We start from the raw sequence: 56,398 nt of genomic DNA on the forward strand, positions 1-56,398 counted from the left end.
GCGGGGTGGGGGTGGGTACGAAACACGAGAAGCACCCGCGGGGGGGCCCCCCCCCCGGGGGCCCGCCCCCCCGGGGGCGCACGGAGCTGTCACGGCAGGAGGACCGAGAGGTCCGGCGCGGAGCCGAACAGGCCGTCCTCGGTGCCGAGGTCGGCGAGCAGCTGCACCGACTCGGTGTCGACGTCCTTGCCGAACTGCGGCAGGACCACCTTCTGCGAGGCCTCCTCGTCGATCTTGGTGTAGGTGAGGAGGACGGCGCGCGTCTCGTCCTCGTGCTCCTGGGCGTAGCTCAGGGACTCGGTCATCGCGGTCGTGAACTTCTCGACGACGTCGGGGTTCTGCTCGGCGTAGTCGGTCGACGTGAAGTACATCGCGACCTGCAGGCCGGGCTCGACGCCGGCGTAGTTCGACCCGATGTTCGTCATGCCCTGGCCGGTGCCGACGGTGACGAACGGCTCGACGACCTGTCCGGCGTCGACGTCCCCGGACGCGACCGCCGCGGGGATGTCGGGGAAGGCGAGCTCGACGTACTCGATGCCGGAGGGGTCGCCGCCGGCGTCACGCACGAGCTTGTTGATCGTCGTCGTGTTGATGTTGTTCAGGGTGTTGACGGCGACCTTCTTGCCGGCGAGGTCCTTCGGGCCCGTGATGTCGCTGTCGGCGGGCACGAGGATGCCGGCCATGTCCTTCGCGGGGTCGTCGGTGGCCTGGTTGCCGGAGGCGACGACCTTGACGCCGAGCTCCTTGTCGGTGGCGAGCAGGAGGGACGTCGTGTTGCTGAAGCCGAACTGGTACTGGCCGCTGGTCACCCCGGGGATGATCGCGGCGCCGCCCTGTGCGGGTTCGAGCGTGACGTCGAGGCCCTGCTCCTCGAAGAAGCCCTTCTCGACGCCGAGGTAGATCGGCGCGACGTCGAGGATCGGGATGACGCCGACGGAGATGGGCGTCGTGGCGCCGTCGCCGGAGCCGGTGTCGTCGGCGCCGGGTACGCCGTCGTCGCCGGAGCCGCACGCGGCCAGTGTGAGCGCAACGGTGGCGCCGAGGGCCGCGAGGCCGGTCCTGCGGCTGATCCGGCGGGATGTGGTGGTGAGCTCCATGTGCTCCTCCTGAGGTCTGACGCCCTCGTCGTCGAGGGTGCCGGGGGAGAGTCCACAGGATTGTTGACAATATTCTCAACCGGATCGATGACGATCGTTACCGATCCGTGATGCGGTTCGCTGCCCGGACTCGTCGTCCCGCCGAGTCCGGGCAGGAGGCGCCCGGTCGCCGTGCCGGTGCGAGACTGCGGCCATGGAAGGACGTCCCACCGCCGCGGGCAAGGTGCTCGCCGTGCTCGCGACGTTCGACCGCGAGCGGCAGAGCCAGAGCCTGTCGCAGATCGCCCGGGCCACCGGGATGCCGCTGAGCACGGCCCATCGCGTCGTCGCCGAGCTCGCCGGCTGGGGTGCCCTCGAGCGCGGTCCCGACGGGTCGTGGCACGTCGGGCTGCGCCTCTGGGAGGTGGCCTCGGTCTGCCCGCGTGGCCAGATCCTGCGGGACGTCGCGCTCCCGTTCCTCCAGGACCTCTACGAGGCGACGCACGAGAACATCCAGCTCGCCGTCCGCGAGGGCACCGAGCTCGTCTTCGTCGAGCGCATCGCCGGTCACCGGTCGGTGGAGCTCGTGACGATGGTCGGGTCCCGCTTCCCCATCGCCGCGACGGGGATGGGCCGGGTGCTGCTGGCCCACGCGCCGTCGGACATCCAGGAGGCGGTGCTCGAGCAGCCGCTGCGGGCGTGGACCCAGCACACGATCACCGACTCGGCCGTGCTGCGTGCCCAGCTCAACGGCATCCGGCGCGAGCAGGTCGTGGTCAGCGACCGCCAGCTGTCCGAGAGCACCCTCGCCGTCGCGGCGCCGGTCCGCATCGGCCCGGCCGGCCCGGTCCACGCGGCGCTCGGCGTGGTCGTCGCGGCGGACCCGGGCGCGGAGCGGGTCCGTGCGCTGCGGGTGGCCGTCCTCCGTGCCGCCCAGGGCATCTCCGGAGAGCTCGGGCGCCGGGCTGGTGCCGGGGCCGGTCGGGTGGAGGCGGTCTGACGTGGATGTTTCCGTCAGGCGGAATCCATGCTGACGCAGCCTCCGGCCGGTGTGAGGGTCGGGAGGAGCACCCCGACCTCGAAGGAGCACCATGGCGGACCTCGGTACCGACCACGTGAGTGACGTCCCGGTCGTGGTCGTGGGAGGCGGGCCGGCCGGACTCATGCTCACCCACCTGCTCGCCCGGGCCGGCGTCGAGAGCATCGCCGTGGACACCCGCACGCGGCACGAGATCGAGACGACCCACCGGGCCGGCATCCTCGAGGCCGGCGCCGCCCGCGACCTGGTCGAGACCGGGGTCTCGGACCGCATCCTGCGGGACGGGCACGAGCACGAGGGCACCGAGCTGCGCTTCGACGGCCGGGCCCACCGCATCCACTTCAAGGAGCTCGTCGGCGAGTCGGTGTGGCTCTACCCGCAGACCGACGTCTTCATCGACCTCGCCGACGCCCGCGCGCGGGACGGCGGCACCGTCCACTTCGGCATCTCCGACACCGAGGTCCTCGACATCGAGACCGACCACCCGCGGGTGCGGTTCACCGCGGAGGACGGCGCGCGGCACGAGATCCGCGCCCGCTACGTCGTGGGCGCCGACGGCTCGCGCAGCATGTGCCGGGACCTCGTCCCCGAGGGCCGCCGCCACCGGTTCGCCAAGGAGTACCCCTTCGCCTGGTTCGGCATCCTCGCCGAGGCGCCGATGAGCGCCCCCGAGCTCGTCTACGCCCAGTCCGAGCACGGCTTCGCGCTGATCAGCCAGCGCACCGAGACGGTCCAGCGGATGTACTTCCAGTGCGACCCCGACGAGGACGTCGACTCCTGGCCCGACGAGCGGATCTGGGAGACCCTGCAGGCCCGGGTCGCGGGCGAGGACGGGTTCCGCCTGAAGGAGGGGCCGGTCTTCGAGAAGACCGTGCTGCGCTTCCGCTCCTTCGTCCAGCAGCCCATGCGCTGGGGCTCGATGTGCCTCGCCGGCGACGCCGCGCACACCGTGCCGCCCACGGGGGCCCGGGGCCTCAACCTCGCCCTGCACGACGTCAAGGTGCTCGCCGACGTGCTCACCCGGGCCCTCGGCACCGGTGACGACGCCGTGCTCGAGGAGTACCAGCCGCGGGCCCTCCAACGCGTGTGGCGGGCGCAGAACTTCAGCTACTGGATGACCCAGCTGCTGCACACCGCTCCGGGGACCGGCGACTTCGACCACCGGCGCCAGGTGGGCGAGCTCGACAACGTCGTCGGCACGCGGGCGGGGCGGACGTACCTCGCGGAGCAGTACACCGGATGGCCCACCCGCGAGTCCTGAGACCCCGAACGGAGACGCACGCGTGATCATCGACTGTCACGGTCACTTCACCACCGCACCGCAGCCGCTCGCCGACTGGCGCGAGCGGCAGGTCGCCGCCGTCGGCGACCCGGCGAACGCCCCCGACGAAGGCGACCTCGTCATCACCGACGACGAGCTCCGCGAGGCCATCGAGCAGAACCAGCTGCGGATGATGGACAAGCGCGGCAGCGACCTCACGGTCTTCTCCCCGCGGGCGAGCTTCATGGCCCACCACATCGGCGACTTCGAGGTCTCCTCGACGTGGTCGAGGATCTGCAACGACCTCGTCCACCGGGTGAGCACGCTGTTCCCCGAGCGCTTCGCGATGGGCGCGATGCTCCCGCAGTCGCCGGGCGTCGACCCCGCGACGGTCGTGCCCGAGCTGCGCCGCGCCGTCGAGGAGCTCGGCGCCGTGGTCGTCAACCTCAACCCGGACCCGTCCGGCGGACACTGGACGGCGCCGCCGCTCACCGACCGCTCCTGGTACCCCGTGTACGAGGCGATGTGCGAGCTCGACGTCCCGGCGATGGTCCACGTGAGCACCTCGTGCAACGACGCTTTCCACACGACCGGTGCGCACTACCTCAACGCCGACACGACGGCGTTCATGCAGCTCGTCCAGGGTGACCTCTTCGCCGACTTCCCGACGCTCCGCCTCGTCATCCCGCACGGCGGCGGCGCGGTGCCCTACCACTGGGGCCGCTTCCGGGGCCTCGCGATGGCGCTGGGGCGCCCCGACCCGGTCGAGCTGCTCGAGAACGTCTCGTTCGACACCTGCGTGTACCACCAGCCCGGTCTCGACCTCCTCACGGAGGTCGTCCCGAGCAGCGCCGTCCTGTTCGCGAGCGAGATGATCGGCGCGGTCCGCGACATCGACCCCGACACCGGCCACCACTTCGACGACACCAAGCGGTACGTCGACGCCACCCCCAACCTCACCGACACCGAGCGCGAGGCCGTCTACTCCGGCAACGCACTGCGCGTCTACCCCCGCCTCGCCGCGCGCCTCGCGGCCGGTCAGTGACAGGAGCCTCCATGCAGCACACCGAGCTCGGTGTCGTCCACACCTCGATCGAGCGGGCCGACCCGGCCGCGGTCGAGGCGCTCTCCGCCTTCGGCGTGGCGACCGTCCACGAGGCGATGGGGCGGGTGGGTCTGCTGCGTCCCTACGTACGGCCGGTGTACCCCGGTGCCCGCCTGTGCGGCACCGCGGTCACCGTCCTGCTCCAGCCCGGCGACAACTGGATGATGCACGTCGCCGCCGAGCAGGTCCGCGAGGGTGACGTCGTCGTCGCGGCCTGCACGACCGAGTCGGAGGACGGCTTCTTCGGTGAGCTGCTCGCCACCTCGTTCCGTGCACGCGGCGCCCGCGGCCTCGTCATCGACGGCGGCGTGCGTGACGTCGCCGACCTCGAGCGGATGGACTTCCCCGTCTTCTCCCGCGCCGTGAACGCCAAGGGCACGGTCAAGGCGACGCTCGGCTCGGTCAACGTTCCCGTCGTGTGCGCGAACGCTCTCGTCCGGCCGGGTGACGTCGTGGTCGCGGACGTCGACGGCGTCGTCGTCGTCCCCCGTGAGCGGGCCGCCGACGTCGCCGAGGCCTCGGCGACGCGCGAGGCGAACGAGGAGGAGAAGCGGCAGCGCTTCCGGGCCGGCGAGCTCGGCCTGGACATCTACGGGATGCGCGAGCCGCTCGGCGAGCTCGGCCTCCGGTACGAGGACTGAGCATGCCGACGTTCGAGAAGACCCCCGGCTGGCTCGACTGGTACGCCGGCCCGAGCACGCCGCGCTTCCGGCTGCCCGAGGGGGCCGTCGACGCGCACTGCCACGTCTTCGGTCCCGGGGACGAGTTCCCCTTCGCGCCGGAGCGCAAGTACACGCCGTGCGACGCCTCGAAGGACCAGCTCTTCGCGCTGCGCGATCACCTCGGCTTCGCCCGCAACGTCGTCGTCCAGGCCACCTGCCACGGCGCCGACAACAGCGCGATGGTCGATGCCCTGCGCGCCTCCGGCGGCCGGGCCAGGGGAGTCGCCACCGTCCGGCCGGCGGTCACCGACGCCGAGCTCGCCGAGCTGCACGAGGCCGGCGTCCGCGGCGTCCGGTTCAACTTCGTGAAGCGGCTCGTCGACGCCGTCCCCACCGACGCCCTCCAGCAGGTCGTCGAGCGCATCGCGCCGCTCGGCTGGCACGTCGTCATCTACTTCGAGGCACCCGACCTCGCGGCGCTGCGCGACTTCTTCCTCTCCGTCCCGGTGCCGCTCGTCGTCGACCACATGGGCCGGCCCGACGTCACGAAGGACCCGCACGGGCCCGAGTTCGAGGCCTTCCTCGACCTCCTGCGCGCCAAGCCGGACACCTGGTGCAAGGTCACCTGCCCCGAGCGGCTCACCGTCACCGGGCCGCCGGCGCTGGACGGCGAGCAGGAGGCCTACCGCGACGTCGTCCCGTTCGCCCGCCGCGTCGTCGAGGAGTTTCCCGACCGGGTCCTCTGGGGTACGGACTGGCCGCACCCGAACCTCGAGAGCCACATGCCCGACGACGGCCTGCTCGTGGACGTCGTCCCGCACATCGCCCCCACCGAGAAGCTCCAGCGGAAGCTCCTCGTCGACAACCCGATGCGTCTGTACTGGCCGGACGCCTCCTGACCGCCATCCACGATTGGAGCCGCACATGTCACTCGACAAGACCTACAAGAAGGTCCCGGGCACGACGATCTTCGACGCCGAGCAGTCGGCCAAGGGCTACCACCTCAACCAGTTCTGCATGTCCCTGATGAAGGCCGCGAACCGGGAGCGCTACCTCGCCGACGAGCGGGCCTACCTCGACGAGTGGCCCCTCACCGAGAAGCAGAAGCAGGCCCTCCTCGACCGCGACCTCAACGCGGCCATCGCCGAGGGCGGCAACATCTACTTCCTCTCGAAGTGGGGTGCGACGCTCGGGCTGTCCTTCCAGCAGATGGCCGGCTCGATGACCGGCATGTCCGAGCAGGACTACCGCGACATGATGCTGCACGGCGGGCGCTCCATCGAGGGCAACCGGATCGCCGACCAGGTCCGCGAGGGGCACTACAAGGCCGAGGACACGACCGGTCCGGACGAGCGTCCGACGATCACCGGCTCGGTCTTCACCTCGCACGTCCCGGCCATCGGCGCCGCGTGGGACCAGCACAAGACCGAGGAGCCGTACTGGAAGGCCGTCTTCGACGGCTACGAGTACTCCAAGGAGTACGAGAAGGAGAACACCCCCGACGTCGTCTTCCTCGTCTACAACGACCACGCGACGGCGTTCGACCTCTCGCTCATCCCCACCTTCGTCCTCGGCACCGGCGCCTCCTACCCGGCGGCCGACGAGGGGTACGGGCCGCGTCCGGTGCCGGGCATCGACGGCGACCCGGACTTCGCGGCGCACATCGCGCACAGCCTGATCCGCGAGGACTTCGACCTCACCCTCGTCAACGAGATGACCGTCGACCACGGCCTGACCGTGCCGCTGTCGCTGATGTTCGGCGACGTCGAGAGGTGGCCGTGCAAGGTCATCCCGTTCCACGTCAACGTCGTCCAGTACCCGATCCCGTCGGGGGAGCGCTGCTTCGCGCTCGGCCAGGCGCTGCGCCGCGCCATCGAGTCCTACGACAAGCCGCTCAACGTCCAGATCTGGGGGACCGGCGGGATGAGCCACCAGCTCCAGGGTCCGCGCGCCGGCCTGATCAACGCCGAGTGGGACAACCGCTGGATGGACGCCCTCGTCGAGGACCCCGCGTCGCTCGCGCAGGTGCCGCACCTGGAGTACGTCGAGGAGGCCGGCTCGGAGGGCATCGAGCTCGTCATGTGGTTCATCGCCCGGGGTGCGATGAGCGACATCACCGGAGATGGTGAGGTCGAGGTCAAGCACCGCTTCTACCACGTGCCCGCCTCGAACACGGCCGTCGGCCACCTGATCCTCGAGAACCACCCGCGGGCCACGGTGTCCGCGGAGAAGGAGTGAGATGACCTCGGACCACCCTGTCCGGATCGCCCTCGTCGGTGGCGGCGCGTTCGGCGCCAAGCACGCGGCGGCCTTGCAGCGCATCGACGGCGTCGACATCACCGCCGTCGCGAGCGACAGCCTCGAGAACGCCCGGCGGTTCGCCGAGAAGCAGGACCTCGGCGACCTCGCCGTCGGCGGGCTCGACGACGTGCTCGGTCGCGACGACGTCGACGGTGTCGTCCTCGCCACCCCCACGCCGGTGCACGCCGAGCAGGCCATCGCGTGCCTCGACGCCGGCAAGCACGTCGCCGTCGAGATCCCGATGGCCGACTCGCTCGCCGACGCCGAGGCGGTGGTCGCCGCGCAGGAGCGCAGCGGCCTCGTCGCCATGGTCGGCCACACCCGGAGGTACAACCCGAGCCACCAGTGGGTGCGCCGGCGGATCGCGGCCGGCGAGCTGTCCATCCAGCAGATGGACGTGCAGACGTTCTTCTTCCGGCGCGAGAACAAGAACGCGCTCGGGGAGCCGCGCTCGTGGACCGACCACCTGCTGTGGCACCACGCGGCGCACACCGTCGACCTCTTCGCCTACCAGACGGACTCGCCGGTCGTGCAGGCCAACGCGATCCAGGGGCCGACCCACCCCGAGCTCGGCATCGCGATGGACATGTCGGTGCAGCTGCGCGCCGAGAACGGCGCCATCTGCACGCTCTCGCTGTCGTTCAACAACGACGGGCCGTTCGGCACGTTCTTCCGGTACATCGGCGACACCGGCACCTGCGTCGCCCGGTACGACGACCTCGTCACCGGCGAGGACGAGGAGATCGACGTCAGCGACGTCGACGTCTCGATGGACGGCATCGAGCTCCAGGACCGGGACTTCGTCGCGTGCATCCGCAGTGGCGAGCAGCCCCGGGCGTCGGTGGCCAAGGTCATGCCGTGCTACCGGACCCTCGCCGCGCTCGAACAGCAGCTCGACGCGCAGAGCCCGTCGTGACGGCACTCGCACCGACCCGCACGATCGGCCCGTTCGAGGTCCCCGCTCTCGGGCTGGGGTGCATGAACCTCAGCCACGCCTATGGCGAGGCCCCGTCGCCGGACGACGCCGAGCGGCTGCTGCTCGCCGCCCTCGACGCCGGCGTCACGCTCTTCGACACCGCGGCGCTCTACGGCTTCGGCGCGAACGAGGAGCTCGTCGGCCGGGTGCTCGGGCCGCACCGGGACGAGATCGTCCTCGCCTCGAAGTGCGGGATGACCGGCGTCGACGGCACGCGCGTCATCGACGGGCGGCCCGAGACCATCCGCGCCACCTGCGACGCTGCCCTCGACCGGCTCGGCACCGACGTCATCGACCTCTACTACCTGCACCGGGTCGACCGCGCGGTGCCGGTCGAGGAGAGCGTCGGCGCGCTCGCCGGGCTGATCGAGGCGGGGAAGGTCCGGGCGATCGGCCTGTCCGAGGCGTCGGCCGCCACCCTGCGCCGGGCGCACGCGGTGCATCCCGTCGCCGCGCTGCAGAACGAGTACAGCCTGTGGTCGCGCAACCCCGAGCTCGGCACGCTCGAGGCCACCCGCGAGCTGGGCGTCGCGCTCGTCGCGTTCAGCCCCTTGGCCCGCGGGGTCCTCACCTCGGCGCCGCCCGACCTCGACGCCCTGCCCGAGAAGGACATCCGCCGGAAGATGCCACGGTTCGGTGCCGAGCACTACCCGGCCAACCTCGCGCTGCGCGAGCAGCTCGACGGCATCGCACGCTCCTCCGGGTGCACCGTGGCGCAGCTGGCGCTCGCGTGGGTGCTCTCGCGTGGCGAGCACGTCCTCGCCATCCCGGGAACGCGGTCGGTCCGGCACCTCACCGAGAACCTCGGGGCACTCGGCGTGCACGTCCCGGGCGACGCGCTCGCGGCCGCCGGGCGCGTGCTCAACGCGGGCACGGTGAGCGGGCCGCGCTACAACGAGTCGACCCTGGCCGAGATCGACACCGAGACCTACGCCGGGGTCGGTTGAGGTGGCCGCCCCGGACGGCGCATCCGCCCCGACGGTGCTGGTCGAGCCGGGCCGCACGGCGCCGCTGCGACAGCGCGTGCTGCGGCCGCACCAGTCGGTCGAGCAGGTGACGGCGTCGATGGACGTCGAGGGGGCCTTCGCGGTGGCCGTGCTCGACGGCGACGACGTCGTCGCGTGCGTCGTCGCCGGGCCCGAGCCGTGCCCGGAGCCGGTCGGCGGCTCGGCCGCGTGGCGGCTGCGCGGGATGGCGACCGCTCCCGAGCGCCGGGGTGCCGGGCTGGGCGCGGCGGTGCTCGTGCGCGTGCTCGACGAGATCGTCCGCAGGGGCGGCGACCTCGTCTGGTGCAACGCCCGCACCCCCGCGCGCGGGTTGTACGAGCGCGCGGGGTTCGGGGTCGTCGGTGAGCCGTGGGACGACCCGCAGATCGGTCCGCACGTGCGGATGTGTCGCGCGGTGTCCCCGGCTGCCTCGTCGACGCGGCGCGGCGCGATGCCCACCGACCGTCCGGCCCGGTACGCGAAGCAGCTGGCCGGCCACTGGTCGCGCCAGGGCACGGTCGAGGAGTCCGGCGGCGCGACGGTCATCCGGCTCGACTCCGGCGAGGTCGTCCTGCGCCCCGGTGACGGCGTGCTGGACCTCGAGGCGAGCGTGCCCGGCGGTGGGGACCTCGACCGGTGGACCCGGGTCGTCGCCGAGCACCTCGAGCGGTTCGGCCAGCGCGACGAGCTCCACGTCACCTGGGACGACCCGGCCTCCTGACCGGGGAGGGGCGTCCCGGGCCCGGCTGCGGCAGCGCCCCGAGAAACCGGTGCCATGGCGCGGGATTCTCCCGGCGCGACGACGCGACGTGTCCCGCGCCGGCCGAAGCCCTGGCCTCCGTGGCTCCTGGCGGTCAGCGGGCGACGGCGAGGGCGTCGATCTCGACGAGCATCTCCTCGCGCGGCAGGCCGGTCATCACCGTGGTGCGGCTGGGCAGGACACCCTCGCCGACCCGCTCGAGGAGGAAGTCGCCGTAGGCCTCGTTCATCGCCGCGAAGTCCTCCCGCGAGGTGAGGTAGACGCGCAGCATGAGCACGTCCTCGAAGCCCGCGCCCCCGGCGGCGAGCACGGCCTCGACGTTCTCGAGCGTCCGCCGGGTCTGGGCGCGGACGTCGCCCGGGTACAGGTACTCGCCGGACGCGGGGTCGACCGGCCCCTGGCCGGAGACCTGCAGCAGGCCTCCCTTGACGACCCCCTGGTGGAAGGTGTGTGCGGGCGCCGGGGCGTCCTCGGTGTGCAGGGGCAGGTCGCGGCTGCGGTCGGTCATCGGGTCCTCCTCGGGACGGGGGTCAGGGCTGGTCGTGCGCCGCCCAGTCGGCGGCGATGGCCGCGGTGGCCTCGAGGACCTGTGGCAGCAGGGCCACGACGTCGTCGTGGGGCAGGATCACGTCGGGGACCGACACCGACACCGCCGCGAGGACCCGGCCGTCGGTGTCGTGTACGGGCGCGGCGACGCAGTTGACGAAGCTCTCGTGCTCGGCGGCGTCCTCGGCCCAGCCGCGCTCACGGACGGCGTCGAGCTCGGCGCGGTAGGCGGCGGGGTCGGTGATGGTGCGGTCGGTGTGCGCGTGGAAGTCGATGCCGTCGACGAGTGCGTCACGGTGGCGCGTGGGCAGCTCGGCGAGCAGCACCTTGCCGACGGCCGTGGCGTGCAGCGGCGCCGGCAGGCCGACCCGTGAGTACATCCGCACCGGGGTCGTCGACTCGATCTTGGCGACGTACACCGCGGTGCCGTTCTCGAGTGTCGCGAGGTGCACCGTCTGGCCGCCGGTCCCGGCACTGAGCCGCGCGCACGACGTCGGTGCCGCCGTCGTCCTCGGGGCGCTCACCCCGACCGAGGTCGCCGCCGCCGTCGCCCTGGGCGCCGACGCCGTGAAGATCTTCCCGGCGCGGGCGCTGGGCCCTCGCCACCTCTCCGACCTCCGGGGCCCGTTCCCGGAGGTCCCCCTCATCCCGTCCGGCGGAGTCGACGACGACAACGCCGCGGAGTACCTGCGGGTCGGCGCCCTCGCCGTCACCGCAGGGACCTCGGTGGTGCCACCGGCCGCCGTCGAGCAGGGCCGCTGGGAGGAGATCACCTCCCGGGCGGCCGCGTTCCGCGCCGCCACGCGCTGAGCGACCCGTCACACCCCACCCTCGGAGGTACACCCATGAACGCGCTCGACTGGCTGCAGACCAGCACGCCGGGTCTGCTGCTGCTCTGCGCCGCGGCGATCGCCGTGCTGCTGGTCCTCATCATCACGGTGAAGCTCGAACCCTTCATCGCCCTCCTCATCGCGGGCCTCGGCCTCGCCCTGGCGGCCGGCCTGTCGGTGGAGGAGATGGTCGGCACGGCCCTGAGCGCGGGCGACTCGGTCCTCGAGAAGGGCTTCGGTGGCGTCCTCGGGCACATCGCGGTCATCATCGGGCTCGGCACCGTGCTCGGCTCGCTCCTCGAGCGCTCGGGCGGTGCCGACGTCCTGCTCGGCAAGCTCGTCGACGTCTTCGGCGAGAAGCGCACCCCGATCGCCATCGGCGTGGTCGGCGTGATCTTCGGCATCCCGGTGTTCTTCGACATCGGCATCTTCGTGCTCGCCCCGCTCGTGTACGTCGCCGCGCACCGGGGCGGGAAGTCGCTCGTCCTCTACGCGCTGCCGCTGCTCGCCGGCCTGTCGATGACCCACGCGTTCCTGCCGCCGCACCCCGGTCCGACGGCGCTCGGCGGCCTGCTGGGCGTCGACCTCGGGTGGCTCATCATCATGGGCTTCGTCTGCGGCATCCCGGCCTTCGTCGCGGCCGGTCTCGTCTTCCCGTACCTCGTCGCGCCCCGGGTGCCGGTCTCGGTGCCCGCCGACATGCTCGTCGGTGAGAGCGGCCGGGAGAACGCGGAGGAGGAGGGCGAGGCCCTCGCGCCGGTGAGCCTCGGGACGGTGCTGCTCGTCATCCTCGTACCGCTCCTGCTCATCCTCGGCGCCACGTTCGGCACGATGCTGCTCGAGGAGAGCCGCCTGCTCAGCGTGCTCACCTTCGTCGGGAACCCGGCGGTCGCCCTCACGCTCGCCGTCCTCCTCGCGTACTGGCTGCTCGGCCTGCGCCGCGGCATGAGCCGGGAGGAGATCGCCGGCTTCACCGGTGCCTCGCTGCGCCCGGTCGGCATGATCCTGCTCGTCGTCGGTGCCGGTGCGTTCTTCGGCAAGGTCATCGCCACGACGGGGGTCGGCGAGGCGCTGGCGACGGTGCTCTCCGACGCCGGGCTGCCCGTGCTGCTGCTCGCCTACGTCATCTCGTGCGGGCTGCGGATCGCCCAGGGCTCGGCGACGGTCGCGATCGTCACGACCGGCGGCATCGTCGGGCCGACCCTGGCCGGGGACTACTCGCAGCCGCAGCTGGCCGTCATCGCGGTGGCCATCGCGGCCGGGTCGATCATCCTCAGCCACGTCAACGACGGCGGGTTCTGGATCATCTCGCGCTACTTCAACATGACGGTCAAGGAGACGCTGATGACCTGGACCGTCCTGGAGACGGTGCTGTCCGTCGTCGGCTTCGCCGCGGCCGCCGTCGCCTGGCTCGTCGTCTAGACCCCGGTGGGCCGCGGACGTCAACGCACCCGCGGCCCACCGGCAGCCACAATGGCCGGGTGAACGTCGTCACCCGCGGCTTCCACGGCCGCCGCCGTCCCCCGGACCCCCGCATCCCGCCCGGCCAGTACCTCGAGGACGGCTTCCCCGTGCTGTCCATCGGGGCCACCCCGAACGTGCGCACCGAGACGTGGACGCTCGACGTCGTCGGCGTCGACGGCTCGCGGGGCCGGCTCACCTGGGCCGACCTCACCGCCCTGCGCACCGAGAAGGTCACCGTCGACCTCCACTGCGTCACCCAGTGGAGCAAGCTGGGCACCACCTGGCGCGGCGTGCCGGTCCCGGAGGTGCTCGCCGCCGCCGGGGTCGACCCGTCCGACGCCGGGTACGCGCTCGTCCTCGGCCACGGCGGGTACTCCACGAACCTGCCGGTCGCCGACCTCCTGGGCGGCGACGCCTGGGTGGCCACCCACTACGAGGGCAGGCCGCTCGCACCGGAGCACGGCGGTCCGGCGCGGCTCCTCGTCCCGCACCTCTACCTGTGGAAGTCGGCCAAGTGGGTCAGCGGCATCGAGCTGCTGCGCGAGGACCGGCCGGGGTTCTGGGAGCAGCTCGGCTACCACGAGTACGGCGACCCGTGGCGCGAGCAGCGCTACGTCGGCGACTGACGGCCGACGGATGACCGCCCCACCCGTGGTGGACGTGCAGCGTCCGGCCCCGCTGCCGTGGCTGCGCGCCCGGCTCGACGACGCCTGGCTCGAGACGCGCTCCGCCCGCACCCTCGTCTTCGACGTCCCCGGCTGGCCCGGCGGCGACGCCGGGCAGCACGTCGACGTCCGGCTCACCGCCGAGGACGGCTACACCGCGCAGCGCACGTACTCGACGGCCGCGGCGCCCGAGCCGGACCGCCTCGTCGTCACGGTCCAGAAGGTCGGCGCCGGCGAGGTGTCGCCGCATCTCGTCGACGTCATGCAGCCCGGTGACGAGTGTGAGGTCCGTGGGCCGGTGGGCGGATGGTTCCGCTGGTCGCCCGGGCTCGACGGGCCGGTGCTGCTCGTGGCGGGTGGCTCCGGAGTCGTCCCGCTCATGGCGATGGTGCGGGCCAAGGTGCGCGCCGGGGTGGCGACGCCGTTCCACCTCGTCTACTCGGCGCGCACGCCCGACCACGTGCTGTTCACGAACGACCTCTTCGCGCTGTCGCACACGACACCGGGGCTGCGGGTCGACCGCCTCTACACGCGTGGCGGCCTGCCGGGGGACGTCCGGCCCATGGGCCGGCTGCGCGTCGAGGACCTGCCCGCGCCGACGGCCACCGCGGTGCCGCCACGGGTGTACGTGTGCGGGCCGACCGGCTTCGTCGAGTCCGCCGCGCGCCTGCTCATGGAGCGCGGGCACGAGACGGAGGCGATCCGCACCGAGCGCTTCGGCCCGACCGGCGGTTCCTGAGCGCCGACCCGCCCGGCGGCGGTGGCATTGTGGGTCGCGGGCCACCGGTGCGGTGGCCCGTTCGACGACAGGAGACGCAGGTGCAGGTCGCGGTGCTGGGGACGGGGCTGATGGGGAGCGGGATGGCCCGCTCGCTGCTGCGCGAGGGCCACGAGGTCCGGGTGTGGAACCGCACCCAGGACAAGGCGGCCCCCCTCGCGGACGACGGTGCGACCGTCGCGGGATCGGTGGCGGAGGCCGTGCACGGCGCCGACGTCGCCGTGACGATGCTGTTCGACGCCGACGCCACGACGGAGGTCGGCCGCGAGCTGCTGGACGCCCTCGGTCCGGACGCCGTCTGGCTGCAGTGCGGCACGGTCGGGGTGGACGGCGCTCGCCGGGTGGCCGAGATGGGTGGTGGCCGGGTGCTCGACGCGCCGGTCCTCGGCACCCGCAAGCCCGCGGAGGACGGCACGCTCGTCGTCCTCCTCTCGGGTCCGCCCTCGCTGCGGGAGCGGGTGGCCCCCGTGCTCGAGGCGGTGGGCTCCCGGACGGTGGTCGCCGGGGACGGCGTCGGCCGGGCCAGTGCGCTCAAGCTCGCGTGCAACTCGTGGGTGGGGCTGCTCACCGCGGGGGTCGCCCAGGCCCTGTCGCTCGCCGAGACCCTCGACGTCGACCCCCGGCTGTTCCTCGAGGCCATCGAGGGCGGGCCCGTGGACGCGCCCTACGCGAAGGTCAAGGGCGGGGCGATGCTGGCGCGGGACTGGACGCCGTCGTTCGAGGTCGACGGCGTGGTCAAGGACCTCGGGCTGATGACCGACGCCGTCCGGGGCACCGGCTTCCCCACCGACCTGCTCGAGGCCCTGCACGGGCTGTTCTCCCGCGCCTCGGGTGCGGGGCACGGCGCCGACGACATGGCCGCCGTCCGCACCGTGTTCTCCGCAACCCTGACCGGCCATGACCCGGAGTTCCTCGGGATGCGCGTCGACCCGCCCGTCCGCGACCCCGAGATCGCGGACGAGGTCGTCCTGCACGAGGGGCGGGACGTCCTCGACTACCCCCACTTCACCGTCTCGCTGAGCGGGCCGCGGCGCCTCGCGCGCTGGGTGGCCTGGGACCTCGACGTCCCCGGGCTGCGCGAGGACCTCGACCGCGACGGGCTGGACTTCCACCTCGACCCGCGGGTCCCCGCCGAGGTCCAGACGCCGCTGTCCTTCTACACCCGCAACCGGCTCGACCGCGGCCACCTGGCCCGGCGCCGGGACGTCACGTGGGGCCCGACGGACGAGGCGCAGGCGGCGAACGCCGGGTCCTTCACCCTGACGAACATCGCCCCGCAGATGGACGACTTCAACCAGGGTCACCTCGGCGGGGTGTGGGGCCTGCTCGAGGACTCGCTCATCGAGCACCTGCGCGAGAGCGGCTGGCCACGGGCCACCGTCTACGCCGGGCCGGTGCTCGAGCCCGACGACCCGCCCTACCGTGACGGCATCCAGGTGCCACAGGCGTTCTGGAAGGTCGTCACGTACGTCGACGCGGGGAGGGTCCGGGCCCGGGCCTTCCTCGCGACGCAGGACCTGGACGGGCTCGAGCCGCTCGTCCCACCGGACACCTGGGCGACGCTCCACGTCCCGTTGGCGACGGTCGAGTCGGCGGCCAGGCTCACCTTCGACCCGCTGCTGCGGGACGCCTCGTTCGCCCCGGCCGCGCCGGAGGTCGTGACGGACGCCTTCGCCGTACCCTGGTGACCGGCGGGCAGGCCCGCTGCCGCCCCGGGCGGGCGTCAGTGCACGTCGCCCCCGCGGTCGACGACGACCGACCATCACGGACCGGCGCCACACAGGGCGGCATCCTGGGGCTCAGCCCTTGACCGCCCCACCGAGTCCGGCGCCGCGGAGGAAGAAGCGCTGGAAGAGCAGGAACAGCACGATCGGGATGACCGTGGAGATCGCCAGCGCGGCGAGGAAGACGTCGACCGGGACGTAGGTCTCCAGGGCCGGCAGGCGGACCGAGAGCGGCTGCTTCTCGGGGGCGCGCAGCACGAGCAGCGGCCAGAGGAAGTCCTTCCACGCGGCGATGACCGCGAAGACCGACACGACGCCGAGGATCGGCCTCGACATGGGCAGCACCACCGACCAGGCGAGCCGGAACGGCCCGGCGCCGTCGACCTGCGCGGCCTCGAAGACCTCCCGTGGCAGGTTGTCGAAGAAGCGGGTGACGATGACGAGGTTGAAAGCGCTGGCCCCGGCCGGGAGCCACACGGCCCAGAACGAGTTGATGAGCGACACGTGCACGAACGGCACGTCGAGCACGGTGAGGAACAGCGGCACGAGGAGCACCACGGCCGGGACGAAGAGCGTCGCGAGGACGAGGACGTGGACCACCCGCGCCCAGGCCGGCCGGAGCACCGACAGGACGTACCCACCGCTGGCCGCGACGAGCACCTGGACGAACCACGACCCGACGGCGAGGACCAGTGTGTTGACGAAGTATCGCGAGATCTCGAACCGGGTCCACGCGGTCGAGAGGTTCTCGAGGTCGGCGCCGTTCGGGAAGAGCGCCATCGGGTCCCGAAGGGTGTCCTGGGCCGGGGTCACGGCCGACTTCGCCAGCCAGAGGACGGGGCCGAGCCCGACGACGAGCAGCGCGAGCAGCAGCAGCCAGGTGGTGAGCCGTATCGACCAGCGGACGCTCGCGCGGCGGCGGTCGAGGGCGGAGGCGATACCGCGCTCGGCGGTCTGCGTGGTCATGCGCATGTCAGTGGCTCCACCGGGACGTGATGCGGAAGTAGAGGGCGGAGAGGACGGCGAGCACGGCCGCGAGCATCAGGCTGAGCGCGGTGGCCTCGCCGTACTGCCCGCGGCCGCCGAAGGCGTAGTCGTAGATCATGAGCAGCACGGTGGTCGTCGAGTTGGCGGGGCCGCCGCCGGTGAAGAGGTAGGGCTCGAGGAAGACCTGTGCCGTGCCGATGACCTGGAGGATCAGGGTGACCAGCAGGATGCCGCGCAGATGCGGCAGGGTGACGTGCCAGACCTTGCGCCAGATGCCGGCGCCGTCGACCTCGGCCGCGTCGTACAGCTCGCTGGGGACGCCGGTGAGCGCGGCGAGGTAGATGATGACCGTCCCGCCGGCCGCGGCCCAGGTGGCCTCGAGGACGAGCGAGGGCATTGCCGTCGACGGGTCCTGGAGCCACGGATAGGGCCCCAGGCCGACCCAGCCGACGACGGTGTTGAACACCCCGGACGCGGACGCCGAGTAGAACTGCTTCCACAGCAGCACCGCGACGACCGGCGGGACGACGACCGGGAGGTAGGCGAGGGCGGCGTAAAGGCCCTTGAACCGCTTGACCTCGCTCATGAGCACCGCGGCGACGAGAGGGACGGGGTACCCGAGGACGAGGGCGAGCGCGGCGAACCACAGGGTGTTCCCGATCGCCGTCGTCAGCAGGGGGTCGGTGAGGACGGTGCGGAAGTTCTCGAGGCCGACCCACTCGGGCGGGGTCACGAGGTTGGTGAACTGGAAGCTCATGACCACGGCACGGGCGATCGGGAACCAGGAGAACAGCCCGAAGACGAGGAGCATGGGTAGCGCGATGACGAGCGTGCTCAGCCCGCCGCCGCGCACCCACGTGCCGAGGCTGCGCCGCCGCCGCAGCCGGCGGGCGGGGATGGTCTCGGTCCTTCCGGCGAGCCGGGAGGTGGTCTGCGTCGAGGTCGTCACGTCGTGCCTTTCCGTGGGGCGGCCGCGGCCGCCCCACCCGCGCTGGGTGGGGCGGCCGGGTCGTCAGCTCCGGTCGATCCGGCTCTGCACGTCCTGCTGGGCAGCCTTCAGCAGGCCGGCGATGTCGGCGTCCTCGTCCGTGAGGACGGCCTGGACGACCGGGTCCAGCGCAGCGTAGAGCTCCTGGGTCGCCACCGGCGGCTCGGACTCGAGCGGCTGGTCGAAGATCGAGGACGTGAACGGGGCGAACTGCTCGACCGGCACGTTGACGTAGTCCTCGATCCAGCCCTGCTGCTCGTCGTACGTTGCCTTGTCGAAGACGGGCAGCTGGGGGGCGCCGACCGGCTGGTCCGCCTCGGCGGTGGTCTTCGCGTCGGCGACGGCGGCCTCCCGGTCGGTCAGCTTGCCGAGGTAGTAGAAGTCGATCCACTCGACGGACGCGGCCTGCTGCGCCGGGTCGGCCTTGGCGCTGACGGCCGCAAGGGTGCCGCCACCGAGGACCGCGGCCCCCGAGCCCTCGAGCGGGAGGACGGTGACGCCGTAGTCGGCCGGCTCCATCGCGTTCTGGGTGACGAGGTTGCCGTAGTCGCCGCCGCCCGAGACGAACATGCCGATCTTCCCGGCGGCGAAGTCGGCGTGGCTCGTCGGCCAGTCGTAGAGGAAGTTGTCACCCATCGAGTCGTCCTGCCAGCGCATGTCCTTGAGCATCCGGAGGGCCTGGGCGTACTGGGGAGTGTCGATCGTCGCCGTCGTGGCATCGGCCGACACGGTCTCGGCTCGACCGCCGAGGGCGTAGGCGAGCGTCGTGAGGATCCAGCCTCCGGTGTTGTCCTTGGTCATCTCGGCGTAGCCGGCCTGACCGGTCCTTTCCGAGATCTGACGCGCCGCGCTGCGCACCTCGGCCCAGGTCGTGGGCGGCGTGTCGGGGTCGAGCCCGGCCTGCTCGAACAGGGCGCGGTTGTAGTGCAGCCCTTGGCCGTAGGCGGCGACCGGGACCGCCCACATCTGGCCGTCGGTCGACTGGCCGGCCTTGGCGATGTTCGGGTTGAACTCGCCGGCGTAGGGCAGCTTCCCGACGAGGTCGTGGATGTCGGCGATCTGCCGACGCTCGATGAGCCCTTGTCCGTCGGTGAACGGGATCGTGAAGACGTCGGGGAGGGTGCCGCCCGCGAGGTCCGCGGCGAAGGTCGTCCCCGACCAGGTGTACTCCTGCGACTCGACTGTGACGTTCGGGTGCTCGGCCTCGAACGCCGTCACTCGTGCGTCGAAGGCATCCTTGGCGCCCTGCTCCAGCCCGGCGTCGACGGCGACGGTGATGGTCACCGGCCCGTCGGAGGCCGGTGCGTCGGACGGGTCGGACCCGCCGGACGAGCAGGCGACGAGTGTGGATGCCGCGAGGGCTCCGGCGAGAGCGATGGTCGGGAACCTGCGGGGTGACGTCATTGTCCTCTCCTTCGAGGCGGGCCGGCCGTGGGCTGCGCCGGCAAACGTGGTTCGGGTGGTCGTGGGCGATGGGTGTCCCGGCCTCGGGGGCGACGAGTCCGAGCGGTGCGCTCAGTGGCGGAGCCTGAGCCACGCGGTGGTGTCCGGTGGTAGCCGACCCCCCTCCATCGGTCTGCTGGTGACCCACACCCCGGTGTGCCGGGGCAGGTGTGCCGGGGAGGTGCCGAGGTTCGTCACGCAGACGAGGTCGGGCCCGCGGCGGAAGGCGATGACCTCGGGCTCGCTGCGGACCCACTCCAGGGCGCCGTCGCCGAGGTCCGGCAGGTCGCGCCGGAGTCGCAGGGCGTCGCGGTGCAGGCTGAGCATGGAGTCCGGGTCGTTCAGCTGGGCGTTCACGGTGTAGCGGCCCCAGTCGTCGGGCTGAGGTAGCCACGTCCGGCCGCCGGCCGCCCCGAACCCGTACGGTGGGATGTCGCCCGACCAGGGGATCGGCACCCGGCAGCCGTCCCGGCCGGGGTCGACCCCGCCGGAGCGGGCATACATGGGGTCCTGGAGGCGCTCGAGCGGGAGCTCCTCGACTTCGGGCAGTCCCAGCTCGTCGCCCTGGTAGAGGTAGTACGCCCCGGGCAGGGCCATGGCGAGGAGAGCGGCGGCACGGGCCCTCCGGGTGCCCAGTCCCAGGTCGGTCGGGGTGCCGAACCGCTTGGTGTCGAACGCGAACGCGGTGTCCGTGCGGCCGTACCGGGTCACCGGGCGGGTCACGTCGTGGTTGCTCAGGACCCAGGTCGGGGGTGCCCCCACGACGGCGTGCGCGGAGATCGTCGACTCGATGGAGCGCCGCAGCCTGCGTGCGTCCCAGGGGGCGGTCATGAAGTCGAAGTTGAACGCCGAGTGCAGGATGTCCGGACGCAGGTATCGGACGAACCTGTCGACGTCGGCGAGCCAGATCTCCCCGATGAGCACGCGGTCGCCGCCGTAGGAGTCGCCGATCCGGCGCCAGCCGCGGTAGATGTCCTGGAGCTCGTCGCGGTCGACGTAGGGGTGGGCCCCGGCGTCGGGGGTGCCGTCCGGAAGGTCGGGCAGGCGAGGGTCCTTCGCGAGGAGCGCGGCGGAGTCGATCCGGATACCGGCGACCCCACGGTCGAACCAGAAGCGCAGGATGTCCTGGTACTCGCGCCGCACGTCCGGGTGGTCCCAGTTCAGGTCAGGTTGCCCGGGGGCGAAAAGGTGCAGGTACCACTGCTCGGGTGTGCCCTCGGGGGACGTGAGGCGGGTCCACGCCCCGCCGCCGAAGTTCGAGGTCCAGCCGTTGGGTGGTTGCTCGCCGCGCGGTCCACGCCCGTCGCGGAACCAGAACCGGTCGCGCTCGGGGGAGCCGGGCCCGGCCGCGACTGCGGCGCGGAACCAGGCGTGCTCGCTCGACACGTGGTTCGGGACGACGTCGATGATGGTGCGGATGCCCATGGCGAAGGCGTCGGCGATGAGGCCCTCGGCCTCGGCGAGGTCACCGAACGCCGGGTCGATCGCGCGGTAGTCGGCGACGTCGTAGCCTCCGTCGGCCATCGGGGAGGGGTACCAGGGGGTGAGCCAGATCGCGTCGACGCCCAGGTCGGCGAGGTAACCGAGCCGGGAACGGACACCCGCGAGGTCGCCGCTGCCGTCACCGTCCGCGTCGGCGAAGCTGCGCGGGTAGACCTGGTAGATCGTCGCGCCGCGCCACCAGTCGGCGGAGACCGCGGCGTCCCCGCCCCCGGGGGAGGGGACGGTCTGGCGGGTCAGCTCCTCGAAACGCACCGGCGGCGCCCTTTCGTCGACGTCACCGGCGGCGGTGCCCATGACGACGACGACGTTAGAGATCAGCGATAGCTGATCGCAAGAACTTGACAGGTGTAAGTCTGTTTCATGACTTTCATGGGCGCGGCGCGGTGGACCGGCGCACGACGAGCTCCGGCTCGTAGAGCAGCTCGTCCGTCGCGGTATGGGTCCCGGCCATCCGGGCGACGAGTGTGGTGACGGCCGCCCGCCCCATCGCCTCGATGGGCTGCCGGATGGTCGTGAGGGGAGGGTCCACCGCGGCCATGAACGCCGAGTCGTCGTACCCGACGACCGAGATGTCGCGGGGAACCTCGAGCCCGGCGCGGCGGGCGGCGCGGATGGCGCCCAGGGCCAGGGGGTCGCTGGCGCACAGGATGCCGGTGGCCCCGTTGGCGATGGCACGGGCTGCTGCGGCCTGGCCGCTCTGCTGGGTGAAGTCGCTGTACTCGACGAGCAGGTCGTCGACGGGGACGTGGCGTGCGGCGCCCCATCGGCGGGCCGCGGCCAGCTTGCGCCGCGTGGGGATGTGCTGCTCTGCGCCCAGGACGAAGCCGATCCGCTTGTGGCCCAACGAGATCAGGTGCTCCATGGCCTGCTCGGCGGCGACGTCGTCGTCGCACACGACGCGGGCGAACGGCAGGCCCTCGATCGAGGCGTTGAGCGTCACCACGGGCAGCCGGCGCCGGGTGAGCCGGGCATAGTGCTCGTGTGGCATGTCGGCCATGGCGTAGTCACCCCCGGCGAAGATGACACCGGCTACCTGCTGCTCGAGCAGCAGGTCGATGTAGTCGGACTCGGTGACCCCGCCCAACGTCTGGGTGCACAGGACCGGGGTGAGGCCGTGCTGGGCCAGATGTGAGCCGATGACGTCCGCGAGGGCCGGGAAGATGGGGTTCTGGAGCTCCGGGAGCACCAGACCGACCAGGCGTGCCCGCTCGCCTCGCAGCTTGCTCGGCCGCTCGTACCCGAGGACGTCGAGGGCGGACAGGACGGCGCTGCGGGTCTCGTCGGCCACCCCGGGCTTGCCGTTGAGCACTCGGCTCACCGTGGCCTCGCTGACCCCTGCGCGGGCGGCCACATCGGCGAGTCGTCGCGTCATCCCGGTGAATGTACTCGCAAGGACTTCCAGGATCGGCCAGATCTTGCGCAAACGAGGTTGTCTTCGTCCACCCGCGCGATCCCGGTCGCCCGGGGTCCTGTGCCCTGACCGCGAGCGGAGGTCACCTGGCCACGTATGCGGCCAGGTGCTGCCCGGTCAGGGTCGTGGCGTCCGCCACGAGGTCGGCGGGGGTGCCCTCGAAGACCACCCGGCCGCCGTCGTGTCCTGCGCCCGGGCCGAGGTCGACGACCCAGTCGGCGTGCGCCATGACGGCCTGGTGGTGCTCGATGACGACGACGGACCGCCCGGAGTCGACGAGCCGGTCCAGCAGCGCCAGCAGGTTCTCGACGTCGGCGAGGTGCAGCCCGGTCGTCGGCTCGTCGAGGACGTAGACCTCGCCGTCGCCGGCCATCTGCACGGCCAGCTTGAGCCGCTGCCGCTCGCCGCCGGACAGCGTCGTCAGCGGCTGGCCGAGGGTCAGGTACCCGAGGCCGACGTCCACGAGCCGGTCCAGGACCGCCCGGGCCGGGGGGACCCTCGACTCCCCGTCGGCGAAGAACTCCGCGGCCTCGGCCATCGACATGTCGAGGACCTCGGCGATGGTCCGCCCGCCCAGGCGGTACTCGAGGACGGCGGCCCGGAAGCGCCGGCCCTCGCACTCCTCGCACGGCGACTCGACGGTGGCCATCACCCCGAGCTCGGTGAAGATCACCCCGGCGCCGTTGCACGTCGGGCACGCACCCTCGGAGTTCGAGCTGAACAGGGCCGGCTTGACCCCGTTCGCCTTGGCGAACGCCTTGCGGACCGGCTCCAGCAGCCCGGTGTACGTCGCGGGGTTGCTGCGGCGGGAGCCCTTGATGGCGCCCTGGTCGATGACGACGACCCCGTCCCGCCCGGCCACGGAGCCGTGGACCAGCGAGCTCTTGCCCGACCCGGCCACCCCGGTGACGACGGTGAGCACCCCGAGGGGCAGGTCGACGTCGACGTTCCGGAGGTTGTGGGCGCTGGCCCCGCGGACCTCGAGCACCCCGGTCGGTCTCCTGACCTCCGGCTTGAGCCGCGCCCGGTCCCCGAGGTGGCGGCCGGTCAGCGTGTCCGCGGTGTGCAGCTGCTCGACCGTGCCCTCGAAGACGACCTCGCCACCGGCACCGCCCGCCCCCGGGCCGAGGTCGACGACGTGGTCGGCGATGGCGATGGCCTCCGGCTTGTGCTCGACGACGAGGACCGTGTTGCCCTTGTCGCGCAGGCGCAGCAGCAGGTCGTTCATCCGGGCGATGTCGTGCGGGTGCAGCCCGATGGTCGGCTCGTCGAACACGTACGTGACGTCGGTGAGCGAGGACCCGAGGTGGCGGATCATCTTCGTGCGCTGCGCCTCCCCGCCCGAGAGCGTGCCGGACGGACGGTCCAGCGACAGGTACCCGAGGCCGATCTCGGTGAAGGAGTCGAGCAGGTGCCGCAGCCCGGCGAGCAACGGCGCCACCGACGGTTCGTCCAGGGCCCGGACCCATTCGGCGAGGTCGCTGATCTGCATCGCGCACAGCTCGGCGATGTTCCGCCCCGCGACGCGCGAGGAGCGTGCCTGCGCGGTGAGGCGGGTGCCGTCGCACGCGGGGCAGGGCTGGAAGGTGACGGCCCGCTCGACGAACCGGCGGACGTGCGGCTGCATGGCCTCGGGGTCCTTGGACAGCATCGACTTCCGGATCTTGGGGACGATGCCCTCGAACGTGAGGTTCACCCCCTCGACCCGGATCTTCGTCGGTGGCGCGAAGAGCATCGTGTCCAGCTGCTCGTCGGTGAAGGTCTCGATCGCCGCGTCCATGGGCAGGCCCATGCCCTCGAACAGCCGGCCGTACCAGCCGTCCATCGAGTAACCGGGCACGGTGAGCGCGCCGTCGCGCAGGGACCTCGACGCGTCGTACAGCGCGGACCGGTCGATGTCGCTGACCTGGCCCATCCCCTCGCAGCGCGGGCACATCCCGCCCAGGTAGACCTCGTCGGCCACCTCGGTGGTCTGCCCCGTCGACGTCGTGCGGGTGCCGCTCGTCCGGCTCGTCGGGATGTTGAACGAGAAGGCGTTGGGCGAGCCGACGTGCGGGTCGCCGAGCCGGCTGAACAGGATGCGCAGCATCGCGTTCGCGTCGGTGGCGGTCCCGACGGTCGAGCGCGGGTTCGCCCCCATCCGTTCCTGGTCGACGATGATCGCGGTCGTCAGCCCCTCCAGCCGGTCGACGTCCGGGCGGGCGAGGCTCGGCATGAAGCCCTGCACGAACGCGCTGTAGGTCTCGTTGATCATCCGCTGGGACTCGGCGGCGATGGTCGCGAAGACCAGGGAGCTCTTGCCGGAGCCGGAGACCCCGGTGAACACCGTGAGCCGGCGCTTGGGCAGGTCGATGCTGACGTCCCGGAGGTTGTTCTCGCGGGCCCCCTCGACCCGGATGACGTCGTGGCCGTCGGCGGGGTGCGGGGTCGGGCCGGTGCCGGTCATCGGTGCGCTCCGGTGGAGGTGAAGTGCCAGGTGGTCGTCGTGACGAGCTCCTCCCCGGGCCGCAGGACCGAGCAGGGGAAGTGCGGATGGTTGGGGGCGTCCGGGAAGCCCTGGGTCTCGAGGGCGACACCGGCGTTGCGCAGAAGCGGACGGCCGGACAGCCCGGTGGCCGACCCGTCGAAGTGGGCTCCGGTGTAGACCTGCAGGCCGGGGCGGTCGGTGTGCACCTCGAGGGTGCGCCCCGTGGCGCCGACGAGGCGGGCGGCCCGGCGCATCCCCGTGCCGTCGAGCACGAGGTTGTGGTCGAGGCCCTCCCCGTGCTCGAGCTGCTCGCAGGGCTCGGCGAGGACGTCTCGCAGCCGGCGGGGTGAGCGTAGGTCGAACGGCGTGCCGTCCACCGGTGCGACCTCCCCGGTGGGGACGAGGTCGGGGCGCGTGGGGGTGTAGGCGGACGCCGCGACCTCGAGCGTGTGGTCGAGGACGCCCCCGGTGGAGCCACCGTCGAGGTCGAAGTACGCGTGGTTGGTCAGCCCGGCGACGGTGGGTGCGGTGGCCGTCGCGGAGTACCGGATGGTGACGACCGGCCCGTCGAGCGCGTAGGTCGCGTGGGCGGTGAGCTCGCCCGGGAAGCCCTGGTCGCCGTCCGGGCTGACGAGCGAGAACGTGACCGAGGTGTCCGAGGCGTCCTCGACCGTCCAACGGCGGGTGTCGAAGCCCGCCGGTCCGCCGTGCAGCGCGTTGCCGCGGTCGTTGCCGGGCACCGTGTACTCGCGGCCGTCGAGGGTGAACCGTCCGCCGTCGATCCGGTTGGGGACGCGCCCGACGCTCGCCCCGAGGTAGCCACCCCCCGTGACGTAGGTGAGCGGGTCGGCGTGGCCGAGGACGGCGTCGGTGGTCGTGCCGTCGGTGTCGCGCAGGACGAGCCGACGCACCGCGGCGCCGGCGTCGAGGAGCTCGAGCTCGATGTCGTCCGATCGCAGGACGAGGCGGGTGGGGGTGTCGGTCATCGGGCCTCCCGGCTGGTGACGGGGCCCGTGAGCCACGGGCGGGGGTCGGTGACGAGCCGGTGCAGCTCGGTGTAGGCGGCGCCGAGGGCGGCGGTCGCGTGGGCGGGGGCGACCTCGACCCGCGGCGCGACCCACCCCGCCGACAGGACGCGCCGCGCCAGGGTGTCCTCGAGGACGGGCCGGACGAGCTCGCCGATCTCGCGCAGGTGTCCGCCGAGGACGATGACCGGCACGTCGAGGACGTTGACGACCACCGCGAGGGCGACCCCGAGGGCGGTGCCGGCGCGCTCGACGGCAGCGATCGCGGCGGGCTCGCCGGAACGGGCCGCCGCGGCGATGGCGGAGGTCCCGGCCGACGGGTCGAGCCCGGCGGCTGACGCCAGCGCCCGCGACCCGGCGTACTGCTCGAGGCACCCCGTGGAGCCGCACGCGCACGGTGGGCCGTCCGGGTCGACGGTCACGTGCCCGACCTCACCGGCCCAGCCGTGGCGTCCGGTGAGCGGGTGCCCGTCGAGCACGATGGACCCGCCGATGCCCGTGGCGCCGGAGAGGTACAGGAAGTCGGGGTGGGCCCCGGGCCGTCCGGGTGCGGTGGAGGAGACGGTGACAGCGGCGAGGTCGGCCTCGTTGCCGACGGTCGGGGGTCCGGTCCCGGCCGGCGGCGGGAAGAGGGCGGCCACGGCGACGTCCGACCAGCCGAGGTTCGGCGCGCGCAGGAGCATCCCGCCCTCGGCGACGAGGCCGGGCACGGCGAGGCCCGTGCCGACGACCACCGTCCCGGACGGGAGGTCGGAGAGCACGTGCTCGGCCAGCGCCCCGAGCCGGGCGAGGACCGGTTCGGCGTCGGAGCCGCGCAGGTCGTCCTCGACCCGACGCCGCGCTCTGACGGTTCCGGCGAGGTCGACGACGACCGCGGTGAGGTGAGACACCTCGACCTGGAGCCCGAGCGCCACGTGCCGGGTCCCCGGCTGCAGCGGGATGCCGGGGCGCCCCGGGCGGCGCGGGCGCTCGGCGTCGGGCGCCGCCTCGACGAGGACGCCGTGCGCGACGAGCTCGTCGACGAGCCGGGTGGCCGTGGCGCGGGTGGTGGAGGTGGCGGCCGCGAGGTCGGCGCGGGTGGGGGGTTCCTCCTGGGCCAGTGCGGCGGCGAGGACGCGTGAGAGGTTGACGGCGCGGACCGAGCCGGTGTCCACCGCGGGTCGCGGGGCACGGTGACCGTCCGGTCCGGGTGCGCGCGTCACCCCTTGACCGTACCGTGGGCGAGTCATAAGTTTTGGGTCGAAACAAACTCTGAGGAGATGGTTCCCATGTCGCCGAGGACGCCGACACCGCAGGACCGGTTCTCGTTCGGGTTGTGGACCGTGGGGTGGACGGGCACCGACCCGTTCGGCGGGCCCAGCCGCCCCGCGCTCGACCCGTGGGAGTACGCCGAGCGGCTCGCCGCACTGGGTGCCTGGGGCATCACCTTCCACGACAACGACGTGTACCCGTTCGACGCCGACGAGCAGACGGCCAGGGACCGCGTCGGCCGGCTCAAGAGCGCCGCGGACGCCGCCGGCCTCGTCATCGAGATGGTCACGACGAACACCTTCAGCCACCCGGTGTTCAAGGACGGCGGTCTCACGAGCAACGACCGCGGCGTGCGCCGCTTCGGGCTGCGCAAGGTGCTGCAGGCCGTCGACCTCGCGGCCGAGGTCGGGGCCACGACGTTCGTCATGTGGGGTGGTCGCGAGGGCAGCGAGTACGACGGCTCCAAGGACCTCCACTCGGCGTTCGAGCGCTACAAGGAAGGGCTCGACACCGTCGCGGGGTACATCACGTCCCAGGGCTACGACCTGCGGGTCGCGCTCGAGCCCAAGCCGAACGAGCCGCGCGGCGACATCTTCCTCCCGACCGTCGGGCACGCCCTGGCGATGATCGCCGAGCTCGAGCACGGCGACGTCGTGGGGCTCAACCCGGAGACCGGGCACGAGCAGATGGCCAACCTCAACTACACCCACCAGCTGGCGCAGGCGCTGTGGAGCGGCAAGCTGTTCCACCTCGACCTCAACGGCCAGCGCGGGCTGAAGTACGACCAGGACCTCGTCTTCGGCCACGGCGACCTCCTCTCGGCCTTCTTCACCGTCGACCTCCTCGAGAACGGTTTCGCCGGCAACCCCGACGCCCCGCGCTACGACGGGCCGCGGCACTTCGACTACAAGCCGTCGCGCACCGAGCATCTCGAGGGCGTGTGGGCCTCGGCGGAGGCCTGCATGGGCACCTATCTCCTGCTGGCCGAGAAGGCGAAGGCGTTCCGGGCCGACCCGCGGGTCACCGAGGCCATGGAGTACGCCGGGCTCGGGACCCTCGCCGAGCCGACCATCGCCGACGGTGAGTCGCTCGAGGCGTTCCGCGCCGCCGACGACGGCTTCGACCCCGAGAAGGCCGCCGAGCGGGACTTCGGCTTCGTCCGGCTCAACCAGCTGGCCGTCGAGCACCTCGTCGGCTGAAGCCCTGCGCCGCCCGCCCCCCGTCGTGACGCCCGGGGGGCGGGTCCGCGGCGGGTGCCTAGACTGCGGGGATGCGCGTCCGGCTGGGCCTGAGGAGCCGCATCCTCGTGCTCACCCTGCCCGTCGTGGTGCTCGTCAGCGTGGCCCTGGCCGGGATCGTCTACCTGTCCCTCGGCCAGGTGCTCGAGGCCTCTGCGCGGGACACCGCCGCCGTCGAGGCCCGTGAGCTCCAGGCCGACCTGCGCAGCCGTCAGGTCGACGAGCTGCTCACCGGCTCGGCGGTCATCGACGGCAACCGGCTCATCCAGGTCGTCGACCCTGCCGACGGCACCGTCGTCGCCGTGAGCGGCGGGGCCCCGTCGACCCCCCTGGCGCGGCCGGCGCTCGAGGAGAACCAGGTGCGCACCGGGAACGTCGAGGACGTCCCCGGGCACGACGACGAGGCGTGGGTGCTCGCCGCGGCGGACTCCCGGGACGTCGACGAGCGCCGCTACCTCGTGCTCGTGGCCGTGCCCACCCGGATCGAGGCGACCGCCCTGGGGCAGTCCGCCGAGTTCGCGACGATCGGTGCGATCGGGCTCGTCGCCGTGCTCGCGGCGGTCACCGTGTTCGCCGTGGGCCAGGCACTGCGTCCGGTCGAGCGGATGCGCGATCAGGTGGAGGCGATCTCGACGGCCGGCGTCGCCCCCGCCGGGTCGCCCCCGGCGCGCCTCTCGGTGCCGGCCGGCCGGGACGAGCTCGCCCGGCTGGCCGAGACGATGAACCACCTGCTCGACCGGATGCGCCGTGCGGACGCGTCCCGCCGCGCCTTCGTCGCGGACGCCGGGCACGAGCTGCGCAGCCCGCTCACGACCATCCGCGTGCTCCTCGACCGGCTCGGGGAGGACCGGCCGCTCCCGGAGCGTCGGGTGGCCTCGGTGCGGGCCTCCGCGGAGGTCGACCGCCTCTCGGAGCTGGTCGACGACCTCCTCACCCTCGCCTCGGCGGACGAGCACGCGATGGTCCTGCGCCGTACCGAGGTCGACCTCGACGACCTGGTGCTCGCCGAGGCGGGGGCGCTGCGGGCCCGGGGCATGCCGGTGGAGGTCGCGGTGGAGCCGGTGCGGGTCGAGGCCGACCAGGCGAGGCTCGGCCGGGTCGTGCGCAACCTGCTCGAGAACGCCGAGCGGCACATGGAGAGCCGGGTGCGGGTGTCGCTCTCCCACGACGACGGGGACGCGCTCGTCGAGGTCGACAACGACGGGCCGCCCATCGACGTCGCCGACCGCGAGCGCGTCTTCGGCCGGTTCGTCCGGCTCGACGACTCGCGAACGAGGGGCACCGGCGGCACCGGGCTGGGTCTGGCCATCGTCTCGGAGGTCGTCGCCGCGCACGACGGCTCGGTGGTCGCCACCGAGACCCCGGAGGGGTGGTGCCGGTTCGCCGTCAGGATCCCCGCGACTCCGGAACCGGGTTGAGCCGGTAGCCCATCCCGCGCACGGTCTCGATGATCCGGGACTCGAACGGCGTGTCGATCTTGCGCCGCAGGTAGCCGATGTAGACCTCGACGACGTTGTCCGCGCCCGGGTAGTCCGAGTCCCAGACGTTCTCGAGGATCTCGGCCTTGCTCTGCACCTGGCCGTTCTTGCGCATCAGGTGGTGCAGGAGCGCGAACTCGCGCGCGGTGAGCTGGATCTCGCGGCCCTCGCGGGTGACCCGGCGCGTCGTCGGGTCCAGGACGAGCCCGCCGGCGGTCATCGCGACCGGACGCTCGGGGGCGGCGCGCCGCGCGAGGGCCTGGAGGCGGGCCAGGAGGACCGGTGTGCTGAACGGCTTCGTCACGTAGTCGTCGGCGCCGAGGTCGAAGGCGTCGGTCTGGTCGTACTCGCCGTCCTTCGCCGTGAGCATGAGGACCGGGGTCCAGACCTCCTGGGCCCGGAGGTGCTTGAGGACGTCGTAGCCGTTCATCCCCGGGAGCATGATGTCGAGGACGACGACGTCGTACTGCCCGGCCAGGCCGCGGCGGAGTCCGTCGCGTCCGTCCTCGGCGTGGTCGACGACCCAACCCGCTTCTCGCAGTGCGTCGCCGAGTGCCGCGCCGAGCGCCCTCTCGTCCTCGACGAGCAGGAGCCTCATGGCGCCTCCCTGAGAGTTGCGTAGAGCTCGCGGCCCGGAAGTTCCGTCCGACCCCCGGCTCCATGTACATTACTGGGGTTCGATCGTGTCGTCACAGGCCCGCGAACACCGAGCCGACGCCCGGGAGCTGCGAACCCCCTGCACGCATCTCCCGGGCGTCTTCGTCTGTCGGCCCGCCGCCGCACCGGCCTCGGCAGGGCGGGGCTCACCGGGAGCGCAGGGCGTCGACCAGCTCGGCCTTCGACATCCTCGACCGCCCCCGGATGCCGATCTCCCGTGCGCGCCGCACGAGCTCGTCCTTCGGCCACTCCTCGTAGGCCGCGGCCTCGCCGCCCTTGCGGCCGACGGCCGAGCGGGAGCCGGCGGCGGAGGCGTTGGCGATGCGCGCGGCCTTCTCCTTGCTCGCCCCCTGGTCGCGCAGGGCCTCGTACTGCTCCGGGTCCTTGACCGACGGGCCCGGGCTCTTGCGTGCCGGCACGGGTGTCTCCTCACGTCTCGACGGCGATGTCCCTCCATCCTCACGTCGTCCCGGACCGAGTGGGCGCTCCGGGGCGGACAATCTCCGGACGGACCGAGGGTGGAGTCCCGGCCACGGATTCCGTAGGTTCATGGTCTTTCGACCACGGAATATGATGCACTCATGATCGAGCAGCGTCGGATCCTCGCCACCCCCATCCCGGGTCCTCGGTCGCAGGACCTCTTGGAGCGCAAGCAGGCGGCCGTCGCCGCCGGTGTGGGGGTCGGTCTCCCGGTGCACGTCACCGACGGCGCCGGCGGCATCCTGCGGGACGCCGACGGCAACCAGCTCATCGACCTCGGCTCCGGCATCGCCGTGACCTCGGTCGGCAACGGCAACGCGCGGGTCGTCGAGGCCGTGACCGAGCAGGTGCGCAGGTTCACCCACACGTGCTTCATGGTGACGCCCTACGAGCCCTACGTGGGTGTGTGCGAGCGGCTGAACGCCCTGACGCCCGGGGACCACGAGAAGCGCTCGGCACTGTTCAGCTCGGGGGCCGAGGCGGTCGAGAACGCCGTGAAGGTGGCGCGGCACGTCACGGGCCGGCAGGCCGTCGTCGTGTTCGAGCACGCGTACCACGGCCGGACCAACCTCACGATGGCCATGACGGCCAAGAACCTGCCCTACAAGCACCGGTTCGGCCCGTTCGCCCCCGAGGTCCACCGGGTGCCGATGGCCTACCCCTACCGCTGGCCCGGCGGGCCGCAGCGCTGCGCGGAGGAGGCGCTGGAGGTCGTCACGGACCGGATCCACACGCTCGTCGGGGAGGAGAACACCGCCGCGGTCGTCATCGAGCCCATCCAGGGCGAGGGTGGGTTCGTCGTCCCGCCCCCGGGATTCCTCCCCGACCTCGCGCAGTGGTGCCGGGAGCACGGCATCCTCCTCGTCGCCGACGAGGTCCAGACCGGCTTCTGCCGCACCGGCGACTGGTTCGCCTCCGACCACGAGGGTGTCGTCCCCGACCTCGTGACGACCGCCAAGGGCATCGCAGGCGGGATGCCCCTGGCGGCCGTCACCGGGCGGGCCGACGTCATGGACGCCGTCCACGCCGGCGGTCTCGGCGGGACCTACGGCGGCAACCCCGTCGCGTGCGCGGCCGCGCTCGCGGCCATCGGGTCGATGGAGGAGGACGACCTCGCCGGTCGGGCCCGCGAGATCGGGGCCGTCCTCGGCGACCGGCTCACGGCGTTCGCCGCGCGGTTCCCGCAGGTCGGCGACGTCCGAGGGCGCGGAGCGATGATGGCGATGGAGCTCGTCGCCGACCCGGACACCAAGCAGCCGGACGCCGCGCTCGCCGCCGCGGTCAGCCGGGGCTGCCACGAGCGCGGGGTCGTCACCCTGACCTGCGGGACGTACGGCAACGTCTTCCGGTTCCTGCCGCCGCTGTCCATCGGCGACGACCTGCTCCACGAGGCGATGGACGTCCTCGAGGAGTCCTTCGCCGCCGCCCTCGCCGGCGGACCGGGGGCCGGCGGTTCGTAGGATCGAGCGGTGACCCGCCCCGTGCTGCGCCAGGTCCACACGATCGGGCAGCGACGGGCCTGGGCGATCTGGCTCGTCGGGCTGTCCGTCTACGTCCTCGCGGTCTTCCACCGCACCTCGCTCGGCGTCGCCGGCCTCCTCGCCGCGGACCGCTTCGACATCTCTGCAGCCCAGCTGTCCACCTTCACCGTCGTCCAGCTCGCCGTCTACGCGGCGATGCAGGTCCCGGTCGGTGTGCTCCTCGACCGCTTCGGCTCCACGCGCCTCATGCTCGCCGGGCTCGCCCTGATGTCGGCCGGCCAGCTGTGGTTCGCGTTCGCCGGCTCGTTCCCCGTGGGGCTCGCGGCCCGGGTGATGATCGGGGCGGGCGACGCGATGGTGTTCACGTCCCTGTTGCGGCTCGTCGCACTGTGGTTCCGGGTCCGGCAGGCGCCGTTCGTCACCCAGCTGAGCGGGATGGCCGGTCAGCTCGGGGCGGTGGTCGCGGCGACCCCGCTCGCCGCTGCGCTCGCGGCCTGGGGGTGGACCCGGGCGTACGCGACGGCGGCTGGGCTCGGGGTCGTCCTCTCGGTCGCGCTCGTGGCGGTCGTGCGGGACTCGCCGTACCGGGGCCAGGCCGTCGAGAAGATCAAGGTGCGGGCCCTGGCCCGTACGCTCGCCGAGGTCTGGGGCAACCCGGGCACCCGGCTCGGCCTGTGGGTGCACTTCACCTCCCAGTTCGGCTCGACCGTCTTCACCCTCCTGTGGGGGTACCCCTTCCTCGTCGCCGAGGGTCTGCCGCCGCGGACCGCGTCGCTCGTCCTCGTCGTCATGACCCTGACCGCGATGGCGGCCGGCCCGGCGGTCGCGGCGTTCACGTCGCGGGTGCCGTTCCGCCGCTCCCAGCTGGTCCTCGCGATCGTCGGGGCGATCGCGGCGTCGTGGGCCGTCGTCCTCCTGTGGCCGGGCCCGGCGCCGGCGGGAGCCCTGTTCGCGCTCGCGGTCGTCACCGCCCTCGGTGGGCCGGGCTCGATGGTCGGCTTCGACCTCGCCCGCACCTTCCACCCGTCGACCCACCTCGGCCGGGCGAGCGGCGTCGTCAACGTCGGGGGCTTCACGGCCTCGCTGCTCTGCATCGCGCTCGTCGGGATCGTGCTGGACCACCTGGCGCCCGGCGGCCCGTCCGAGTACACCCGGCACGACATGCGGGCGGCCATGTCGGCGCAGTTCCTCTTCTGGGGCCTCGGCGCCGTCCAGCTGGTTCGCTACCGGCGCAAGGGGTTGGCGCACATCGCCGCTGCCGACCCGGCCGCACTGGACGCGCTGCGGCGCGGTGACACGCTGCTCCCGGGCATCTCACGCGACCGGGACTGAGCGCGCCACCGGCTCGTCGTCCGTCGTTCGCCGGTCCGCCGCGTGTCGCTCACGGTTCGGACGCGGGCCGTGCCTACGCTGGAGCGAGACCGGGTCAGGTATGAGTTGGCCCGGTCTCGCCACGTCCGCGCTCAGGTGCGGGGCGAGTAGCCGTCCGACGGTCTGGCGCAGTACGTGAAGTCGCCGTCGGCGCCTGCGTGGTACTCCATGACCCGCTGGTCGGCGCGGATGAGCAGGAGCTCACCCTCCACCTGCATCATCGTGTAGTTGGCGCCCTTGGTCGGGCAGCCGAGCGAGCCGTCGTCCCACATCACCTTCTGGTATCCGGCGACCTGCACGTCGCCGGGCACGATGCCGACGCGGCCCGAGGCGTCCTCGAGGGCACGCCTGACCTCCGGCCGGTTCTCCAGCCCGGGCGGCAGGGAGTCGTCCGCGCGGGGCGGGATGGTCGGCGAGCCCGACGGGTCGGGCTTCGGGGGCTCGGCGGACGTCGGGGCATCCGAGGGGAAGATGTCGGTGACGACCGGAGGGCTGGGGGAGGGCGACCGCGTGGATCCGGCGGGGTCGACGGTCTCGCTGCCGCAGCCGGCGAGGGCTGCCGTCAGCACCGCGGTGGCCAGGAGGACGGGGGTGCGCATGGGGCTCCTTCCGTGGGGATCCTCTCAGGGGTGGGACGTCGGCGCCCGGGCTGCGGTTCCGTCGGATCCTCGGGAGCCGTCGTCAGCGCAGCACGTGCCGCCCGATGACGAGGCGCTGGATCTGGTTGGTGCCCTCGAAGATCTGGGTGACCTTGGCCTCGCGCAGGTAGCGCTCGGCGGGGAAGTCCTGGGTGTAGCCGGCCCCGCCGAGCACCTGCACGGCGTCGGTCGTCACGCGCATCGCCGCGTCGGTGGCGACGAGCTTGGCGACGGCGGCCTCCTTGCCGAACGGCCGGCCGGCGTCCTTGAGCCGGGCTGCGTGGAGGTACGTGGCGCGCGCCGAGGTGACCGCCGCCTCCATGTCGGCGAGGAGGAACGCCAGGCCCTGGAACTCGCCGATGGCGCGGCCGAACTGCCGGCGCTCCCCGGCGTAGCCCGCGGCGAGGTCGAGGGCCGCCTGGGCGAGACCGGTGGCGGCGGCCGCGATGCCGAGCCGTCCGGCGTCGAGGGCGGTGAGGGCGATGGCCATGCCGCGCCCCTCCTCGCCGATCCGCCGGTCCGCGGGGACGCGGACGTCGTCGAACATCACCTCGCGCACCGTGTCGCAGTGCAGGCCCATCTTCCGCTCGGGAGCCCCGAAGGACAGCCCCTCGGCGTCGGCCGGGACGACGAGGCAGCTGAGGCCCTTGCCGCCGTCGTCGGACGTGCGCGCGAAGGTCGTGTAGTAGTCGGCGTGGCCGGCGTGGCTGATCCATGCCTTGCGGCCGCGGATGACGTAGTCGTCGCCGTCGCGGGTCGCGCGGGTCGTCATCGAGGCGATGTCCGAGCCGGCGAGCGGCTCGGACAGGCAGTAGGCGCCGAGCTGGTCACCCGACAGCATCGCCGGCAGGAGCGCGGCCTGCTGGTCGGGCGTGCCGAACGTCGTCACCGGGAACGCGGTGAGGGAGTGCACCGACACCCCGACGGCGACGCTCATCCAGGCGGTCGCGACCTCCTCGACGACCTGGAGGTACACCTCGTAGGGCTGGCCGTGGCCGCCGTGCTCCTCGGGGTGGGGGAGCGAGAGGAGGCCCGCGGCGCCCAGGGTGCGGAAGGTCTCCGTGGGGAAGGACTCGCCGGTGGCGGCGGCGCACTCGGCGTCGTCGACCTTCGGGCGCAGCTCCTTGGCGCAGAGCTCGCGGGTGAGGTCGACGAGGTCCTGACCCTCCTCGGTGGGCATGAGACGGGTAGCCGGCATGGTCCCGAGGCTACCGAGGTGCCGAGACGTCCGACCGACCCATCGGGAGCTTCCGTCAGCGGGGGTAGGCGCTGACCTCGGTGGCCTTGACACCGGCCCACACCGCGGCCCCGGGCCGCAGGCCCAGCGTGGCGACCGACCCGGCGGTGACCTCGGCGAGCAGCGCCGCGTCGGTGCCCTCGACGGCGAGCCGGACCCGGACGGTCTGTCCCACGAGCTCGACGCCGACCACCCGTGCGGGCCAGGCGTTGCGGGTCGAGCCGTGCGGCTCCTCGGGGTACAGCGCGACCGCGGAGGGCGCGAACGCGGCCCAGGTGGGCCCGGTGTGCTCGACCCCGCCGGTGACGACCGCCCCGAGCGGGGTGTCGAGCGTGTCGGGGCCGCTCGTCGTCCCGGGGTAGAGGTTGAGCCCGACGACGTGCGCGACGTACGGGTCGCGGGGGCGGGCGACGACCTCGGTCGGCGTGCCCTCCTGGACGACCCGGCCGTCCTCGACGAAGACGAGGTGGTCGGCGAGGGTCAGCGCGTCCAGGGGGTCGTGGGTCACCACGACGGTGACGCCCCCGTAGTCGCCCAGCCGGGAGGCCAGCGTGGCACGCACCTGCGGACGAGTGGCGGGGTCGAGGGCGGAGAGGGGCTCGTCGAGCAGGAGCAGACGCGGGTCGGTGGCGAGGGCCCGGGCCAGGGCCACCCGCTGGGCCTGCCCGTGCGACAGGGCCGCCGGCCGGCGGTCGGCGAGGTCGTCGATGCCGAGGGCCTCGAGCTCGGCGTGGGCGCGCGCGGCGGCGGCCCGTCGCTCCTCCCCGCGGCTGCGCGGTCCGAAGGCGACGTTGCCGAGGGCGGTGAGGTGCGGGAACAGGAGGTGGTCGGCGGCGAGCAGGCCGACCTCTCGCTCCGCCGGGCCGAGCCGCCGGCGGTCGTCGGCCCAGGTGTGGCCGTCGACGCGGACATGGCCGCCGGCGAGCGGCAGCAGACCCGCGAGCGCGTGCAGCACGCTCGTCTTCCCGGCCCCGTTGGGGCCGAGGACGGCGGCCACGCGCCCGGGCTCGACGAGCAGCGGGACGTGGACGTCGAAGGCGCCGCGGGAGACCCGGACGTCGGCGTCGAGGCTCATCGCATCCACCGCCCGCGGAGCAGCCCGAGGACGAGCACCGACACGGCGAGCATCGCGATGCTCAGCGCCAGCGCGGCCTGCGGGTCGCTCTGGAGGGCGACGTACACGGCCAGTGGCGCGGTCTGGGTGCGTCCGGCGAAGTTGCCCGCGAAGGTGATCGTCGCCCCGAACTCGCCGAGTGCCCTGGCCCACGCCAGTGCCGCGCCCGAGACGACCCCGGGGGCCGCGAGGGGCAGCGCCACCCGGGTGAAGGTGCGCAGCGGGGAGGCGCCGAGGGTCGCCGCGACGGCGTCGTAGCGGGCGTCGACCGCCCGCATCGCGCCCTCGACCGCGAGCACGTAGAACGGCAGCGAGACGAACACCTGCGCGAGCACGACGGCGCTCGGGGTGAAGGGGAGCGAGACGCCGAAGGCCTCGAGGACCGGACGGCCGACGAGCCCGCGCCGGCCGTAGGCCATGAGCAGCGCCACTCCGCCGACGACGGGCGGCAGGACGACCGGGACGGTCATCACGGCCCGTAGCCACGTCGCGAGCCGTCCGTCCGCGCGGGCGAGCAGCCAGGCGAGCGGGGTGCCGAGGACGAAGCAGGCGAGGACCGTGACGACGGTGGTGAGCAGCGACAGGCGGATGGCCGGCCACACGACGGGTGCCGAGAGGTGCCGGCCGAGGTCGGCCCAGTCGGTGCGCAGCAGCAGCCCGAGCAGCGGGAGGACGACGAGCCCCACCGCTGCGACCGCCGGGACGACGAGGGCGGCCCGGGAGAGGGCCGGACGGCCGGCCGTCCGGCGCGTCGCCCGAGCGGATGCCGGGCCGGCGGTGCTCACGGCGCGAGGAAGCCGGCGGCGGTCAGCGCCTGCTCGCCCGCCGGGCTCGTGAGGAGGCCGGCGAAGGCGGTGACCTCGGGACGGTCGGCCAGCCGGACGAGTGGGTACGTGAGGACGACGTTGTCGTCCGCCGGCACCTCGACCCCGCGCACGGCGTCGCCGGCGCCCACGACGTCGGAGTGGTAGACGAGGGCGGCGTCGGCCTCGCCGAGGGTCACCTTCGTCAGGGTCGCCTTGACGTCGACCTCACGGGAGACGACGTGCGGGGTCACGCCGGCGCGGTGCAGCACCTCGTCGGCGGCCGCTCCGCAGGGGACGGACTGCGCGCAGAGGACGACGTCGAGGTCGGGGTCGGCGAGGTCCTCGACGGAGGCGACGTGACCGGGGTCGTCCGGTGGCGTCGCGATCTCGACGGTGTTCCGGGCGATCGGGGTCGTGTCGCCGCGGGCGTCGGCGGGCAGGAGGTCGAGGGCCGCCTCGCCGGCGCTGGCGTAGAGGTCGGCGGGCGCGCCTTCGGCGATCTGCTGCGCCAGCGTGGTGCTGGAGCCGAAGCCGAGCCTGACGGTGACCCCGGGGTGGTCCTGCTCGTACTGCTGCGCCAGGGCGGTCAGCGGCTCGGTGAGCGAGGCCGCCGCGAGCACGGTGACGGTGCCCGACTCCGGGCTGCCCGAGGCTCCGGGGCCGGCCGAGGTGTCGGCGGACGTGGCAGGGGAGCAGGCGGTGAGGGCCAGGGCGGCGCATCCGACGACGACGGCGGCGGCGGTGCGAGCCCTCATCGGGGCACCCCGACGACGACGTTCGTCGACTTGATGCTGGCGACCGCGACGGACCCGACCTCGAGCCCGAGGTCGCGGACGGCCTCGCTGGACATGAGCGAGACGATGCGGAAGGGCCCGCACTGGAGCTCGACCTGGGCCATGACGGTGTCGGTGAGCACGTTCGTGACGATGCCGCGCATCCGGTTGCGGGCCGACTCGTCGGCCACGGTGCCGACCGGCGCGGGCCGGGCGACCTCCTGGGCGACGGCGGCGAGGTGTGCGCCCTCGACGACGAGGCGGCCGGCATCGTCGCGCGTGGCCGGAAGGCGGTCGGCGTCGACCATCCGGCGCACCGTGTCGTCCGAGACGCCGAGGAGCGTGGCCGCCTCGGAGATTCGCATCTGCGTCATGCATCAGAGAATAGCTCCGCACCTGCGGATGATTGGCGAGAGACTCCTCTCGCGGATGTGTGTGGACACGCCGCGGAACCCTCGGCGTGTCCACACACCTTCGGGTCAGACGTCGGGGAGGTGCTGGTCGCTCGGCACCTGCTCGGGGTCGCGGAAGTGCTGCAGCTCCGGGCGCTTGGGGGTGCGACCCGCACCCGACGACGTCCCGCGCAGGCGCCGCTCGACCCACGGGGCCGCGTGGGTGCGCACCCAGTCGACGTGGCCGCGCAGCTCGTCGCCGCGGCCCGCCCGGTCGCCCGGCGGCAGGGGCGTCGCCCAGTCGCGGGCCTCGGTGTCGTGGCCGAGCGCGCTGAGCGCCGCCAGCGAGACCCGGCGGTGGCCCTCGGTCGTCAGGTGGATGCGGTCCTCGGACCACATCCGCCAGTCCCGCAGGGATGCCATGCCCCAGAGGTTGAGGACGTGGCAGCCGTGGTCCTGGGCGATCGTGAAGAGGTTGGCCGAGTGCACGGCGTGCCGTCCGCGCAGCGCCTTGAACAGGCCGGCGTCGCGGGTGTCGGTGGGGGTGGCGAGCAGGACGTCCGCGCCGGTGGACCGGATGCGGACGACCGCCTCCTCGAGCCGCGACGCCAGGCCGTCGAGGTCGACCGACGGCCGCAGCAGGTCGTTGCCGCCGCCGACCATCGAGACGAGGTCCGGCGTCATCCGCATCGCGGCGTCCAGCTGCGGGCCCACGACGTCCGACAGCGTCCGGCCCCGGACGGCGAGGTTGGCGTAGCCGAACGGCAGGTGCTGGGCCTCGGCGAGCCGGTCGAGGTGCCCGGCGAGCCGGTCGGCCCATCCGACGTAGTGGTCGTCGCGCTCGGGGTCGTGGTCCGAGAGTCCTTCGGTGAACGAGTCGCCGATCGCCACGTAGCGCGTCCAGACGCGGTGCTCCTCGCGGCGGGGGGTCACGGGAGACTCCAGTCGACGGGGTCGGCGCCGGCCTGGCGCAGCAGGGCGTCGGCGCGGGAGAAGGGGCGCGAGCCGAAGAAGCCGTTGTGCGCGGACAGCGGGCTCGGGTGGGCGGACTCGATGCACGGGATGCCGGTCAGGTGCGGCGCGAGCGAGCGGGCGTCGCGGCCCCACAGGACGGCGACGAGCGGACCGCCGCGCTCGACGAGCACCTGGATGGCGCGGCCCGTCACCTCCTCCCAGCCGCGGCCGCGGTGGCTCGCCGGCTTCCCGGGGCGGACGGTGAGGACGCGGTTGAGGAGGAGGACGCCCTGCTCGGCCCAGGGGGTGAGGTCGCCGGTGCTCGGCATCGGCAGGCCGAGGTCGTCCTGGAGCTCCTTGTAGATGTTGACCAGGCTCTTCGGGATGGGCCGGACGTCGGGCGCGACCGAGAACGACAACCCCATGGCATGCCCGGGGGTGGGGTAGGGGTCCTGGCCGACGACGAGGACGCGCACGGCGTCGAGGGGCTGCTGGAACGCCCGCAGCACGTGCAGACCCCCGGGCAGGTACCCGCGGCCGGCGGCGACCTCCTCGCGGAGGAACTCGCCGAGCCGGGTGACGGCCGGCTCGACGGGGGCGAGGGCCTCGGCCCAGCTCGGGTGGATGAGCTCGCGCAGCGGCTTCGCGGTGCTCGGAGCAGGCGGGGTCGACATCGGCCCCACCGTAGTACGGGCGGTCAGGCCAGGATGGCGCGGACGTCCTCGAGCCGGGACGGGACGACCCGGAACCAGGCCCAGGTGCCGCGCTTCTCGCGCTCGAGCAGCCCGGCGTCGACGAGCACCTTGAGGTGGTGCGAGACCGTCGGCTGGGCCAGCCCGACGAGCGGGGTCAGGTCGCAGACGCAGGCCTCGCCGGCCTCGGTGGAGCGGATGGCGCTGAGCAGCCGCAGGCGGACGGGGTCGGCGACGGCCTTGAGCAGGGCCGCGCTCCGCTCGGCCTCCTCGGCGGTCAGCCCGCCGTCCGTGCCGATCCCACAGCACGGGGCGGTGGTCCCGGCCACCGGGCTCACGGGCGGCTCACGGGTCGACATCGGCGGCTCCTCTCACTCATCGATCACCATCTATATTGACATGTGTCGATTTACCGTGGTTTCCTCGATGCAGCCCATCGACGACCGTCGATACGATACGCACCGGAGGTGTCCCATGACCACGCCGACCAGCCGCGTCCAGCTCGCCCTCAACGTCGCCGACCTCGAGGCGTCCGTCGCGTTCTACGCCGCGATGTTCGGCGTCGAGCCGCACAAACGCCGTCCCGGCTACGCCAACTTCGAGGTCGCCGAGCCGCCGCTCAAGCTCGTGCTCATCGAGACGAGCGAGGCGACCCGCGGCTCCGGCACCGAGGGCGCCCTCAACCACCTCGGGGTCGAGGTCGGGTCCACCGACGACGTCGCCGCCGCTCGCGAGCGTTTCGCCGCCGCGGGGCTCGCCGCCTTCGACGAGAACGACACGACGTGCTGCTACGCCCTCCAGGACAAGGTCTGGGTCCACGACCCGGCCGGTGCCCCGTGGGAGGTCTACACCGTCAAGGACGACGATCCCTCCGAACCGCGCCCGGCCACGGCGAGCCTCGAGATCCTCGGCGACGGCGGGTGCTGCACTCCGGACGCCGGCCACGCGGCACGGACCGAGGAGGCGTGCTGCTCGTGACGACACCGTGGCGGGCCCTGGCCGCCGAGGCGGTGGGGGCCACAGGGCTGCTCGCCGCCGTCGTCGGCTCCGGGGTGATGGCCACCCGGCTCACCGACGACGTCGGTGTCCAGCTGCTCGCCAACGCCGTCGCCTCCGTCGCCGCCCTCGGGGTGCTCGTCGCGTGCCTGGCCCCGGTCAGCGGAGCGCACTTCAACCCTGCGGTCTCCCTCGCCCAGGCGATCCGCGGCGACCTGCCGTGGCGCCATCTGTCCCCGTACGTCGTGGCCCAGGTGGCGGGTGGAGTGCTCGGCACGGTGCTCGCCAACCTCATGTACGACCTGCCGGCGGTCGCCGCCTCCACCACGGGCCGCGGCGGAGCCGGTCAGTGGCTGGGTGAGACCCTGGCCACGGCCGGCCTGCTCATGGTCGTCGGCTTCGTGGCCCGCGGCGGGCGGGAGAGGATGGCGCCCCTGCTCGTCGCCGGGTGGATCCTCGCCGCCTACTGGTTCACGTCCTCGACGTCCTTCGCCAACCCCGCCGTCACCGTCGCCCGTACCCTGTCCGACACCTTCGCCGGCATCGCCCCGGCCTCCGCACCCGGCTTCGTGCTCGCCCAGCTCGCCGGCGTCGCGGTCGGGCTGCCCCTGATGTCCCTCGTCGCCGCACCCCGTGCCACGACGACCTTCGAGTCGCCCGAGACCCCGCAGGAGACCCCGTGAGCACCGACCGCCCGTCCGTCCTCTTCGTCTGCGTGCACAACGCCGGCCGCTCCCAGATGGCCGCCGCCTACCTGGGTCACCTGTCCGGTGGTGCGGTCGAGGTCCGCTCGGCCGGCTCGGCGCCGGGCGACGCCGTCAACCCGGTCGCCGTCGCCGCGATGGCCGAGGAGGGCATCGACATCTCGGCCGAGCAGCCCAAGGTCCTCACGCCGGACGCTGTCGAGGCCTCCGACGTCGTCGTGACGATGGGCTGCGGCGACACGTGCCCGTACTTCCCGGGCGTGCGCTACGAGGACTGGGTGCTCGACGACCCCGCGGGCCAGGGCATCGAGGTCGTCCGGCCGATCCGGGACGAGATCCGCGGCCGGGTGCTCACGCTGCTGGGCGAGCTCGGCGTCGAGCCCACCGGCGCCTGACGTCCCGGCCCGCGCCGCCCGCCCCCGCGACCCCCGCGGACGCGGCCTCGGCAGACTGTGCCCGTGACCGCCACCCCGTACCGCCCCGTCGTCCTCTTCGACCTCGACGGCACGCTCGCCGACACCATCCCGCTGATCGTCGAGAGCTACCGGCACGCCTTCCGCACGGTGCTCGGCGAGGAGGTCGACGAGGCGCGCGCCCGGGCCTGGATCGGCCGCCCGCTCCTCGAGGCGCTGCTCGAGGAGAGCCCCGAGCACGGCCACGCGCTCGAGGCCGCCTACCGGGAGTGGAACCTCGCGAACACCGCGCGCCTCATCCGCCGGTACGAGGGCGTGCCCCAGCTGCTCGCCGACCTGGCCGCCGCCGGGGTGCGGACGGCCGTCGCCACGAGCAAGCGCCGCGACACCGCGCGGCTCGCGCTCGCCGGTGTGGGGGTCGAGGGGATGGTCGACGTCGTCGCCGCGCTCGAGGACACCGACCGGCACAAGCCCGACCCGGCACCCCTCCTGCACGCCGCCGCGGCCCTCGGCGTGGCACCGGCGGAGTGCGTCTACGTGGGGGACGCCGTCGTCGACGTCCGGGCCGCCCGGGCCGCCGGGATGGTCTCCGTCGCCGTCACGTGGGGTGCCGGTGAGCGGGACGCGCTCGCCGCCGTGGAACCCGACGCGGTCGTCGACGACGTGCCCGCCCTCGCAGACCTCCTCCTCGCCCGCGTCCGCTCCTAGACTCCGCTCGTGAACCCTGCGTCCGGCTACTCGCGCAACACCCACCAGGAGCTGACCGACCTCCTCGACGCGGTCACCGAGTACGCCGAGCGACGCATCCGCATGCTCCCGCCGCTCGACCGGCCGCGCACCCAGGAGGACCTCGACGCCGCCCTGGGCCGGACGGTCACGCCCGGGGGGATCGGCGGCTCCGAGGCGATGCGGGTGTTCGTGGACGAGCTCGCGCCGGCGTGCCTGTCCACCGACCACCCGCGATACCTGTCCTTCATCCCCTGTGCCCCGAGCGACGCCGCGGTCGTCTTCGACCTCGTCGTCGGGGCGTCGTCGATCTACGCGGGGTCCTGGCTCGAGGGTGCGGGGGCGGTGTGGGCCGAGAACCAGGCGCTGCGCTGGATCGCCGACCTCGCCGGGCTGCCCGAGCGGGCCGGCGGGGTGTTCGTGCCCGGCGGGACGGTCGGCAACCTCTCGGCGCTGGTCACGGCGCGCGCGACGGCCCGGCGGCAGGCTCGCGCAGGGGTGCGTCCGTGGCGGGTGGCGGCGACCGCCGGGGCCCACAGCTCCGTCGCGTCGGCCGCCGAGGTCATGGACGCCGAGCTCGTCGGGGTCGTGGGCGACGCCGACTGGCGGCTCTCCGGCCCGGCGCTGCGCGCGACGCTCGAGGCCCACGGCCCGGAGACGTTCTTCGCCGTCGTGGCGACCGCCGGGACGACGAACTTCGGCATCGTCGACGACCTCGCGTCCGTCGCGCAGGTGTGCGAGGAGTACGGCCTGTGGCTGCACGTCGACGGCGCCTACGGCGGGGCGGGCCTGGCGGCGCCCTCGGTCCGGGACCGCTACGCGGGGGTCGAGCGGTGCGACTCGTTCATCGTCGACCCGCACAAGTGGCTCTTCGCCCCGTTCGACTGCTGCGCGCTGCTCTACCGCGACCCCGCCCTCGCCCGGGCCGCACACACCCAGCGCGCCGGTTACCTCGACGTCCTCACCGAGGCCCCGGAGTGGAACCCGACCGACTACGCCGTGGGCCTGACCCGGCGGGCACGCGGACTCCCGTTCTGGTTCTCGCTCGCGGTCAACGGCACGGACGCCTACACCGCGGCGGTCGAGCGCACCCTCGAGGTCGCCCGGTTCGCGGAGGCAGAGGTCGTCCGTCGCGAGCACCTCGAGCTGGTCCGCGCACGCGACCTGTCGGTCATCGTCTTCCGGCGCCTCGGGTGGGGCGCGGACGACTACCACGCGTGGTCGGACCGGCTGCTCGACGAGCAGCTCGGGTTCGTCGTCCCGACCGCGCACGACGGGGAGACCCTGGCGCGATTCGCGGTCGTCAACCCCGCGACGACCGAGGACGACATCCGCGCCGTCCTCGACACGATGTCCTGATCCGGAGCTGAGGCTGATGAGACATGTGTGACTTGTGAGTCGGCTCGGGCGGCACCTGTCCAGTCGACACGCGGAAGAGTCGCCGAGCCGAATGACAGCCCTGTCATTCGGCGGCTACAGTGGGGCCCGCCGCAGCACCACCACATCGAAGGGTCGAGTACTTACCGTGAGCGCCGCGTCCGATCAGGTCACCACCGCCGTCGGCTCCCCGGAGCTGTCCGAGCGGGACCGAGAGATCCTCGCGTTCGAGCGGCAGTGGTGGAAGTACGCCGGGTCCAAGGAGACCGCCATCAAGGAGCTCTTCGACATGAGCTCCACGCGGTACTACCAGGTCCTCAACGCACTCATCGACAACCCGGTGGCGCTCGCGCACGACCCCATGCTCGTCAAGCGGCTGCGCCGCCTGCGGGCCAGCCGCCAGCGGGCCCGGTCGGCCCGCCGCCTCGGCATGGAGCCCTGAGCCCGCCGCAGGCCACCGACCAGTGACGCCCGTCCGTGAGGGAAGCCGGACGGGCGTCTCTGTGTCCACGGCGTTTCCGCCCGCATCCGGTTCGAGGTGATGTTCGACCTCGAGAAGGTCGAACATCACCTCGAACCGCGTAGAAGGAACGAGGTGCCGGGAGGGCTCAGGGTGGGTCGGGGTCCGGGTAGGCCCACGGGGCGTCGACGTCGGGAGCGCCCACGACACCCGCCGACGTCAAGCGGGGGCCGTCTCGTTCACCTGCCGTTCATCTCAGGAGGGCCCAGCCGGGGTGTGCTGCGAGGATGGCCGGATGACGGATCTCGACTGGAGCACCCGGGACGGCCTCGCGGCCATCAAGACCCATCTCGCGGCACGGATCGAGGGATGGCGTCCGCCGGTCGCGTACGCGGTGGGCATCTCGCCGGCCACCTCCTCGCCCGAGTGGGTGTTCCCGCACGTCAACGCCCCCGGCGGGGAGCACGGGCTGCCTGCGGTCGTCCTCGCGACGATCCTCGGCCACGACGGCTCGACGGCCACCCTCCCGCTGGGCCGTGCCGACCTGGAGGCCGCGGTCGAGTCGCTCTCGCCGGCGGAGGCGTGCACCGACGTGCCGCACCCCAACCTGGCGGCCTGGCGCGAGGTGCTGCACGAGCTCGACGGCAACCCCGCCCGCGAGGCCCTCGCCGTCTTCGTCGCCGACCTCGCCGACCCGGTGGCGTCGGAGGCCGACGCGTCGATGCGGCTGACGTTCGAGGACGCCGACCCGGTGCTCTGACGGCGACGGCGCGGACCGGCCGTCCAGAAGCGGCTGTGCACGAGCTCCTCGCACAGCACCTCTCGTGGCGCGACGACGCGCGTTTGCACTCGCCGGGGGAGAGTGCCAATAATGAGCCTTAGCACTCTCCTGGTGAGAGTGACAGAATCCGACCGGCCCGGTGAGGGTCGGGTCGACACGGTGATGTGAGCCGTGTCGCCCGGCTCGTCCGTCGCGGGCACCGTCCGGTCCCACCTTCGATTCGCGTGGGAGGAACCACCCGAATGGCCAAGATCATCGCTTTCGATGAGGAGGCGCGCCGCGGTCTCGAGCGGGGTATGAACACCCTCGCCGACGCCGTCAAGGTCACCCTCGGCCCCAAGGGCCGCAACGTCGTGCTGGAGAAGAAGTGGGGCGCCCCCACGATCACCAACGACGGTGTCTCGATCGCCAAGGAGATCGAGCTCGACGACCCGTACGAGAAGATCGGCGCCGAGCTCGTCAAGGAGGTCGCCAAGAAGACCGACGACGTGGCCGGTGACGGCACGACGACGGCCACCGTCCTCGCCCAGGCGCTCGTCCGCGAGGGCCTGCGCAACGTCGCCGCGGGTGCCAACCCGATGGCGCTCAAGCGCGGCATCGAGAAGGCCACCCAGGCCGTCTCCGACGAGCTGCTGGCGAACGCCAAGGACGTCGAGACCAAGGAGCAGATCGCCGCGACCGCGTCGATCTCCGCGGCCGACCCGGCCATCGGCGAGATGATCGCCGAGGCGATGGACAAGGTCGGCAAGGAAGGCGTCATCACCGTCGAGGAGAGCAACACCTTCGGCCTCGAGCTCGAGCTCACCGAGGGCATGCGCTTCGACAAGGGCTACATCAGCCACTACTTCGTCACCGACACCGAGCGCATGGAGGCCGTGCTCGAGGACCCCTACGTCCTCATCGCGAACTCCAAGATCGGCAACATCAAGGACCTGCTGCCCCTCCTCGAGAAGGTCATGCAGTCCGGCAAGCCGCTGCTCGTCATCTCCGAGGACGTCGAGGGCGAGGCCCTGAGCACGCTCGTCGTCAACAAGATCCGTGGCACGTTCAAGTCCGCCGCGGTGAAGGCCCCCGGGTTCGGCGACCGCCGCAAGGCCATGCTCGGCGACATCGCCATCCTCACCGGTGGCCAGGTCATCTCCGAGGAGGTCGGTCTCAAGCTCGACACCGCGGACCTCTCCCTCCTGGGTCGCGCCCGCAAGGTCGTCGTCACCAAGGACGAGACGACGATCGTCGAGGGTGCTGGCGACAACGACCAGATCCAGGGTCGGGTCAACCAGATCCGCGCCGAGATCGAGAAGTCGGACTCCGACTACGACCGCGAGAAGCTCCAGGAGCGCCTCGCCAAGCTCGCCGGCGGCGTCGCCGTCATCAAGGCGGGTGCGGCCACCGAGGTCGAGCTCAAGGAGCGCAAGCACCGCATCGAGGACGCCGTGCGCAACGCGAAGGCGGCCGTCGAGGAGGGCATCGTCGCCGGTGGTGGCGTCGCGCTGATCCAGGCCGGTGCCAAGGCGTTCGCCAACCTCACCCTCGACGGTGACGAGTCGACCGGCGCCAACATCGTCAAGGTCGCCATCGAGGCACCGCTCAAGCAGATCGCGGTCAACGCCGGTCTCGAGGGTGGCGTCGTCGCGGAGAAGGTCTCCAACCTCACCCCGGGTCACGGCCTCAACGCCGCCACCGGCGAGTACGAGGACCTCGTCTCCGCGGGCGTCATCGACCCGGCCAAGGTGACCCGCTCGGCGCTGCAGAACGCCGCGTCGATCGCCGCGCTGTTCCTCACGACCGAGGCGGTCATCGCCGACAAGCCCGAGAAGGCCGCTCCGGCCATGCCGGGTGGCGACGACATGGGTGGCATGGGCTTCTGACCCACCCCGCGTCACGCGACCGACGGGCGGTCCTCCTGCGGGAGGGCCGCCCGTCGTCGTATTCGCCCCGCACCCGCACCGCCCGGACTCCGTCCTCCTCCTCGACATTTCGGGGTGACCCCGAAATGTCCACGAGACAAGGGTTCGGAAGCCATGTCTCGTGGACGAACCGGGGTCTCGGGGCATCGGACACCTACGTCGTGGGCACAACGTCGTCCCGTCCTGCGCCGGGGTCGGACCAGGGTGCCTCCTGACAGCCATGGCACAGCCGGAGCGGGCAGGATGGGCGGATGAGCCTCCACCCCACCGACCTCCCGGCCGAGGAACCGCTCGTCCTCGGGCCCCTCCTGCGCTACGTCGACGACACGTCGGCCACGGTGTGGGTGCGCACCGCGGACACGGCCACGGTCACCGTGACCCGGGACGGACGCTCGTGGAGCTCCCCGACCTTCCGCGTCCACGGTTCGCACTACGCCCTCGTCGTCTGCGACGGGCTCGAGCCGGGAACCGACCATCCCTACGAGGTCGCCGTGGGCGGCGAGACGGTCTGGCCCCCGCCGGGCGCGCCCGAGAGCCGCATCCGCACCCTCGACCCGGACCGGCACCCGTACCTCGCGTTCGGCTCGTGCCGGACCATGGGCAGCCACGACGTCGCGGGGAACACCGAGCACGGCGTGGACGCCCTGCGCAGCCTCGGTGTCGCCCTGCGCGACGACGCCGCCGCCGGTCGGCCCGACCTCCTGCTCCTGCTCGGCGACCAGGTCTACGCCGACACCACGCCGCACCCCGAGCTCGAGCTCTTCATGCGCAGCCGGCGCAGCCTCGAGGAGCCGCCGTACGACGAGATCAAGGACTACCCCGAGTACGACGAGCTCTACCGGCTCGCCTGGAGCGACCCCGTCATCCGCTGGGTGCTGTCGACCCTGCCCTCGGCGATGATCTTCGACGACCACGACATCCGCGACGACTGGAACACGTCGTGGTCCTGGCGGCAGGACATCCGGGCGACGACGTGGTGGCAGGAGCGCATCGTCTCCGGGCTCGCGTCGTACTGGGTGCACCAGCACATCGGCAACCTGTCCCCGGCCGACCTCGCCGAGGAGGAGGTCTACCGGCACGTGCTCGAGCACGCCGCGGCGCGGCCGGAGGGGGAGGCCGGCGAGGAGCTCGACCTCACCGACAGGCTCGACGACCTCGCGGCCCGTGCCGACGCGCAGCCGGAGACCTACCGCTGGAGCTGCACCCGCGAGGTCGGGGACTGCCTCGTGGTGCTCCTCGACTCGCGCGCGGCCCGCGACCTCCAGCCCGGACACCGGTCGATGCTCGACGACGTCGAGATGCGCTGGCTCGACGACACGCTCCGCGGTGGCCACCGGCACGTGCTCGTCGGGACCTCGCTGCCGTTCCTCCTGCCACCCGGGCTGCACGACCTCGAGGCGATGGACGAGGCGGTCGCCCAGGGGGCCTACGGGCGGCGGGCCGCACGTCTCGCGGAGAAGGTCCGCCGGGTCATCGACCTCGAGCACTGGGCCGCGTTCAACGTGGGTTTCGACGAGGTGTCCGAGATGGTGATGAGCCTGGCCCGCGGCGAGCGCGGTCCCGCGCCGGCGACGGTGACCTTCCTGTCCGGTGACGTCCACAACTCCTACATCGCCGAGGTCACCGACCCCGCGCAGTACGGCGCGCACTCCCGCGTCCTCCAGGCGGTCTGCTCGCCGATCCGCAACCCGATGCCCCGGGCGGTCCGTGTCGTGATGTCGATGCTGACCCGCTCGCTCGTCCGCCCGATGCGGTTCCTCACGAGCAGGTCGGAGCGGGTGCCCGACCCCGCCTACCCGTGGACCGTCACCGAGGGCCCGTGGTTCGACAACAACATCGCGCTGCTCCGCGTCGTCCAGGGCGGCCTCGAGCTCACCTGGGTCACGGGGGTCGTCGACGGTGACACCGACCGGCCGACACTGCGGAAGGTGTACGGCACGCACATCGACGCGCGGGCCGCCGAGGACGCAGGCCCGGGGGCCGACCGGGGTGGACCCCGACGGCGGCTCCCCACCCCCGTCGCCTAGCGTTTCCCCATGAGCACCCCCGAGCCCTCCCCGACCGCCGGGGCCACGGGCCCCTCGGTGCCCGCCGGCCCCGACCCGACGGCGCCCTCCGGACGGGCGGCCGCCGCACGGGTCGAGGACCTCACCAAGGTGTACGGCAGCGGTGACACCCGGGTCGTCGCGCTCGACGCCGTGAGTCTCGAGCTGCACGCCGGCGAGTTCACCGCGATCATGGGCCGCTCCGGCTCCGGCAAGTCGACCCTCATGCATTGCGCCGCGGGCCTGGACGCCGCGACCTCCGGGCAGGTGTACCTCGGCGACGTCGACCTCACGACGCTCAAGGAGCGCCGCCTCACCGAGCTGCGCCGGGACCGCATCGGCTTCGTCTTCCAGGCGTTCAACCTGGTCCCGACGCTCACCGCCGAGGAGAACATCACCCTGCCGCTCGCGATCGCCGGCCGACGGCCGGACCCGGCCTGGTTCGACGAGGTCGTCGACACCGTCGGCCTGAGGGACCGTCTCGGGCACCGGCCGGGTGAGCTCTCGGGCGGCCAGCAGCAGCGGGTCGCCTGCGCGCGGGCGCTCGTCGGCCGCCCGGACGTCGTCTTCGCCGACGAGCCCACCGGCAACCTCGACTCGACCTCCGGCGCGGAGGTCCTCGCCTTCCTCCGCCGCGCCGTCGACGACCACGACCAGACCGTCGTCATGGTGACCCACGACCCCGGCGCCGCCAGCTGGACCGACCGCGTCGTCTTCCTCGCCGACGGCCGGGTCGTCGGCGAGCTGCGCGAACCCACCCCCGAGACCGTCCTCGAGCGGATGGCCGGGCTGGCCGACCCGGTGGCCTGAGATGCTCCGGGCCACCTGGCGCGGGATCCTCGCCCACAAGCTGAGGCTGGTCCTCAGCGGGGTGGCCGTCGTCCTCGGGGTCGCGTTCGTCGCCGGCTCCTACGTCTTCACCGACACCCTCGACCGCGCCTTCCAGGGGCTTACCCAGGGCACGGTCGGCGATGTCATCGTCCGTCCCGTCGGAGGCGCGGGAGGAGCGCCGGGCGCCGGCCAGGGTGGGACCCGGACGGTCCCGGACGACCTCGTCGGGACCCTCGCCGCGGTGCCCGGCGCGGCCCGCGCGGACGGCAGGGTGGCCGCGTTCGGCACGTACGTCGTCGACCGCGACGGCAAGCTCGTCGGCAGCAACGGCCCGCCCGGCATCGTCGTGTCCTACAGCGACGGCCCGGCCGCCCGCGGACTGCCGACCTCCACCCTCGAGACCGGACGGTGGCCGGGCGCGTCGGGTGAGGTCGTGCTCGACACGAACACCGCGGCCCGTGCGGGCTACCGGCCCGGTGACGAGGTGCCGCTCGTCACCTCGACGGCCCGCCCCGACCTCACCGTGACCCTCGTCGGGACCGCGGAGTTCGCGGGGACGTCGGTCGTCGGCGCGAGCGTCGTGATGTTCGACGCCGAGCAGGCCCAGGAGCTCTACCTCGGCGGGGCCGGACAGTGGTCCACGGTGTGGGTGACGGCCGCCGACGGGACCAGTCAGGACGAGCTGGTCGCGGCCGTCCGGTCGGAGCTTCCCGAGGGGTTCGAGGCGACGACGGGGGACGCCGCGGCGCAGCGGACCGCGAACCGCATCGACGAGGCGCTCTCGTTCGTCACGACGTTCCTCCTCGTCTTCGCCGGTGTCGCCCTGACCGTGGGGGCCTTCCTCATCGTCAACACCTTCTCGATCCTCGTCGCGCAGCGCAGCCGGGAGCTCGCACTGCTCCGCGCGATCGGCGCGAGCCGGCGGCAGGTGTCGCGCTCGGTGCTCCTCGAGGCCCTCGTCGTCGGTCTCGTCGGCTCGGCCCTCGGGGTGGCGCTCGGCGTGGTCCTCGCGCTCGGGATCCGCTGGGTGTTCGGCCGGGTCGGGCTCGACCTCGGGGTCAGCGCGCTCGAGCTGCGGCCGCGGACCGTCGTCGTCGCGCTCGTCGTCGGGGTGCTCGTCACGGTCGTCGCGGCCTACCTGCCGGCCCGCCGGGCCGGTGCGGTGCCGCCGGTCGCCGCGATGCGCGACGACGTCGTCCTCGCCGAGGGCGGGATGCGCCGCCGCCTCGCCGTCGGGGCCGTGCTCCTGGCCGCCGGTGCCGCGGGGATGGCGGCGGGGCTCGCAGGCCGGGGCAGCGAGCCCACCTACGTGCTCGGAGCAGGGACGTTCGGGGTGCTCGTGGGGACGGCACTGCTCAGCCCCGTGCTCGGTCGTCCGGTGCTCGGGGTGCTCGGACGGCTGTACCGGAAGGGATTCGGGGCGGTCGGCCGGATGGCGGAGCAGAACGCGCGGCGCAACCCACGGCGCACCGGGGCGACGGCGTCGGCGCTGATGATCGGCGTATCGCTCGTCACCCTCATGTCGGTGCTCGGGGCGTCGGCGAAGGCCAGCCTGGACAAGGCGCTGGCCGAGGACATCGTCGCCGACTACATCGTCTCGAGCGTCGTCGGCCAGGGCTTCTCGGCGGCCATCACGGACGCCGTGGCCGCCACGGACGGGGTCGAGACGGTCGTCCGGGTGCGGGGCGCACGGCTCGAGGTGGACGGCGACCGTGAGTTCGCCACGGGGGTCGACCCCGACGCCGTGACCCGGGTGGCGACGCCAGACGTCGTGTCGGGCTCGCTCGCCGACCTCGGGACCGACGGCATCGCGCTGTCCGACGAGTACGCCGTCGGCCACGGTCTCGCGGTGGGGTCGGCGGTGACCCTCGGGTTCGCGGGGGACGAGCGGGCCGTGACGGTCGTCGCGACCTACGTCGAGGACGCGGTCCTCGTCTCGGACGTCACGATGTCGCTCGAGGCGTTCGACGAGCTCGGGGTGCCGCCCACCGACCGCACGGCGTTCGTCCTCGCCCGTCCGGGGACCGACCGCGACGCCCTGCGCGCCGCGCTGGACGAGGCCGTCGCGGACCTCCCCACCGTCACGGTGGCCGACCAGGCCGAGTTCGCCGCCGAGCAGCGCGAGCCCATCGACCGGCTGCTCTTCATCGTCTACGCCCTGCTCGGCCTCGCCGTGGTCATCGCCGTCCTCGGCATCGTCAACACCCTCGCGCTGTCGGTGGTCGAGCGGGTACGCGAGATCGGCCTGCTGCGTGCCGTGGGCCTCAGCAGGCGCCAGCTGCGCTCGATGCTGCGGCTGGAGTCGGTGGCCATCGCGGTGCTCGGTGCGGTGCTCGGCATCGTCCTCGGGCTCGTCTTCTCCGTGGCGCTGCAGCGCTCGCTCGCCGACGACGGCATCGACGTCCTCGCCGTGCCGTGGTGGCAGCTGGCCGGGTTCGTCGCGGTCGCTGCGCTCGTCGGGGTCCTGGCGGCGGTCTGGCCGGGGCGGCGGGCCGCGCGGCTCGACGTGCTGCGGGCCATCGCCACGGAGTAGCCGCACGGCGGCGTGCGCCGGGTGGCAGGAGGGCGGTCCCCTGCCGGCCCTCCTGCCCGCGACGCGCTAGGAGAACATCCGCACGGCCTGGGCCTCGGTGTCGGCGTACTGCGACCCGGCCGCCCCGAGCACCTGGCCGATCGAGTCGAGGCTCTCGCGCACCTGCTGCTGGGTGCCGCGCCACTGGGTGACGACGCCCTGGAACTGCGTGGACGCCGTGCCGGTCCACGCGTCCTGCAGGCCGGTGAGCCGGGCGAGCATGACACCGACCTGCCCCTCGATCTCGGACGAGATGCGCGCGACGTCCGCGGACGCGGCGGCGATGCGGTCGGTGTCGACCTGGAACTGTGCAGCCATGTGGGGTCCACCCCTTCGGTCGTGGGCGGCCCGGACGGCCACCCTCGTCCTCCGACGCTAGGCCGGACCGGGCGTCCGGCCGCGAGGTTTTCCACAGACGCCCCCGCAGCGCCCGTCGGGACCACCGTGGCGGGGACCACGTCCTAGGCTCGCGGCGTGGCCATCCTCGTCGACCCGCCCCGGTTCGAGGCGCACGGGCGGCGCTGGTCCCACCTCGTGAGCGACACGAGCCTCGATGAGCTGCACGCCTTCGCGGAGCGCTGCGGCATCCCGCGCGCCGCCTTCGAGGGCGACCACTACGACGTCCCCGAGGAGCGCTACGACGCGGTCGTCGCGGCCGGCGCGCTGCCCGTCCAGGGCCGAGAGGTCGTCCGGGCCCTCGTCGGGAGCGGGCTGCGGATGCAGAAGCGGCGCGGGGACATCGGCGTCGCACGGGTCACCGGGGTCTCCTTCCCGGACGGCACCTCCGCCGACGTCGACCTCATCCGTTCCGCGCGCGAGGCCCACGCGGCCCGGGTCTTCGCCGCGATGGTCTACGTGCGCGACGCTCGGGGGGACTTCGCGGTCGTCCGGTCGGTGCGGCGGGACCAGTGGGGCGCTCCCGGCGGATGGCGTGAGCCGCACGAGTCGGTGCGGGAGAACGCCGTGCGCGAGGCCACGGAGGAGGTGGGCATCCGGCTCGACCCGGCCGCGCTGCGCGCCGTCGGGTACGAGCGCTTCCACCACCGCACCGCCGGCGGCCTGTGGCGTGAGGGACAGGACATCCTCCAGGTGTACGTCGTCGACCTCCCGGAGGTCAGGCCGTCGCTGTCGTCGACGCTCGACGACACCGACGAGCGCCGCTGGGTCACCTGGGACGAGCTCGAGGCGCTGTGCGGCGACCACTTCTACTGGCCGCTCGTCGCCGCCACCCTCACGCCGCGAGCCGACTGAGCTCGCGGGCCAGGTTCTCGCGCGCCGCCGGCTCCCACGTCCGCCGCGCGTGCGGGGTGGCGTACACGTGCGGCCGGACGAGGAACGGCCGCAGCACCGCGCTGCGACCCGCGGCGTAGTCGGCGGTGGTGACGTGCGCGTACTCCGCACGCACCTGGACGCAGTACTCGTCGAAGCGGGGGGTCGGCGCGGAGAGGACCCAGAGGTCGGCGTCGTGCAGCAGGACCCGGGCCGGTGCGGCGTGCCGGGCGTCGACCTCGTGGGCGGCGGTGTCGAGGACGACCGTGGCGACGTCGTCGACGAGTACGTCGTCGGCGCCCAGGGTGGCGAGGCACTCGACGGCGTAGCGTGCGCTCGCCCGCTCGTTGTCCGCACCGGTGACCGGGGAGTAGACGGCGTCGTGGAACCAGGCGGCGAGGAGCGCGACCGACCGCTCGCGGCCGCGCACCCGTAGCGCCTTGCACAGCTCGTCGACGGCCGCGATGACCTCCGCCAGGTGGGTCGAGTCGTGGTAGTGCCGGTGTGGCTCGTCCCAGCGGGCGACGAGGTCGCGCCCCACGGCGGCCAGGGCTGCGTCGTCCACCCCGTCGAGCGCACCGCGGGCGTCCGCCGCCCACCGGTCCGTCAACGACTGCATCGGGTCACTCTCGCAGACCGGCGGCCGGATCGGCGCCCGACCGCCGGGGCGCTCCGCACCGTGGGCGTCGGTCGTTCTCCCGGTGCGCCCGCAGCCCGCTCGGCCGGGCCCTCAGGCGAGAGCGGCGCGGCGGCGCTCGAGGTCCGCGCGCTCCGAGGGGTTCGTCGTGAGCTCGAGGGCCCGGTCGAAGGCCGCCCGCGCCTCGTCGCCGCGGCCCAGCCGCCGCAGCAGGTCGGCACGGGTCGCGTGGTAGGCGGTGTAGCCGGGCAGCTCGAGGTCCTCGACGAGACGCAGCGCCTCCGCGGCGCCCTCGACCTCCGCGACGGCGACGGCGCGGTTGAGGGCCACGACCGGGGTGGGAGTCATTGCGTACAGCTGGTCGTAGAGGGCCCGGATCTGCGCCCAAGTCGGTGTCGTCGAATGTCACGGCATCGGTGTGCACCGCCTGGATGGCGGCGAGCAGCTGGTACTGGCCCGGCCGGTTGCGACGCAGGCACTCCCGGACGAGCTCGTGGCCCTCGGTGACGAGCACCCGGTCCCAGAGCCGTCGGTCCTGCTCGTCCAGCGGCACCAGGCGGGGCGAGCCGTCGACGTCTCGGACCCTGGCCGGACGCCGGGCGTCGGACAGCAGCATGAGGGCCAGCAGGCCGGTCGTTTCCGGTTCGTCGGGCATGAGCGAGCACAGCACCCGGGTGAGCCGGATCGACTCGGCCGAGAGGTCGGTCCGGACCGGCTCCTCACCGTGGGCGAGGTAGCCCTCGTTGTAGATGAGGTAGAGCGTCGCGAGCACGCCGCCGAGGCGCTGGGGGAGCTCGCTGTCGCGCGGCACGCGGTACGGGATGCGGGCATCGGCGATCTTGCGCTTCGCCCGGGTGATCCGCTGGGCCATCGTCCGTTCCGGGACGAGGAAGGCGTGCGCGACCTCGGGGACGGTGAGCCCGCCGAGGAGCCGGAGCGTCAGCGCCACCTGGGCCGACCTGGCCAGCGCCGGGTGACAGCAGGTGAAGAGCAGGCGGAGGCGGTCGTCGGGCACCGAGCTCACCGTGGACCCGGGGTCCTCGTGGGCGTACAGCACGTGTGCCTCCTGGTGGCGTGAGTCCCGGGTGGACTCACGCCGGACGCGGTCGAGGGCCTTGTTG

At 73.1% G+C, this 56,398-nt stretch carries 55 protein-coding genes (1 of these 55 cut by a window edge); 30 read left to right on the plus strand and 25 right to left on the minus strand.

The features are described from left to right. Positions 1-89: 89 nt before the first annotated feature. On the minus strand, positions 90-1,097 hold the full coding sequence (locus tag JQN72_RS02865) for an ABC transporter substrate-binding protein (protein ID WP_204133660.1): 1,008 nt from the start codon (positions 1,095-1,097) through the stop codon (positions 90-92). 193 nt (positions 1,098-1,290) lie between these two features. Between JQN72_RS02865 and JQN72_RS02870 the strand changes: the two genes are divergently transcribed. From JQN72_RS02870 to JQN72_RS02910, 9 genes are all read left to right on the plus strand, one after another. Next, complete coding sequence (locus tag JQN72_RS02870; protein WP_204133661.1) at positions 1,291-2,076, plus strand: IclR family transcriptional regulator; 786 nt, start codon at positions 1,291-1,293, stop codon at positions 2,074-2,076. 91 nt (positions 2,077-2,167) lie between these two features. After that, positions 2,168-3,376, plus strand: coding sequence for a 4-hydroxybenzoate 3-monooxygenase (locus tag JQN72_RS02875; protein ID WP_204133662.1), 1,209 nt, complete (start codon positions 2,168-2,170; stop codon positions 3,374-3,376). Positions 3,377-3,398: 22 nt separating this feature from the next. Continuing rightward, entirely contained in the window at positions 3,399-4,421 is a 1,023-nt protein-coding gene (locus JQN72_RS02880) for an amidohydrolase family protein (RefSeq protein WP_204133663.1), read from the plus strand. An 11-nt stretch (positions 4,422-4,432) separates the two neighbouring features. Next, positions 4,433-5,122 (plus strand): 4-carboxy-4-hydroxy-2-oxoadipate aldolase/oxaloacetate decarboxylase, encoded by a 690-nt coding sequence (gene ligK, locus JQN72_RS02885; RefSeq protein WP_204133664.1) that lies wholly within the window; start codon positions 4,433-4,435, stop codon positions 5,120-5,122. A 2-nt stretch (positions 5,123-5,124) separates the two neighbouring features. Beyond that, a complete protein-coding gene (locus tag JQN72_RS02890; RefSeq protein WP_204133665.1) occupies positions 5,125-6,042 on the plus strand; it encodes an amidohydrolase family protein in 918 nt (305 codons plus the stop codon). 25 nt (positions 6,043-6,067) lie between these two features. Continuing rightward, positions 6,068-7,381, plus strand: coding sequence for a protocatechuate 4,5-dioxygenase subunit alpha (ligA, locus tag JQN72_RS02895; RefSeq protein WP_204133666.1), 1,314 nt, complete (start codon positions 6,068-6,070; stop codon positions 7,379-7,381). A gap of 1 nt (position 7,382) precedes the next feature. Then, complete coding sequence (locus JQN72_RS02900; RefSeq protein WP_204133667.1) at positions 7,383-8,360, plus strand: Gfo/Idh/MocA family oxidoreductase; 978 nt, start codon at positions 7,383-7,385, stop codon at positions 8,358-8,360. Next, positions 8,357-9,367 (plus strand): aldo/keto reductase, encoded by a 1,011-nt coding sequence (locus tag JQN72_RS02905; RefSeq protein ID WP_307812382.1) that lies wholly within the window; start codon positions 8,357-8,359, stop codon positions 9,365-9,367. The genes JQN72_RS02900 and JQN72_RS02905 overlap by 4 nt, the downstream gene beginning before the upstream one ends. A gap of 1 nt (position 9,368) precedes the next feature. Continuing rightward, positions 9,369-10,127 carry a GNAT family N-acetyltransferase gene (locus tag JQN72_RS02910; RefSeq protein WP_204133668.1) on the plus strand — a complete coding sequence of 253 codons (759 nt, stop codon included), beginning with the start codon at positions 9,369-9,371 and terminating at the stop codon, positions 10,125-10,127. A gap of 133 nt (positions 10,128-10,260) precedes the next feature. On the opposite strand, the gene JQN72_RS02915 is transcribed toward JQN72_RS02910, so the two are convergent. Further along, entirely contained in the window at positions 10,261-10,674 is a 414-nt protein-coding gene (locus tag JQN72_RS02915) for a RidA family protein (RefSeq protein ID WP_204133669.1), read from the minus strand. Positions 10,675-10,696: 22 nt separating this feature from the next. Beyond that, entirely contained in the window at positions 10,697-11,131 is a 435-nt protein-coding gene (locus JQN72_RS02920; protein WP_307812383.1) for an IclR family transcriptional regulator, read from the minus strand. Here JQN72_RS02920 and JQN72_RS02925 point away from each other — a divergent pair. From JQN72_RS02925 to JQN72_RS02945, 5 genes are all read left to right on the plus strand, one after another. Continuing rightward, positions 11,118-11,522, plus strand: coding sequence for a bifunctional 4-hydroxy-2-oxoglutarate aldolase/2-dehydro-3-deoxy-phosphogluconate aldolase (locus JQN72_RS02925; RefSeq protein ID WP_239100034.1), 405 nt, complete (start codon positions 11,118-11,120; stop codon positions 11,520-11,522). The genes JQN72_RS02920 and JQN72_RS02925 overlap by 14 nt on opposite strands. A gap of 35 nt (positions 11,523-11,557) precedes the next feature. Further along, positions 11,558-12,964, plus strand: coding sequence for a GntP family permease (locus JQN72_RS02930; protein ID WP_204133672.1), 1,407 nt, complete (start codon positions 11,558-11,560; stop codon positions 12,962-12,964). 59 nt (positions 12,965-13,023) lie between these two features. After that, a complete protein-coding gene (locus tag JQN72_RS02935; protein WP_204133673.1) occupies positions 13,024-13,632 on the plus strand; it encodes a sulfite oxidase-like oxidoreductase in 609 nt (202 codons plus the stop codon). A gap of 10 nt (positions 13,633-13,642) precedes the next feature. After that, a complete protein-coding gene (locus tag JQN72_RS02940) occupies positions 13,643-14,410 on the plus strand; it encodes an FAD-binding oxidoreductase (protein WP_204133674.1) in 768 nt (255 codons plus the stop codon). Between the two features lie 80 nt (positions 14,411-14,490). Then, on the plus strand, positions 14,491-16,137 hold the full coding sequence (locus tag JQN72_RS02945) for a DNA/RNA non-specific endonuclease (protein WP_204133675.1): 1,647 nt from the start codon (positions 14,491-14,493) through the stop codon (positions 16,135-16,137). Positions 16,138-16,248: 111 nt separating this feature from the next. Here JQN72_RS02945 and JQN72_RS02950 read toward each other — a convergent pair whose 3' ends face one another. The 8 genes from JQN72_RS02950 to JQN72_RS02985 all read right to left on the minus strand — a co-directional run bounded on the left by JQN72_RS02950 (position 16,249) and on the right by JQN72_RS02985 (position 27,199). Then, positions 16,249-17,139, minus strand: a complete 891-nt coding sequence (locus JQN72_RS02950; protein ID WP_239100035.1) for a carbohydrate ABC transporter permease — start codon at positions 17,137-17,139, stop codon at positions 16,249-16,251. Between the two features lie 7 nt (positions 17,140-17,146). Beyond that, positions 17,147-18,109: a carbohydrate ABC transporter permease gene (locus JQN72_RS02955; RefSeq protein ID WP_374190868.1), complete on the minus strand. Its 963-nt coding sequence runs from the start codon at positions 18,107-18,109 to the stop codon at positions 17,147-17,149. Positions 18,110-18,172: 63 nt separating this feature from the next. Continuing rightward, positions 18,173-19,552 (minus strand): ABC transporter substrate-binding protein, encoded by a 1,380-nt coding sequence (locus JQN72_RS02960; RefSeq protein WP_204133677.1) that lies wholly within the window; start codon positions 19,550-19,552, stop codon positions 18,173-18,175. Positions 19,553-19,663: 111 nt separating this feature from the next. Further along, positions 19,664-21,388, minus strand: coding sequence for a glycoside hydrolase family 13 protein (locus JQN72_RS02965; protein WP_204133678.1), 1,725 nt, complete (start codon positions 21,386-21,388; stop codon positions 19,664-19,666). A 73-nt stretch (positions 21,389-21,461) separates the two neighbouring features. Further along, positions 21,462-22,466: a LacI family DNA-binding transcriptional regulator gene (locus JQN72_RS02970; RefSeq protein WP_204133679.1), complete on the minus strand. Its 1,005-nt coding sequence runs from the start codon at positions 22,464-22,466 to the stop codon at positions 21,462-21,464. Positions 22,467-22,587: 121 nt separating this feature from the next. Then, positions 22,588-24,951, minus strand: coding sequence for an excinuclease ABC subunit UvrA (locus tag JQN72_RS02975; protein ID WP_204133680.1), 2,364 nt, complete (start codon positions 24,949-24,951; stop codon positions 22,588-22,590). Then, positions 24,948-25,958 (minus strand): aldose epimerase family protein, encoded by a 1,011-nt coding sequence (locus JQN72_RS02980; RefSeq protein WP_204133681.1) that lies wholly within the window; start codon positions 25,956-25,958, stop codon positions 24,948-24,950. The genes JQN72_RS02975 and JQN72_RS02980 overlap by 4 nt, the downstream gene beginning before the upstream one ends. Then, positions 25,955-27,199: an ROK family protein gene (locus tag JQN72_RS02985; RefSeq protein ID WP_204133682.1), complete on the minus strand. Its 1,245-nt coding sequence runs from the start codon at positions 27,197-27,199 to the stop codon at positions 25,955-25,957. The genes JQN72_RS02980 and JQN72_RS02985 overlap by 4 nt, the downstream gene beginning before the upstream one ends. 66 nt (positions 27,200-27,265) lie before the next feature. On the opposite strand from JQN72_RS02985, the gene xylA reads away from it, so the two are divergent. Both xylA and JQN72_RS02995 read left to right on the plus strand, forming a co-directional pair. Then, on the plus strand, positions 27,266-28,447 hold the full coding sequence (xylA, locus tag JQN72_RS02990) for a xylose isomerase (RefSeq protein ID WP_204133683.1): 1,182 nt from the start codon (positions 27,266-27,268) through the stop codon (positions 28,445-28,447). Between the two features lie 71 nt (positions 28,448-28,518). Then, positions 28,519-29,904 carry a cell wall metabolism sensor histidine kinase WalK gene (locus JQN72_RS02995; protein WP_204133684.1) on the plus strand — a complete coding sequence of 462 codons (1,386 nt, stop codon included), beginning with the start codon at positions 28,519-28,521 and terminating at the stop codon, positions 29,902-29,904. Here the strand turns inward: JQN72_RS02995 and JQN72_RS03000 are convergent. Both JQN72_RS03000 and JQN72_RS03005 read right to left on the minus strand, forming a co-directional pair. Beyond that, entirely contained in the window at positions 29,873-30,562 is a 690-nt protein-coding gene (locus JQN72_RS03000; RefSeq protein ID WP_204133685.1) for a response regulator transcription factor, read from the minus strand. The genes JQN72_RS02995 and JQN72_RS03000 overlap by 32 nt on opposite strands. A gap of 205 nt (positions 30,563-30,767) precedes the next feature. Further along, positions 30,768-31,040 carry a Rho termination factor gene (locus JQN72_RS03005; protein ID WP_204133686.1) on the minus strand — a complete coding sequence of 91 codons (273 nt, stop codon included), beginning with the start codon at positions 31,038-31,040 and terminating at the stop codon, positions 30,768-30,770. A gap of 162 nt (positions 31,041-31,202) precedes the next feature. Here JQN72_RS03005 and gabT point away from each other — a divergent pair, with 162 nt between their 5' ends. Next, the gene (gene gabT, locus JQN72_RS03010; protein WP_204133687.1) at positions 31,203-32,561 is read left to right on the plus strand and encodes a 4-aminobutyrate--2-oxoglutarate transaminase; all 1,359 of its coding nucleotides are present in this window, start codon (positions 31,203-31,205) and stop codon (positions 32,559-32,561) included. 9 nt (positions 32,562-32,570) lie between these two features. Then, a complete protein-coding gene (locus JQN72_RS03015; protein ID WP_204133688.1) occupies positions 32,571-33,914 on the plus strand; it encodes a nitrate/nitrite transporter in 1,344 nt (447 codons plus the stop codon). Between the two features lie 131 nt (positions 33,915-34,045). Here JQN72_RS03015 and JQN72_RS03020 read toward each other — a convergent pair whose 3' ends face one another. The 9 genes from JQN72_RS03020 to JQN72_RS03060 all read right to left on the minus strand — a co-directional run bounded on the left by JQN72_RS03020 (position 34,046) and on the right by JQN72_RS03060 (position 40,918). Then, a complete protein-coding gene (locus JQN72_RS03020) occupies positions 34,046-34,552 on the minus strand; it encodes a hypothetical protein (protein WP_204133689.1) in 507 nt (168 codons plus the stop codon). Between the two features lie 82 nt (positions 34,553-34,634). Further along, a complete protein-coding gene (locus tag JQN72_RS03025; RefSeq protein ID WP_204133690.1) occupies positions 34,635-35,789 on the minus strand; it encodes an acyl-CoA dehydrogenase family protein in 1,155 nt (384 codons plus the stop codon). Positions 35,790-35,844: 55 nt separating this feature from the next. Then, entirely contained in the window at positions 35,845-36,903 is a 1,059-nt protein-coding gene (locus tag JQN72_RS03030) for an ABC transporter ATP-binding protein (RefSeq protein ID WP_204133691.1), read from the minus strand. Beyond that, complete coding sequence (locus JQN72_RS03035) at positions 36,900-37,727, minus strand: ABC transporter permease (protein WP_204133692.1); 828 nt, start codon at positions 37,725-37,727, stop codon at positions 36,900-36,902. Before JQN72_RS03035 ends, JQN72_RS03030 begins: the two co-directional genes overlap by 4 nt. Next, the gene (gene modA, locus JQN72_RS03040; protein ID WP_204133693.1) at positions 37,724-38,503 is read right to left on the minus strand and encodes a molybdate ABC transporter substrate-binding protein; all 780 of its coding nucleotides are present in this window, start codon (positions 38,501-38,503) and stop codon (positions 37,724-37,726) included. The genes JQN72_RS03035 and modA overlap by 4 nt, the downstream gene beginning before the upstream one ends. Next, positions 38,500-38,895 (minus strand): molybdopterin-binding protein, encoded by a 396-nt coding sequence (locus JQN72_RS03045; protein ID WP_204133694.1) that lies wholly within the window; start codon positions 38,893-38,895, stop codon positions 38,500-38,502. Before JQN72_RS03045 ends, modA begins: the two co-directional genes overlap by 4 nt. Positions 38,896-39,000: 105 nt before the next feature. Next, a complete protein-coding gene (locus JQN72_RS03050; protein WP_204133695.1) occupies positions 39,001-39,846 on the minus strand; it encodes an SGNH/GDSL hydrolase family protein in 846 nt (281 codons plus the stop codon). Beyond that, complete coding sequence (locus tag JQN72_RS03055) at positions 39,843-40,541, minus strand: uracil-DNA glycosylase (protein ID WP_204133696.1); 699 nt, start codon at positions 40,539-40,541, stop codon at positions 39,843-39,845. The genes JQN72_RS03050 and JQN72_RS03055 overlap by 4 nt, the downstream gene beginning before the upstream one ends. Positions 40,542-40,564: 23 nt before the next feature. Then, positions 40,565-40,918, minus strand: a complete 354-nt coding sequence (locus JQN72_RS03060; RefSeq protein WP_204133697.1) for a helix-turn-helix transcriptional regulator — start codon at positions 40,916-40,918, stop codon at positions 40,565-40,567. A gap of 115 nt (positions 40,919-41,033) precedes the next feature. Here JQN72_RS03060 and JQN72_RS03065 point away from each other — a divergent pair, with 115 nt between their 5' ends. The 11 genes from JQN72_RS03065 (at position 41,034) to JQN72_RS03115 (ending at position 53,332) form a co-directional block, all read left to right on the plus strand. Further along, a complete protein-coding gene (locus tag JQN72_RS03065; protein WP_204133698.1) occupies positions 41,034-41,537 on the plus strand; it encodes an ArsI/CadI family heavy metal resistance metalloenzyme in 504 nt (167 codons plus the stop codon). Next, positions 41,534-42,238 carry an MIP/aquaporin family protein gene (locus JQN72_RS03070; protein ID WP_204133699.1) on the plus strand — a complete coding sequence of 235 codons (705 nt, stop codon included), beginning with the start codon at positions 41,534-41,536 and terminating at the stop codon, positions 42,236-42,238. Before JQN72_RS03065 ends, JQN72_RS03070 begins: the two co-directional genes overlap by 4 nt. Next, positions 42,235-42,654, plus strand: a complete 420-nt coding sequence (locus JQN72_RS03075; protein ID WP_204133700.1) for an arsenate reductase ArsC — start codon at positions 42,235-42,237, stop codon at positions 42,652-42,654. The genes JQN72_RS03070 and JQN72_RS03075 overlap by 4 nt, the downstream gene beginning before the upstream one ends. 63 nt (positions 42,655-42,717) lie before the next feature. Next, positions 42,718-43,380: an HAD family hydrolase gene (locus JQN72_RS03080; RefSeq protein WP_204133701.1), complete on the plus strand. Its 663-nt coding sequence runs from the start codon at positions 42,718-42,720 to the stop codon at positions 43,378-43,380. Positions 43,381-43,389: 9 nt separating this feature from the next. Further along, a complete protein-coding gene (locus JQN72_RS03085; RefSeq protein ID WP_307812387.1) occupies positions 43,390-44,757 on the plus strand; it encodes a pyridoxal-dependent decarboxylase in 1,368 nt (455 codons plus the stop codon). Positions 44,758-44,923: 166 nt separating this feature from the next. Then, positions 44,924-45,217 carry a DUF3263 domain-containing protein gene (locus JQN72_RS03090; RefSeq protein WP_307812388.1) on the plus strand — a complete coding sequence of 98 codons (294 nt, stop codon included), beginning with the start codon at positions 44,924-44,926 and terminating at the stop codon, positions 45,215-45,217. 313 nt (positions 45,218-45,530) lie between these two features. After that, positions 45,531-45,995, plus strand: coding sequence for a hypothetical protein (locus JQN72_RS03095; protein ID WP_204133703.1), 465 nt, complete (start codon positions 45,531-45,533; stop codon positions 45,993-45,995). Positions 45,996-46,258: 263 nt separating this feature from the next. Further along, the gene (groL, locus tag JQN72_RS03100) at positions 46,259-47,884 is read left to right on the plus strand and encodes a chaperonin GroEL (protein ID WP_204133704.1); all 1,626 of its coding nucleotides are present in this window, start codon (positions 46,259-46,261) and stop codon (positions 47,882-47,884) included. 290 nt (positions 47,885-48,174) lie between these two features. Then, positions 48,175-49,950: an alkaline phosphatase D family protein gene (locus JQN72_RS03105; RefSeq protein WP_204133705.1), complete on the plus strand. Its 1,776-nt coding sequence runs from the start codon at positions 48,175-48,177 to the stop codon at positions 49,948-49,950. A gap of 9 nt (positions 49,951-49,959) precedes the next feature. After that, positions 49,960-50,778, plus strand: a complete 819-nt coding sequence (locus JQN72_RS03110; protein WP_204133706.1) for an ABC transporter ATP-binding protein — start codon at positions 49,960-49,962, stop codon at positions 50,776-50,778. A 1-nt stretch (position 50,779) separates the two neighbouring features. Further along, positions 50,780-53,332, plus strand: a complete 2,553-nt coding sequence (locus JQN72_RS03115; RefSeq protein WP_204133707.1) for an ABC transporter permease — start codon at positions 50,780-50,782, stop codon at positions 53,330-53,332. Between the two features lie 66 nt (positions 53,333-53,398). On the opposite strand, the gene JQN72_RS03120 is transcribed toward JQN72_RS03115, so the two are convergent. Then, positions 53,399-53,689 carry a WXG100 family type VII secretion target gene (locus JQN72_RS03120; protein ID WP_204133708.1) on the minus strand — a complete coding sequence of 97 codons (291 nt, stop codon included), beginning with the start codon at positions 53,687-53,689 and terminating at the stop codon, positions 53,399-53,401. 156 nt (positions 53,690-53,845) lie between these two features. Here JQN72_RS03120 and JQN72_RS03125 point away from each other — a divergent pair, with 156 nt between their 5' ends. Further along, on the plus strand, positions 53,846-54,622 hold the full coding sequence (locus JQN72_RS03125) for a DUF4031 domain-containing protein (protein ID WP_204133709.1): 777 nt from the start codon (positions 53,846-53,848) through the stop codon (positions 54,620-54,622). Here the strand turns inward: JQN72_RS03125 and JQN72_RS03130 are convergent. After that, positions 54,603-55,259, minus strand: a complete 657-nt coding sequence (locus JQN72_RS03130) for a hypothetical protein (protein ID WP_204133710.1) — start codon at positions 55,257-55,259, stop codon at positions 54,603-54,605. The two genes, JQN72_RS03125 and JQN72_RS03130, sit on opposite strands and share 20 nt — an antisense overlap. A gap of 4 nt (positions 55,260-55,263) precedes the next feature. Further along, positions 55,264-56,398: the 3' portion of a DUF6596 domain-containing protein gene (locus tag JQN72_RS03135; RefSeq protein WP_307812389.1), read on the minus strand. It continues 206 nt past the right edge of the window; only the last 1,135 of its 1,341 coding nucleotides appear in the window; the start codon falls outside the window, past its right edge — the gene reads right to left on this strand; the stop codon is at positions 55,264-55,266.

Origin of the sequence: Phycicoccus sp. CSK15P-2, from assembly GCF_016888005.1 — a bacterium.
Taxonomy (GTDB): Bacteria; Actinomycetota; Actinomycetes; order Actinomycetales; family Dermatophilaceae; genus Phycicoccus.

Excerpts from the sequence above, each read along its gene's own strand:
- JQN72_RS02960 (WP_204133677.1), bottom strand. The coding sequence starts at position 19,552 with ATGACGTCACCCCGCAGGTTCCCGACCATCGCTCTCGCCGGAGCCCTC.
- JQN72_RS02970 (WP_204133679.1), bottom strand. The coding sequence starts at position 22,466 with ATGACGCGACGACTCGCCGATGTGGCCGCCCGCGCAGGGGTCAGCGAG.
- JQN72_RS02995 (WP_204133684.1), top strand. The coding sequence starts at position 28,519 with ATGCGCGTCCGGCTGGGCCTGAGGAGCCGCATCCTCGTGCTCACCCTG.
- JQN72_RS02900 (WP_204133667.1), top strand. The coding sequence starts at position 7,383 with ATGACCTCGGACCACCCTGTCCGGATCGCCCTCGTCGGTGGCGGCGCG.
- JQN72_RS03115 (WP_204133707.1), top strand. The coding sequence starts at position 50,780 with ATGCTCCGGGCCACCTGGCGCGGGATCCTCGCCCACAAGCTGAGGCTG.
- JQN72_RS02950 (WP_239100035.1), bottom strand. The coding sequence starts at position 17,139 with ATGACCACGCAGACCGCCGAGCGCGGTATCGCCTCCGCCCTCGACCGC.
- groL (WP_204133704.1), top strand. The coding sequence starts at position 46,259 with ATGGCCAAGATCATCGCTTTCGATGAGGAGGCGCGCCGCGGTCTCGAG.
- JQN72_RS03110 (WP_204133706.1), top strand. The coding sequence starts at position 49,960 with ATGAGCACCCCCGAGCCCTCCCCGACCGCCGGGGCCACGGGCCCCTCG.
- JQN72_RS03045 (WP_204133694.1), bottom strand. The coding sequence starts at position 38,895 with ATGACGCAGATGCGAATCTCCGAGGCGGCCACGCTCCTCGGCGTCTCG.
- JQN72_RS03025 (WP_204133690.1), bottom strand. The coding sequence starts at position 35,789 with ATGCCGGCTACCCGTCTCATGCCCACCGAGGAGGGTCAGGACCTCGTC.
- xylA (WP_204133683.1), top strand. The coding sequence starts at position 27,266 with ATGTCGCCGAGGACGCCGACACCGCAGGACCGGTTCTCGTTCGGGTTG.
- JQN72_RS02975 (WP_204133680.1), bottom strand. The coding sequence starts at position 24,951 with ATGACCGGCACCGGCCCGACCCCGCACCCCGCCGACGGCCACGACGTC.
- JQN72_RS02875 (WP_204133662.1), top strand. The coding sequence starts at position 2,168 with ATGGCGGACCTCGGTACCGACCACGTGAGTGACGTCCCGGTCGTGGTC.
- JQN72_RS03130 (WP_204133710.1), bottom strand. The coding sequence starts at position 55,259 with ATGCAGTCGTTGACGGACCGGTGGGCGGCGGACGCCCGCGGTGCGCTC.
- JQN72_RS03120 (WP_204133708.1), bottom strand. The coding sequence starts at position 53,689 with ATGGCTGCACAGTTCCAGGTCGACACCGACCGCATCGCCGCCGCGTCC.
- JQN72_RS03060 (WP_204133697.1), bottom strand. The coding sequence starts at position 40,918 with ATGTCGACCCGTGAGCCGCCCGTGAGCCCGGTGGCCGGGACCACCGCC.
- JQN72_RS02980 (WP_204133681.1), bottom strand. The coding sequence starts at position 25,958 with ATGACCGACACCCCCACCCGCCTCGTCCTGCGATCGGACGACATCGAG.
- JQN72_RS03065 (WP_204133698.1), top strand. The coding sequence starts at position 41,034 with ATGACCACGCCGACCAGCCGCGTCCAGCTCGCCCTCAACGTCGCCGAC.
- modA (WP_204133693.1), bottom strand. The coding sequence starts at position 38,503 with ATGAGGGCTCGCACCGCCGCCGCCGTCGTCGTCGGATGCGCCGCCCTG.
- JQN72_RS02865 (WP_204133660.1), bottom strand. The coding sequence starts at position 1,097 with ATGGAGCTCACCACCACATCCCGCCGGATCAGCCGCAGGACCGGCCTC.
- ligK (WP_204133664.1), top strand. The coding sequence starts at position 4,433 with ATGCAGCACACCGAGCTCGGTGTCGTCCACACCTCGATCGAGCGGGCC.
- JQN72_RS03030 (WP_204133691.1), bottom strand. The coding sequence starts at position 36,903 with ATGAGCCTCGACGCCGACGTCCGGGTCTCCCGCGGCGCCTTCGACGTC.
- gabT (WP_204133687.1), top strand. The coding sequence starts at position 31,203 with ATGATCGAGCAGCGTCGGATCCTCGCCACCCCCATCCCGGGTCCTCGG.
- JQN72_RS02915 (WP_204133669.1), bottom strand. The coding sequence starts at position 10,674 with ATGACCGACCGCAGCCGCGACCTGCCCCTGCACACCGAGGACGCCCCG.
- JQN72_RS03020 (WP_204133689.1), bottom strand. The coding sequence starts at position 34,552 with ATGCGCACCCCCGTCCTCCTGGCCACCGCGGTGCTGACGGCAGCCCTC.
- ligA (WP_204133666.1), top strand. The coding sequence starts at position 6,068 with ATGTCACTCGACAAGACCTACAAGAAGGTCCCGGGCACGACGATCTTC.
- JQN72_RS02870 (WP_204133661.1), top strand. The coding sequence starts at position 1,291 with ATGGAAGGACGTCCCACCGCCGCGGGCAAGGTGCTCGCCGTGCTCGCG.
- JQN72_RS02965 (WP_204133678.1), bottom strand. The coding sequence starts at position 21,388 with ATGGGCACCGCCGCCGGTGACGTCGACGAAAGGGCGCCGCCGGTGCGT.
- JQN72_RS03105 (WP_204133705.1), top strand. The coding sequence starts at position 48,175 with ATGAGCCTCCACCCCACCGACCTCCCGGCCGAGGAACCGCTCGTCCTC.
- JQN72_RS02930 (WP_204133672.1), top strand. The coding sequence starts at position 11,558 with ATGAACGCGCTCGACTGGCTGCAGACCAGCACGCCGGGTCTGCTGCTG.
- JQN72_RS02890 (WP_204133665.1), top strand. The coding sequence starts at position 5,125 with ATGCCGACGTTCGAGAAGACCCCCGGCTGGCTCGACTGGTACGCCGGC.
- JQN72_RS03055 (WP_204133696.1), bottom strand. The coding sequence starts at position 40,541 with ATGTCGACCCCGCCTGCTCCGAGCACCGCGAAGCCGCTGCGCGAGCTC.
- JQN72_RS02940 (WP_204133674.1), top strand. The coding sequence starts at position 13,643 with ATGACCGCCCCACCCGTGGTGGACGTGCAGCGTCCGGCCCCGCTGCCG.
- JQN72_RS03095 (WP_204133703.1), top strand. The coding sequence starts at position 45,531 with ATGACGGATCTCGACTGGAGCACCCGGGACGGCCTCGCGGCCATCAAG.
- JQN72_RS03000 (WP_204133685.1), bottom strand. The coding sequence starts at position 30,562 with ATGAGGCTCCTGCTCGTCGAGGACGAGAGGGCGCTCGGCGCGGCACTC.